Consider the following 40,404-nt stretch of genomic DNA (forward strand, 5'->3'; position numbering starts at 1 on the left):
GCCCTGCTCACGCAGAACCGCCTATGGGAGCCTACTCAGCCCAAAACAGCTTGACCGAGAACACAGATGCTCTCTTGCGAAAACTAAGGACTTAGCTTCGCTAAGCCCAAGTTTTCGCTTTCTCCCCCGCCAAGGGGGAGAGGCCCGACTGATACTGAGGCGCAAGTGGAAGGCACGGATCATCTCCCCCTTGGCGGGGGAGAAAGCAAAATCTTAGGTTTAGCCGTTTGGCTAAGCCTTAGATTTTGCAAGAGAGGGGGTCTTGGAGGGTGCGATGGCTCGGCCCTCACACCACCACGATGCCCGAATGCTTCGCCTTGTTCTCGGGCTCGACATGGATGGTGATCTGCGCCCGCTCCACCGCTTCGCGGAGCTTCGCTTCGATGCCGTCGCAGATGGCGTGCGCTGCTTCGACGCTCATCGTGCCGGGCACCACCAGGTGAAAATCGATGAAGGTCATCGCCCCCGCCTGCCGGGTGCGGATATCGTGCGCCTCGATCGCGCCATCGGCATTGGCCGAGATGATCTCGCGGATCTGGTTGAGGAGCCTGGGCTCCACGGCCACGTCCATCAGCCCGATGACGCTCTGCTTGATCAGTTCCCAGCCCGACCACAGGATTGCCACCCCGACCAGCGCCGCAAGGATGGCGTCGAGCTGCACGAAGCCGGTCGCCGCCGCCAGCAGCACGCCGATCAGCACGCCCAGCGTCGAGACCACATCGGTCCACAGGTGCCTGCCATCGGCGATCAGCGCCGGCGACTGCTCCTCGCGGCCACGCCGCGACAGCCACCAGGCCCAGCCGGCATTGATGCCCGTCGCCAGCACGCTCACGCTGAGGCCCAACGGATCGAGCTTGAACTCGCGCGGGTTGATGAAGCCATAATAGGCCTCGCGGAAAATCAGCAGCGCCGCCACCGCGATGAAGATGCCGATCACCACCGCGGAAAAATACTCGGCCTTGTAATAGCCATAAGGCAGGCTGGCATCGGCCGGACGCGCCGCGAGCCGCACCGCGATCAGCGCCACGATGGCGGTCACCACGTTGACCACGCTTTCGAGCGCATCGGAGAACAGCGCGATCGAGCCCGTCGCCCAGGCGGCATAGCCCTTCAGCGCCAGCACCAGCATGCCGATCGCGAGGCTGCCATAGGCGACGCGCACCGCCAGATTTGAATTGCCGCTTGCCATCAGCGGCCAATAGACGAGCCCTCGCACGCTGACAAGTCACTGAATTTGCATGTGATTTTGAGAAGCGTTCGCATCTGGGCAAGCGAGGGCAGGAAAAGTTGCAGACTTTTCCGTCCGACCCGAGCCACTGGGCAACGGGGAATCGTTTGACCCGCTACGGGCCCCTCACTACAACCCATTGATAGCGCAGCGTTCCTTGATGGACTGAAACTCACGCCTGGTGCGGTCGACCCAAATCGGGGACCAAATCCGGGGCTGCTGGTTGGTCGAAAAGCGAACTCTGCCTTTGTGCAAAACAGAGGCGAGATGAACAAATCCCTGATCCTGCCGGCGGACACCGCCGTAATGCTCTGCGGCCATGGCAGCCGTAACCAGCTCGCCGTCGGCGAGTTCGCGGTGCTGGCCGAGCGGCTGCGCGAGCGCCTTCCCGGCGTCCCGGTGGAGTATGGCTATCTCGAGTTCGCCAATCCGGTGATCCATCAGGGGCTCGACAAATTGCGGGCCGGTGGCGCCAAACGCGTCCTCGCTGTGCCGGGCATGCTGTTCGCTGCCGGCCACGCCAAGAACGACATTCCCTCCGTGCTCAACACCTATGCCGCCGGCAAGGATGTCGAGATCACCTATGGCCGCGAGCTTGGTGTCGACCTGAAGATGCTGCGCGCCGCCGGCGACCGTATCCAGCAGGCGATCGATGCCTCGCCCCACGAGGTGCCGCGCCACGAGACGCTGCTGGTGGTGGTCGGCCGCGGCGCCTCCGACCCCGATGCCAATTCCAATGTCGCCAAGGTGATGCGGCTGCTCTGGGAAGGCATGGGTTTTGGCTGGGGCGAGGTCGCCTATTCCGGCGTCACCTTTCCGCTGGTGGCCCCGGCGCTCGATCATGCGGTGAAGCTCGGCTACCGCCGCATCATCGTCTTCCCGTATTTCCTGTTCACCGGCGTGCTGGTCAAGCGCATCTACGATGCCGCCGACGAGGCGGCGGCCAGGTACCCTGACATCGAGTTCCTCAACGCCCCCTACCTCAACGACCATCCTTTGGTGGTCGAGACCTTCCTCGATCGCATCCAGGAAATGCTGGTCGGCCAGAACCTGATGAACTGCGCCATGTGCAAGTATCGCGAGCAGGTGCTGGGCTTCGAGGCTGAGGTCGGGTTGAAGCAGGAGAGCCACCACCATCACGTCGAAGGCATCGGCGGCGGGCTGGAAAACTGCCCCTGCAAGGGCGATTGCGATTCATCGTGCCGCGACGAGTCCTTCTGCCTGAAGCACAACCTGCCCTGGACGCCGCTCCATTCCCATGATCATGGGCACAGCCAAAGGCATGACCACGGTCACGAGCACGCTCATCCGCATACCCATCCGCACACTCACGCCCCGGCGGCGCGGCACGCGCTGGTCGCCAACCCGGCCTTCCCGGTGATCCGCCTCGGCGGCAGCCACGATCACGGCTACCCCGAGGATCACGGTCATCACCACGGCGACGGCGCGCACCACCATCACGATCACGCCGACCACCACCACCACCCCTATCCGCACGCCGATCACCCGCTCGGCCCGCTGACCCTCCCCAAGGTTCCGGGTCGCCTGGCGCGTGAGGACAGCGAGAGCTGATGCCGCTGTTCGATCGCTACATCGCGGTGGATTGGTCGGCGGCGAATACGCCGAAGCGCGGCAAGGATTCGATCTGGATCGGCGAACTCGGTCCCGAGGGCCGAGTGCCGAGCCTGAACCCGCCGACCCGCCACGCCGCGATGGCAGAGATCGCCACCCGCCTGCTGGCTGCCCGCCAGCGCGGCGAACGCATTATGCTCGGCTTCGACTTCGTCTTCGGCTATCCGCGTGGCGCCGCGACGGCTATCGCCGCTGCAACCCTCGATCTCGCCCACCCGCCAGCCGGCACCGTGCAGGGCAAACGGCCAACGGATGGTGCGGCGCGCGAAGAATCCCCCCCACCCTGTCCCTCCCCCGCAGGGGGGGAGGAGACCGGAACACTGGCGGCAGTGAGAGCGTCTCCCTCCCCCTTGCGGGGAGGGGACGGGGGTAGGGGTGCGTTTCCCGCGCCAGCCCGTCTACCGGGCGATCAGCCACCATGGCTGCAGCTCTGGTCAACGCTGGCCAGCACCGTCGTCGACAGCGCGGACAACCGCTCCAATCGCTTCCAGCTCGCCGAAGCGATCAACCATCGGCTTGCCGACGGTCCGCATTTCTGGGGCCACCCGCACCAGCACAGCTACGCCGCTTTGCGAGCCAAACGCCCGACCGCGGCTTACGCCAATCTCCCTGAGCGGCGGGTGGCAGAGCACTATGTTCGCAGCGCCCAGCCGGTGTGGAAACTGACCGGCGTCGGCTCGGTCGGCAGCCAGGCCATGCTTGGCATCGCGCGCCTCGCGGCCCTGCGTGCCGATCCGCGCCTTGCCGCCGACATCGCCGTCTGGCCCTTCGAAACGGCCTTCGCCGCCGACCTCAGCAGGCCTATCACCATCACCGAAATCTATCCCTCGTTGTTCCCGGTCAGCGTGGCCGACGGCCTGCCGCGTGACCGCGCCCAGGTCGAGGTCACCACCAGTCGTTTTGCCGAGCTCGACCGCGCCGGTCTGCTCGAAACCTTCCTAAGCCCGCCCGCCGGACTGACTGCCGACGAACGCGCCGTCCTCATTGCCGAGGAAGGCTGGATCGCCGGCGCCGGCCACCAGGCGCTGCTCGCCCGGTTGCAGAGCGCCCCATGAACTACCTCCGCGATCCCGCTGCCATCTACGCGCAGAGCTTCGCCACCATCGAAGCCGAAGCCGACCTGTCGGCGCTCGCGCCCGAGCTCCGCGCCGCCGCCATCCGCATGATCCACGCCTGTGGCATGGTCGATCTCGCAGCCGACATCGTCGGCGATCCCGTCGTGGTCGCGGCTTCTCAGGATGCGCTGCGCGCCGGCGCCCCGGTCCTCTGCGATTGCGAAATGGTCCGCTCGGGCATCATCCGCCGGCACCTCCCTGAAGCCACCGAGCTCATCCTCACGCTCAACGATCCCACGGTCGCCGCGCTCGCCAGCTCCCTCGGCACCACCCGCTCCGCCGCCGCCGTCGAACTCTGGCGCCCCCATCTTGCCGGCGCGGTCGTGCTCATCGGCAACGCCCCGACGGCATTGTTTCACCTCATCGAGACGATCGGGGCCGGCGGGCCACGCCCGGCGGCGATTATCGCTGCGCCGGTCGGTTTCGTGGGGGCGGCCGAGAGCAAGGCCTTGCTCGCGTCCAACCGGCTTTCTATGCCATTCCTCACGGTGCGCGGGCGCCGCGGTGGTTCGGCCATTGCCAGCGCCGCCTTCAACGCCATTTCGAAAGACCTCGCATGACCGCCTGGCTGCACATCGTCGGGGTAGGTGAGCGGGGGCCGAGCGAGCTGCCGGCCTCCTACAAGCTGCTGCTCAGCTACGCCGACACCGTCATCGGACCGGCCCGCCTGCTTGCCGATCTCGAGCCGGTGACCCGGCCCAGTGCCAGCGCCGACCTCTTCAACCCCGAATTCGTCACCAAGCGCAGCTTCGAGGCCGTCGCCCGCGCCCTCGCCGGCGAGGAGCCCGACCATTCGCCCGCCGCAACCTATGCCGATGGCCGCACCCTGATCGAATGGGAGCCCCCGCTCGAAAGCATGATCGAGCAGGTGATGGCGCTGCGCGAGACCCCCACGGTTATTCTCGCCTCGGGCGATCCGATGTGGTTCGGCATCGGCGCCACGCTGACCCGCTACCTGCTGCCCTCCGAGTTCGTCATCCACGCCCACCCCTCGGCCTTCCAGCTCGCCGCGGCGCGGCTGCACTGGCCGCTGCAATCGGTGGCGACTGTTTCGCTGCACGGCCGTGCGGTGGAGACGCTCCATCCGCATCTGCTGCCCGGCAACCGCATCCTGGCGCTGACCGCCGATCACACCACTGTCGACCTTGCCATCGAACTGCTGGTCGATCGCGGCTACGGCCGCAGCCTCGTCACCACCCTCGAAAATCTCGGCGGCCCCGAAGAAAAGATCACCTCCGACGAGGCCGAAAGCTTCAACAGCCGCGAGGTCGAGGATTTCTACGTTCTCGCCATCGACTGCGTCCCCGATTTCACCGCGCCGTTGCTGCCGCCGACCCCCGGCCTGCCCGACGAGGTGTTCGTCACCGATGGCCAGTTGACCAAGCGCGAAGTGCGCGCCGCAACACTGGCCAAGCTCGCCCCGTTCCCTGGCGCGCTGCTCTGGGATGTCGGCGCCGGCTCGGGCTCGATCGCCATCGAGTGGATGCGCGCTGCTCGCGACGCCAAGGCCATCGCCTTCGAGCGCGAGGGTGAGCGCTTGCAGATGATCGCCCTCAACGCCGCGGCGCTCGGCGTGCCCAACCTCGAAATCGCCAGCGGCGAGGCTCCGGGGACCTTTGGCCGTAGGCCTCCGCCCGACGCCATCTTCATGGGCGGTGATGTCGGCAATGACGATCTGTTCGATGCCTGCTGGAGCGCCCTCAAACCCGGCGGACGGCTGGTCGCCAATGCTGTCACCCTCGATGCCGAACACGCGCTCTATTCGCGCCACCTGCAACTGGGCGGCGAGCTGAGCCGCATCGAGATCTCCGTGCTCGATCGCGTCGGTGGCCATCGCGCCTTCAAGCCGCGCATGGCGGTGACGCAATGGCTGGTCACCAAGGCAATGCATGGCCTCGTGGTGACGCCGTGACCGGCATTCTGTACCTCGTGGGCGTCGGCCCGGGTGATCCCGAGCTGCTGACCTTGAAGGCCGCCCGCCTGCTCGGCGCCATCCCCGTCATTGCCTATCCCACCACCGGCGAGGACGCGGCCCTGGCGCTCGAGATCGCCACCCCGCACCTCAATGCCGCGGCCGAACGGCTGCCGATCGCCATCCCGATGGCGGTGGAGCGCGGCCCCGCCCAGGCGGCCTATGACGGCGCCGCCGCAGCCATCCTCGTCCATCTCCGCGCCGGCCGCGATGTCGCCTGGCTTTGTGAAGGCGACCCGCTGTTCTATGGCTCTGCCATGTACCTGGTGGCCCGGGTCGGCCCGCATGCCCCGGTCGAGATCGTCCCCGGCATCACTTCGTTGACCGCCGCCGCTGCCGTCGCAGGCCGCCCACTGGCAGCGCGCAACGAAATGCTCAAGGTGCTGCCGGCGCCGCTCGACGACGCCACGCTCCGCACCGAGCTCTCCGCCACCCCGGTCGCCGCCATCATCAAGGTCGGCCGCCACTTCGATCGGATCCGCACCCTGCTCGCCGAGACCGGCCATGCCGAGGGCGCCGTGGTGGTCGAGCATGCGACCACCACGCGCCAGCGCATCACCCGCCTCGCCGATTTCGCCCATGAGGAGCGACCGTACTTTTCCACTATCCTCTGCTATCGCGGCACCGAGGCCTGGGGCGTAACCGCCGGAGCCGGCCGATGACCACCCCCGCCATCATCATCTTTGCCGATACCGGCCTCGATACCGCCACCCGTATTGCCGAGGCGACCGGTGGCGAGATCTACACCTGCGGGCAGGGCGGCGCCGATGCGCTCAAGCTCCTGCCCCGCCTGTTCTCCGAGGGGCGCCCGATCATCGGCGTCTGCGCCGCCGGCATCCTGATCCGCCTCCTCGCCTCCAGCCTCGAGAACAAGCAGAAGGAGCCGCCGGTACTCGCCGTATCGCTCGGCGGCGCCAGCATCGTGCCGCTGCTCGGCGGCCATCGCGGCGCCAACTGGCTGGCGCGCGAACTGGCCGATGAACTGGGCGGCCACCCCGCCATCACCACGGCGTCCGACAGCAAGTTCCTCCATAGCCTCGATGAGCCGCCACAGGGCTGGGTGCTCGGCACCCCGCAGGATGCCAAACCCGCCATGATGGCGCTGCTGCTGGGCGCCAAGCTGCAGATCGAAGGCGAAGCGCCGTTCCTCGCCGAGGCCGGCTACCCGGTCTCTTCGATGGGGGCGGTCAAGGTGCTGGTCACCGAACAGAAGCTCCGGATCGAGCGCGGCGTTGTCTATCACCCCAAGACCTTGGTGGCCGGTGTCGGCTGCGAGCGTGGCGCCGAGGCCGAGGAAGTCATCGGCCTCATCGACTTTGCGCTTCGCCAGCAGAACCTCGCGCCCGAAAGTCTCGTCGCCATCGCTTCGATCGACATCAAGGCGGACGAGCCGGCTTTGCTCGAGGCGGCCCGGCATTTCAAGGTGCCGTTGCGCCTGTTCTCGTCGGCCGAGTTGCTGCAGGAGCGCTACCGCCTCAAATCCCCATCCGACTACGTCGAAGAGACCGTCGGCACCCCGAGCGTCGCCGAAGCCGCCGCGCTCAAGGCCGGCGCGCTGGTCGTCGACAAGCTCAAGTCCGACCGCGCCACCTGCGCCATCGGCAAGGCGCTGCGCCCGATCGACCCCGCAACCTTCGGTCGCCGCCCCGGCGTGCTGCACCTCGTCGGCATCGGCCCGGGCGAAGCCGTTTCGCGCACTGCCGCAGCCGTCAATGCGCTCGAACAGAGCACTGACTGGGTCGGCTACGAGCTCTATCTCGATCTCGTCGCCGACCTCCGCCGCGGCCAGGACGAGCATCGCTATGGCCTGGGCGAGGAGGAGAGCCGCGTCCGCCATGCCCTCGAGCTCGCCGCCGAGGGCAAGGTGGTGTCGCTGGTCTGCTCGGGCGACGCCCAGATCTACGCCATGGCGGCGCTCGCCTACGAACTGCTCGATGCCACTGGCGCACGCGCTGTCTCCGAGGTGGCGCGGCGCGTCAACCTCGAGACCCATCCCGGCATCTCCGCCTTCCAGGCCGCGTCGGCCGCCGCCGGGGCGCTGATCGGACACGATTTCTGCTGCATCTCGCTCTCCGACCTCCTGACCCCGCGCGAGGATATCCTGAAGCGGCTCGACGGCGCCGCTCGCGCCGATTTCGTTACCGCGCTCTACAACCCGCGCTCACAGCGCCGCACCGACCTGATCGAGGAAGCCAAGCACATCTTCCTCGGCCATCGACCGCCCTCGACGCCGGTGATCATCGGCTCCAACCTCGGTCGCCCGACCGAGAGAGTCCGCGTCGTCCGGCTGGCCGATTTCGATCCGACCGAAATCGATATGCTGACCATCGTGATGATCGGCTCCAGTACCTCCCGCACCTTCCAGCGTGGCGCCGGCACCGTCGCCTACACCCCGCGCGGCTATGCGGCCAAGGGGGCGCAGGATGCTCCCTAAACAAGGCCCCCTCACCCGGCCTGCGGCCGACCTCTCCCCCCAGGGAGAGGTGAGCTGGGGCACGATCCAACCTCCTCGCCACCTCTCCCTTTGGGGGAGAGGTCGCCGCGCAGCGGCGGGTGAGGGGGCCTTCTTCAACTCTGGAAAAAGATGACCGTCTATTTCATCGGCGCCGGCCCCGGCGCGCCTGATCTCATCACGCTGCGCGGCCAGCGGCTCATCGAGCGTTGCGAAGTCTGCCTCTATGCCGGCTCGCTGGTACCCGCCGAGATCGTTGCCGCCGCCCCCGAAGGTGCGCTGGTCCGCGACACCGCGCCGATGCATCTCGACGAGATCATTGACGAAATCATCAAAGCCAATGATGCCGGCAAGGATGTATCGCGTGTCCATTCCGGCGATCCCTCGATCTATGGCGCGGTCGCAGAGCAGATGCGTCGGCTCGACGCACTCGACATCCCCTACGAGGTGGTCCCTGGCGTTCCCGCCTTCGCCGGCGCCGCCGCCCGCATCGCCGCCGAACTGACCTTGCCGGAGATTTCGCAGACCATCATTCTCACCCGCACTTCGGGCAAGGCCTCGGCCATGCCGGAATCGGAAAGCCTCGAGATCCTGGGACAGAGCAAGGCGACCCTTTGCATCCACCTGTCGATCCGCAACTTGGGCTATGTCGAAACGGCGCTCACCCCCAATTACGGCGCCGACTGTCCGGTGGTCATCATCTACCGCGCCACCTGGCCGGACGAAGAGGTGATCTTCACCACCCTCTCTCAGATGAAAGCCCGGGTGCGCGAAGAAAAGATCACCCGCACGGCGCTCATTCTCGTCGGCCGCGTTCTCGGCGAAACGCGCTTCCGCGAGTCGAAACTCTATGACGAGAGTTTTGCGCATGTGCTGCGCAACGCGGGCAAGAAAAAGCTGAGGGCTGGGGGATGATGGCGAGGTCGGTGCTCGCCGACCCCCACCCCTGTCCCCTCCCCGCAAAGGGGAGGGAGACGCCAACACCACGATCGGTGAGGAACGAAGACTTGCGAGCGCACGTCACCTCGCCCCTTGCGGGGGAGGAACAGGGTGGGGGGTACACTTCCCGCACCAGCCTCTCAGCGAGCTCACACCAGCTTCAGCGCTGCAATGGCCTGACCCACCGTCGGCACCTCGTGCGCTGGTGGCAACGGTGGCCGGGCGATCATGAACACCGGCAGCCGCAATCGCAAAGCTGCCTGCAGTTTAGCCTCGGTCTGCGCTCCGCCGGAGTTCTTGCAGATCAGGTGGGTGATCCCCTGCTCCTGCATCATCTGGAACTCGCCATTAAAGAAGAATGGCGGTCGCGCGAGGAGCGACGTGGCGTTGACCGGCAGTTCCTTTTCCGGCGGCTCGATCGAGCGCACCACGAAGCTGCAATCGGTGCGCTTGAGGTAGGTATCGAGCTGCGTGTGTCCCACCGTCAGCAGGGCCCGCGCCCCCTTGGGAAGGCTTGCTGCCGCTTCCTCAGCGTTCGCCACATGCTTCCAGAACGCATATTGCGGCTCGCTCCAGGCCGGCCGGGTCAGCCGCACCAGCCGCAGCCCCGCCAGTTCCGCGGCCCGCACGGCGTTGCGCTTGATCTCCTCGGCATAGGGGTGCGTCGCGTCCACCATCCGGTCGAAACGCTCGGTGATGATGTAGTTGCCCATCCCGTCGCCACCGCCGAAGCCGCCAATGCGCACCTCGCCCGCCGGCAGCATCGGCTCGCTGGTCCGGCCGGCCAGCGACGTGGTCACGGCATGGCCCATTTTGGTCAGTTGCGCGGCAAGTTGCCGAGCCTCTTCGGTCCCGCCGAGGATCAGGATCTTCATCTATTCGCTTTCCCCAAGTCCGGCGCCCGGCTATGCCGACGCGGCGCCACCAGTACCCCCCGGTCTGGTTGCGATAATTCTATCTTAACCGCTAGTCCCAAGATTTTGCAGCATAATCTTCAGGTGGCCGGATGAATGGCCTGGTTGTTGCCGCTCCCCGCTCCGGTTCGGGCAAGACGACGCTTACCCTCGGACTGCTGGCGGCGCTAAACCGGCGCGGCTTGAGCGTCGCGCCGGCCAAGACCGGCCCCGACTATATCGACACCACCATCCTCGCCCGCGCCGCCGGTCGCCCTGCCATCAACCTCGATCCCTGGGCGATGTCGCCAAGCCGCCTGCATGATCTTGCGGTGAGCCACGCCGCGGCGACCGACCTGCTCCTCGTCGAAGGCGTCATGGGCCTGTTCGATGGCGCCGCCGACGGCCGCGGCTCCACCGCCGATCTCGCGGCGACGCTCGGCCTGCCGGTGATCCTGGTGCTCGATGCCGAACGGCAATCGCAGTCGATCGCTGCCCTCGCCCACGGCTTTGCCACCTGGCGGCCCGAGGTTAAAGTCGCCGGCCTGATCGTCAACCGCGCCGCCTCCACCCGGCACGAACTGATGCTCCGGGCCGCGCTGAGCGCCGTCGATATCCCGCTGCTTGGCGTCATCCCCAAACGTGAAGCCCTTGCACTCCCCGACCGTCACCTCGGCCTCGTCCTCCCCGGCGAGATCGCCGGTTTCGATACGGTGGTGGCCACCGCCGCCGAAGCGATGGAGGATTATGTCGACCTGAATCGGTTGTTGTCCCTGTCGTCCTCGCTGACGCCGGCGGGCACCTCCCCCCTTGTGGGAGCGGTTGGGAAGGGGATAGCACCGCGCGCCGGCCTTCCTCCCCTCGGCCAGCACATCGCCATCGCCCGCGACGATGCCTTCGCCTTCCTCTACCCACATTGGCTCGCCGACTGGCGCGAGGCGGGCGCCAGCCTCAGCTTCTTCTCGCCGCTCGCCGATGAGGCCCCGGACCCAGCCGCCGATGCCGTCTTCCTCCCCGGCGGCTACCCCGAACTGCACGCTGCGCGGCTGGCCGCCGCCGAAAACTTCATGCGCGGCCTGCGGGCGAGCGCCGAACGCTCGGCGCTGATCTACGGCGAGTGCGGGGGCTTCATGGTGCTGGGCGCCAGCCTCACCGACAAAGTCGGTGCGACCTATCCGATGTCCGGGCTATTGCCGCACGAGACCCGCATCGACCGCCCCAAGCGGGTTCTCGGCTACCGCCGCCTCGTGCACCAGAGCCCGCTGCCGTTCCCGCAGCACCTCGCCGGTCACGAGTTCCACTACTCATCGGCCCGCAAGACCCATGGCACGCCATTGTTCAGCGCCACCGATGCGCTGGGCGAGGCGCTGCCGCCGATGGGTTTGGTGCAGGGGCGGGTGCTGGGGTCGTATGCGCATGTCATTGACGTGGCGTCTCGGCCCTAGATCAGGCGCTGGTGCAGGCTGACCCCCACCCCTGTCCCCTCCCCCTAAGAAAGGGGAGGGAGACCAAAACACCGACATCAAGGTATGCGTCTCCCTCCCCATGTTTAGGGGGAGGGGACAGGGGTGGGGGTCGACAACCACCGGCGGCTAGGTGGGCTACTCAGGCTTCCGGATCATGTACGTGTCCATGATCCAGCCGTTCCGCGCCTGCGCCTCGCGGCGCTTCACATCGATCTCGTCCATGACCTCGGACACTTGGCCGGCAACGAGAATCTCGTCTGCTGTCCCAAGATAGGCGCCCCAGAAGATCTCCGTCTGGTCTGCTGCAAACCGCCGGAACACCTGGTGGTTGTCGAGCATCACCACGGCGCTGCTCAGCCCGTCCGCCTCGCCTTCGCCCACCCGACGCCCGGTGGTGATGGTTACCGCCTCGCCGACCCGGTTGAGCGTCACCTGGTGCTGCGCTGCCAGTGCCTGCGGCGCCGAGATGCCGGGAATGACTTCAATGGCGATTTCCCACCCCGCTGCCTGCATGTCCTTGAGGATACGCAGCGTTCCGTCATAGAGCGCCGGATCGCCCCAGACGAGGAACGCCCCGACACCATCCTCGGACAACTCCGCGAACATCCGCCGATAAGCCACTTCCAGCTTGTCGCGCCATTCCTTGACGCTGTCGCGGTAGTCCGGCGTCTCGGCCTTCCGCCGGGACGGGATGGCGAACTCCACCAGCCGGTAGCGCGGCCCGGTGACGAATTGCTCGAGCATCGCCAGCCGGATGGCATTGAGCCCGGCCTTCTCCTCGCCCTTGTCGGGCATGAAGAACACCTGGGCGCGGTTCATCGCCTTGACCGCCTGGAGCGTCAGGTAGTCCGGGTTGCCGGCGCCGATGCCGATGACGAGGATGGTGCGCATCCATCCTCCCTATCGGATCATGGCGTCAGCGGCTAGAACGGCGGGCATGGCGAAATCCCTCATGTTCATGGGCACCGGGTCCGATGTCGGCAAGTCGCTGCTGGTCGCCGGGCTTTGCCGCGCCTATGCCAATCGCGGGTTGCGGGTGGCGCCGTTCAAGCCGCAGAACATGTCCAACAACGCCGCCGTCACCGCCGATGGCGGAGAGATCGGCCGCGCCCAGGCGCTGCAGGCCCGCGCCGCCCGCCGCGACCCCGTCACCGCCATGAATCCGGTGCTGCTGAAGCCAGAGGGTGAGACCGGCTCGCAACTGGTGCTGCGCGGCCAGCGCGTCGGCAGCTTTGCGGCGCGCGAGTACTGGAAGAAGCGCGGTGAGTTGCTGCCGCAGGTGCTGGCTGCCCATGCCGAACTTGCGGTTGGCGCCGACCTGATCCTCGTCGAGGGCGCCGGCAGCGCTTCCGAGGTCAACCTCCGCGGCAACGACATCGCCAATTTCGGCTTCGCCCGCGCCGCCGATCTCCCGGTAATCCTTGCCGGCGATATCCAGCGCGGCGGTGTCATCGCCGCATTGGTCGGCACCTTCGCGGTCATCGACCCTGCTGATGCCGCGCTGATCGCCGCCACGCTGGTGAACAAGTTCCAGGGCGATCCGAGCCTGTTCGAGGATGGCCGCCATTTCATTGCCGAACGCACCGGCGTCCCCTGTCTCGGTCCGGTCCCCTGGTTCACCGACGCGCGAAACCTTCCGGCCGAGGATGCACTGGCGCTCGAGGAACAGCAGACGCCGAGGCGGGGCGCCTATCGCATCGTGGTGCCGCGGCTGCCGCGCATTTCCAACTTCGACGACCTCGATCCGCTGCGCCTCGAGCCCGGTGTCAGCCTCGAGATCGTCCAGCCTGGCCGCCCGTTGCCCTATGGCGAGCTGATCATCCTCCCCGGCTCCAAGGCCACCCGCAACGACCTCGCGGCTTTGCGCGAGTATGGCTGGGACATCGATATCCTCGCCCATCACCGCGCTGGCGCCCGCGTGCTCGGGCTGTGCGGCGGCTTCCAGATGCTGGGCCACACCGTGTTCGACCCGTTGGGCCTCGAAGGCGTCGTCGGTACCTCGGCCGGCCTTAACCTCCTCGACGTCGACACCGTCCTCGGCCCGACCAAGGAGCTCAGGGTCGAGCAGGCGACGTTCGCCCTGACCGGTGACCCGCTGGTCGGCTATCACATGCACATGGGCGTCACCCGCGGCCGCGGCCTCGAGCGCCCCTTCGCCCGCATCGGCGATGCCGCCGATGGCGCGGTGAGCGCCGACGGCACGGTGATGGGGACGTATCTCCACGGCCTGTTCGCCGCCGACAGCTTCCGCCGCAATTTCCTTGGTTCGGCGGCTGCGACATCGAGCCTGGCCTATCAGACGACGATCGACGCGACGCTCGATGCACTGGCGGCGCATCTCGAACGGCACCTCGATCTCGATGCTCTGCTGGAGTTGGCCCGATGAGCGACAGCCGCAGTCGGGCTCCCTCTCCCGCTTGCGGGGGAGGGGGGACCAGCCGAAAGGCTGGTGGGAGGGGGGAGCGGCATACACCGGCCTTGCCTCATCCGCCCACGATCACCGCGTGGGGCACCCCCCTCCCACCACGCTTTCGCGTGGTTCCCCCTCCCCCGCAAGCGGGAGAGGGCATCCCGACTGCGGGCGTCGGTGGGTTGCCCTGATGTACGCCCTGCTTGCACCGCTGGCTCTACTGTTCGAGCGCCTCGTCGGCTACCCCAACAGTCTTGTTGCCCGCATCGGCCACCCGGTGATGTGGATCGGCAAGCTGATCTCGTTGCTCGACCTGCGACTGAACCGCGACGTCAATCGCCGCGCCAAGGGCGTGCTGGCGCTTATCATCCTGCTCGCCGCCACCGGCCTCGTCACCGTGGCCATCGCCTGGCTCTGCCACCTCATCCCCTATGGCTTTATCCTCGAAGCGATACTCGCCTCCGCCTTCCTGGCGCAGAAGGCGCTCGGCGACGCGGTGCGCTTCGTTGCTGCTGCGCTCCGCCGCAGCCTGCCCGAGGGTCGCACCGCGGTGAGCCACATCGTCGGCCGCGATCCGCAAGCCCTCGACGAACCCGGTGTGGCCCGCGCCGCCATCGAGTCGCTGGCCGAATCCACCTCCGATGCCGTGGTCGCGCCGCTGTTCTGGCTGTTGCTGCTCGGGCTCCCGGGCATCGCGCTCTATAAGGCCGTGAACACCGCGGATTCGATGATCGGCCACAAGACCGAGCGGCATCTCGAATTCGGCTGGGCCAGCGCCCGCTTCGATGACCTCGTAAACCTGATCCCCGCGCGCCTCACTGCGCTGCTGATCGCCGGCGGCGCCTTCTTCCTCAAGGGCGCGCAGCCGGAGGCAGCCTGGTCTACCGCGTTGCGCGATGCGCACAAGCATGAGAGCCCAAATGCCGGCTGGCCCGAAGCCGCCATGGCCGGCGCGCTCGGCTTCCGCCTCGGCGGCCCGCGCAGCTATGACGGGGAGGTGGTGGAGCTGCCGAGCTTCGGCGACGGACGGGCCGAGCTCGGCGCCGGCGACATCGATCTGTCGCTGAAGCTCTATTCGGTGACGCTGAACCTGACGCTGGCGGTGACGATGCTGGTGGCGCTGGTGATTTGGCGACTATCTAGCTGAGAGAGACGGCAGTAGGCAGTAGACAGCGAGCCGGCAGTGCGGGAGTTTCTATGACTGCCGACTGCCGACTGCCGACTGCCGACTGCCGACTGCCGACTGCCGACTGCCGACTGCCGACTGCCGACTGCCGACTGCCGACTGCCGACTGCCGACTGCCGCACCCCTCAAGCCTCATGCACCCGCCGCTGGATCACCTCAGCTTCCGGCGCCGACCCTTTGAGCACCATCGGCAACCCTGCCACCACGAAATAGGCGTCGTCGCAGATCTCGGCGATCCGCTGGTGCGCCGAGCCGGCGAGATCGCGGAACATGCGCGCCATGGCGTTGTCGGGGACGATCCCGAGCCCAACTTCGTTCGAGACGAGGATCACCCGGGCCGCGGTCGTCGTCGTGAGCGTTGCCAGCAGTTCATCCACCGCCGCTGCTACGTTCTCGTTGGCGACGATCAGGTTGGTGATCCACAGTGTCAGGCAGTCGACCAGGATCGCGTCATGCGATTTGGCCGCTTGCACGATAGCGGCGCTGAGCCGGATCGGCTCCTCGATGGTGGCGAAAACCTGCGCCCGCTGCTGCTTGTGGCTCGCCACCCGGTCGCGCATTTCCGCATCCAGCGCCTGCGCCGTAGCGAGGTAGGCGGGCCGCGTTCCCGCTCGCATCGTCAGCCGCTCGGCAAAGCCGGTCTTGCCCGAGCGCGCCCCGCCCAGCACCAGAACATGACCCATTTGCTGCCTCCTCGCCGTCCTTCTCTGCCCTGGAGCAATGCGCTCTGGGGCGCTTCGATCCCACGGTGCTGGACTTTGTCCGCATGTGAGCCATGCGGCAAGCGACCTTTCCAGCCGCTTTCCTTTGCTTATTCTACTTTCGTCTAGAAACCTTTGGCATTAAGGTCCGCGCCGGACTCGGGGGGCTCCTGGGTCGGCAAGCCACTAGTTGTCGCGAAGGAGTGCGCGTTCGGTGCCTAGGTACTATCTCGGGGTGGATGGTGGCGGCACCAACTGCCGCATCCGCCTCGCCAACGAGAACCTCGAAACCCTGGCCGACGCTGCCGGTGGTCGCTCGAACCTGCAGATCGAAGCCGGCGAGCCGGCGTTCCGCTCCATTACCGAGGGCACCAAAGAGGTGTTCCGGAAGGCGGGCATCGATATCGCCGAGGCCGCCAACACCTATGCCTGCTTCGGCATGGCCGGCGGTCGCCTGCCTTCGGCGCGCGACGCCTTCGAGCAGCGCCCCTGGCCCTTCGCCAAGGTCCGCGTCTACGACGACATCGATATCGCCCGCGCCGGCGCCCACGGTGGCGAAGATGGCGCGGTGATCATTGTCGGTACTGGCTCGGCCGCCTTGGCCATGGTCAACGGCCAGCGCCACCAGTGTGGCGGCTGGGGCTTCCAGATCGGCGACCAGATGAGTGGCGCCATCCTCGGCCGCGAACTGGTGCGCCGCTCGGTCGAAGCTGCGGATGGCTTGTTGTCCGCGTCGCCGCTTACCCAGGCGGTGATCGACAAGCTCGGCGGCTCGGTCGATGCGGTGATGGATTGGTCCTTCCCGCAAGACCCGCGCGGGCCGATGCCGGCCGGCAACGGCGCCCCGTCGACCCTGCTCGGCCGCGCTCCCGCCGAATTCGGCGCGCTGATCCCGCTGTTCTTCGACTATTACGAGCAGGGCGATCCGGTGGCCAGGGAGCTGATGGAGCTCGAGTTGAGCTACATCGATACCTATGTGCGCTGGTTCAAGGCGCGCGGCGTGACCCGCATGGCCGCCGTCGGCGGCTTCGGCACCCGCCTCTATCCGCTGATGATCGAGCGCCACGGCGACTTCATCGTCCGCCCCGTCGACGAGCCGCTGCACGGCGCCGTCATCCTTGCCAAGCAGAACTTCGCCTGAGCAGAATTTCGTCTGGGAACTGAGTTGCCATGAACTACCTCGATAGGAGCTTGAAGAGCGTGTCCAGCCGTATCATCCCGGTCCAGCCCTTCGATTACGTGGTGTTCGGCGCAACCGGCGACCTCACCAAGCGCAAGTTGATCCCGGCGCTCTACCATCGCTTCAAGGATGGCCAGTTCGACGAGCAGAGCCGCATCATCGGCGTGTCGCGCACCAAGCTGACCGACGCCGATTTCCGGAAGCTGGCGCGGGAATCGATCGAGACCTTTGTCGAGCAGTCCTACCAGGACAAGAAGACCATCGACCGCTTCATCGGCACCTTCACATATGTCCCCAACGACGTGACCGACGAGGCGCATTGGGGCGATCTTTCGAAGAACCTGCGCGACGACCCCAAGGTGGTGCGCGCCTTTTACCTCGCCATTGCGCCCGACCTGTTCGGGCCAACCTGCGAGTACATCCTCAAGAAGGGCTACTACCGCCGCGACGCCCGCGTGGTGATCGAAAAGCCGCTCGGCCACGACCTCGCGTCGTCGATCGAGATCAACGACGAAGTGTCCAAGATCTTCAAGGAAGATCAGGTCTACCGCATCGATCACTATCTCGGCAAAGAGACGGTGCAGAACCTGTTGGCGCTGCGCTTCGCCAACATCCTGTTCGAGCCGATCTGGAATTCCGCCCATATCGACCATGTGCAGATCACCGTCGCCGAGTCGGTCGGCGCCGGCACCCGCGGCTATTACGATGAGAGCGGTGCGCTGCGCGACATGGTGCAGAACCACATCATCCAGCTGCTCTGCCTCGTCGCCATGGAGCCGCCGGCCTCGGACGCCGCCAATGCGCTGCGTGACGAGAAGCTCAAGGTGCTGCGCTCCCTGAAGCCGATCACCGGCGCCGATGTCGGCCGCGTCACCGTGCGCGGCCAGTATCGCGGCGGCAGCGTCGATGGCAACGCCGTCGCCAGCTACCAGGATGAGCTGCCCGAGGAGAAGAAGGGCTCGCGCACCGAGACCTTTGTCGCCATCAAGGCCGAGATCGAAAACTGGCGCTGGTCGGGTGTGCCGTTCTACATCCGCACCGGCAAGCGGCTGGTGTCGCGCGCCTCGGAAATCGTCATCCAGTTCCGCAACATCCCGCACTCGATGTTCGACCATGCCCAGGGCGCACCAAAGCCCAACCGGCTGGTGATCCGCATCCAGCCCGATGAAGGCGTGAAGCTGTTCCTGATGATCAAGGATCCGGGCCCCGGCGGCATGCGCCTGCGCGAGGTCCCGCTGAACCTCAGCTTCGCCGAGACCTTTGCCGAGCGCACTCCGGAGGCCTATGAGCGCCTGCTGCTCGACGTCATCCGCGGCCAGCAGACCCTGTTCATGCGCCGCGATGAGCTCGAGGCGGCCTGGGAATGGGTCGATCCGATCCGCAACGGCTGGGATCTGGCGAGCGACGCCCCGCAGACCTATACTGCCGGCACCTGGGGCCCGACCGGCGCCATCGCCCTGATCGAGCGCGACGGCCGCACCTGGCACGAGGATGGGCATTGAACGCAACCCGGCGCAGCTTCGGCACCAAGGAAGATCTGGCGCTCGCTCTCGCCGAGACTGTCGCTGAACACCTGAACGACGGCATCGCCGCCCGCGGTCACGCGGTGCTCGCGGTGTCGGGCGGGTCGACCCCGGCCCGGTTCTTCGCCGTGCTCGGCCGCCGCAAGGATATCGATTGGGAGAAGGTCACCGTCACCCTGGTCGACGAGCGCTGGGTCGACGAGACCAACGACCGTTCCAATGCGCTGCTGGTCAACGAGAAGCTGCTGCAGGGCCCGGCTGCCTCGGCGCATTTCGTGCCGCTCTATACTGGTGGGGACGAACCCACCGACGCCGCCATCGCCCGCACCAACATGGCGGTCAACGCCCTGCCGACGCCGTTTGATGTGGTGATCCTCGGCATGGGCAATGACGGCCACACCGCATCGTTCTTTCCCGGCGGCGACAACCTCGCCGCGGCGCTGACCGGCGAGGGGCCGGCTCTCGCCATCCGGGCGCCGGGGGCAGGGGAGCCCCGGGTGACACTGGTCCTCAGGCGCCTTCTCGACGCCGCGGGGCTCTATCTGCATATCGAGGGGGAGGAGAAGCTGGCGACGTTGGAGAAGGCTGCGTCGGATGGTCCCGTTGAGGACATGCCGATCAGGTCTATTCTGCGTCAAAGCCAGACACCGCTGACTATCTTCTGGAGCCCCTAGGAACCGCTAGGCGCTCCCCCAAGGAGCATGAAATGTCCGTCGTCAAGATCGTCCAGGAAGTCACCGACCGCATCGCGGCCCGGAGCGCCACCTCGCGTCGCGAGTATCTCGATCGTATCGAGGGCGCGCGGGTGCAAGGCGTGCACCGTGCGGCGCTCGCCTGCGGTAACCTGGCCCATGGCTTTGCCGCCTGCTCCCCCTCGGACAAGGCCAAGCTCGCCGGTTCCAAGGCGCTGAACCTCGGCATCGTCACATCCTACAACGACATGCTGAGCGCCCATCAGCCCTACGAGACCTATCCCGAGATCATCAAGGATGCGGCCCGTCAGATCGGCGCCACGGCGCAGGTGGCGGGCGGCGTACCGGCGATGTGCGACGGTGTCACCCAGGGCCAGCCGGGCATGGATTTGAGCCTGTTCAGCCGCGACGTCATCGCCATGGCGACGGCGATTGCGCTGAGCCACAACATGTTCGATGCCGCGGTCTATCTCGGCATCTGCGACAAGATCGTCCCTGGCCTGATGATCGGCGCCTTGACCTTCGGGCACCTGCCGGCCGTGTTCGTCCCCGCCGGCCCGATGCCGACAGGCATCTCCAACGACGAGAAGGCCAAGGTTCGCCAGCTCTATGCCGAGGGCAAGGTCGGCCGCGCCGAGCTGCTCGAGTCGGAAGCCAAGTCCTACCACTCGCCCGGCACCTGCACCTTCTACGGCACCGCCAACTCCAACCAGATGCTGATGGAGATCATGGGCCTGCATCTGCCGGGCGCCAGCTTCGTCAACCCCAACACGCCGCTGCGCGAAGCCCTGACCCGCGAGGCGACCAAGCGCGCCCTGTCGCTCACCGCCGAGGGCAATGACTACACCCCGATCGGCCACATCGTCGACGAGAAGGCCATCGTCAACGGCCTTGTCGGCCTGCTCGCCACCGGCGGCTCGACCAACCACACCATGCACCTCGTCGCCATCGCTGCCGCGGCCGGGCTCAAGGTCACCTGGGAGGATATGTCGGATCTTTCGGGCGGCGTGCCGCTGCTGGCCCGCGTCTATCCCAACGGCATTGCCGACGTGAACCATTTCCATGCCGCCGGCGGCATGGGGTTCATGATCCGCGAACTGCTCGAGGCCGGGTATCTCCATGAAGACGTCAAGACGGTCTGGGGCGCCGGACTCTCGGGTTACACCGTGGAAGCCAGGCTCATGGAAGACAAGCTCAGCTTCGAGCCGTCACCGGCGGTCTCCGGCAACCCCAAGGTGCTGGCGCCCGTCAAGGATGCCTTTTCCGCCAATGGCGGCCTCAAGGTGCTGTCCGGCAATATCGGCAAGTCGGTGATCAAGGTTTCCGCGGTGAAGCCCGAGAACCGCGTCGTCGAAGCCAGGGCCCGGGTGTTCCACACGCAGGAAGGCCTGCAGGCGGCGTTCAAGTCCGGCGAGCTCAACGGCGATGTCATCGCCGTCGTCCGTTTCCAGGGCCCGAAATCGGTCGGCATGCCCGAACTCCACAAGCTCACCCCGCAGCTCGGCATCCTGCAGGATCGCGGGCACAAGGTCGCCCTGGTCACCGACGGTCGCATGTCCGGCGCTTCGGGCAAGATCCCGGCCGCCATCCACATGACCCCCGAGGCTTCCGATGGTGGCGCCATCGCCAAGATCCGCGACGGTGACCTGATACGGCTCGATGCCAATGAGGGCACGCTCACCTTCATCGGCGACGAGAAGGAGTTCTTCTCCCGCACTCCGGCGACCGAGGATCTCCGCCGCGAACACCATGGCATGGGCCGCGAACTCTTCGCCGGCTTCCGGGCGCTGGTCGGCACGGCGGACCGTGGTGCGAGCGTGTTTGGCTGAGGAGGGCGCTCCCGATCCGTCCGGCGCGGCGGGAGGCAACCATCTGAATGACAAGGGGGCCTTTGCACCATGGACCCAGGTCAGGCCGCTGCGGTCGGCGCGCGTACTGCAGCGCTTCAGTTCATCACGCTCGGCAGTATGGCGATATTGGCCCTGTCGCTCGTTGTGACGCTCGGCTGGATCCTGTTTGGCGCACCGCACAAGCACATCGTTCGTCTCTCCGTGCTGCTGTTCGTGCTGCTTGGCTCTGCTGGGTTGCTGGTTCTGTCTCTAGCCGGCTAGCCGTCCTGACCCTCGAAAAATGGGGCCCGGCAGCTATCGGACATTTGGCGCCGTCGCGTGACACCGATCCGGTCCGTCCCCGCCCGGCGAGCTGATGCGGACTGGTGCCGGTAACAGCGCTGTGGATACTGTGCCACGCTTCAACCGATGTGAACGCGGCCGGCCAGAATATTCTTGTCCCCACTTTAATGCGCATGCACTCTGCTCGCATGGGGGCCGGCGCTGATTTGCCCGGCTGTGACGGTCGCTCCGGCGACCGATCGACAGGAGGGAAGCGTGCTTGCAAGAATAGTCATGGCGGCATTGGCATCGGTTTCGATGGTTTCCGGCGCGCTGGCCTGGGATGGGGCGCGGGCCTATCACCTGCGTCCGGGCGGGGCGAGCGACATCAGCCTGGCGCTGAACCTGCTCCATGTCGAGAACACCCTCCTCGGACTTGGGGACACCACGCTTGACGTCGGGGTGCTGACCCCGACCTATCGCAAGACCTTCGACATCATGGGCGATGTCGGCTTCGTGCTGATCGGACTGCCGGTCGGCGGCATGACGTTCGACTCGTTGGCCCCCACCGTCGACACCGGCATCGCCCAGGGTGATCTGGTGCTCGGCGCGGGTGTGGGACTGGTGGGGATGCCGGCCCTCGCCCCCATGGATTACGCCATGCACAAGCCGGGCTTCCAGGCCATGGTCGAGGGTAAGCTGTTCCTGCCCACCGGCGACTATGATGCCAACCGGATGGTGAACCTCGGACAGAATCGCTGGACGTTCCAGGCCAGCCTTCCCATCAGCTACGCGCTGGGCGACAACATGATCGATCCGGAGCTGACCACCTTCGAAATCCGGCCAGTGGTGGTGATCTTCGGCGACAACGAGGATCCCTTCGTTGGTACCGGTGCCAACGTGGTGAGCCAGGCCCCGATCTTCGGCGTCGAAGGGCACATTACCCGCAACTTCGGCAATAACGTCTGGGCCGCCATCGACGGCTACTACGAAACCGGCGGCGAGACCTCGTGGGACGGCGTTCCGCAAGGCGACGGGCTGGAGACGCTGGCGCTCGGCGCCACGCTCGGCCTGGTACTCAGCCCGAATGTCGCAACGCGCATGACCTATCGGCACACCGTCTATTCCAGCGACCCCGATCTCACGGGGCACGCCCTCGAGATCACCGCAGCCTATCTGTTCTGAGAACCTGCTGCATCAGCGCGACCGGCGTCTCACACCCACCGGCGTCATCCCCGCGCAGGCGGGAACCCAGTGGGATGCCGCATCACCCGCTGGAGCTGAGGGTTCCCACTGGGTCCCCACCTGCGCGGGGATGATGCCAGTGGGAAGACCCAACCGAAACTTGGCGGCGCACACTCTACTCGGCGGCGGCTGCGTAGGCCGCCTCCATCCTGGCAAAGGCCGATACGGCGGGTTGCGGCGCCCCCAGGTGGATGTGCCGCAGCTCGTCCATGAACTCTTTCCAGAGCTGCGGTCCGCCATCTTCCAGTACCTGCGCGCCGGTCGCGAGGTCTGGCGCTGGCAGCGTGTGACGCAGCCCCCAACTGCCCATCACCGCCATCAGCGGCACCAGTTCGATGGCCTTTTCCGTCAGCGAGTAAACTATCCGCTGCTTGTGGCGGGGGTCTCGGCTGCGCGTCAGCAGTCCGTTAGCGGTCAGCCGCTTCAGCCGGTCGGTGAGGATGTTGGAGGCGATGCCCTCGATACTCTCGGTGAGGTAGGAGCGGAAGCTGCGGGGCCGGCCGCCGAACATCGAATCGCGCAGGATGATCAGGCTCCAGCGATCGCCAAAAGTCTCGAGCGTGTTGTTGATCGGGCATCCGGCGCGTCGGTAATTCATCTGTCCATCCGCAAAACTGGTTGCAAAATAGAGGTGGTTTCCAGCCGAACCCGACTGTTAGCACAGGGACCGGCGCAAATGAACGCGGCCCCGGCGGGTCGCGGCGATCGACAGGAACCAGCTCATGGCCAAGCTCGTCTTTGGAATGAACCAGTCTCTCGATGGCTATGTGGACTTCATGGCGTTCGCCCCGAGCCCCGTGCTGTTCCGGCATTTCATCGACCAGGCGAAGGCCAATGCCGGTAGCCTCTATGGTCGCAAGCTCTATGAGATCATGAGCTATTGGGATGAGGACCAGGCCGAGTGGGACGCTGCCGAGCGCGACTTTGCCGCGGCCTGGCGCAGCGGGCACAAGTGGGTGGTCTCCAGCACGCTGAAGTCGGTCGGCCACAATGCGACGCTGATCGACGGCGACCTCGAAACGGCGGTGCGAGGGCTCAAGGCCGAGCATGAGGGGGAGATCGAAGTTGGCGGCCCGGTCCTCGCCGGCCGGCTGACCGAGCTCGGGCTGATCGACGAGTATCGCATCTACCTGCACCCGGTGGTGCTCGGTAAGGGCGATCCGTTCTTCGTCGCCGCGCGACCGCCGCTGCGCCTGAAGTCCAGCGAAAAGCTCGACGAGAACGTCATCCTGCTCACCTACGTGCCGGCCTGACCATGCTGAGCTGGCAGGTTGGTCGGGTGAAGATCACCCGCATTGTCGAAATGGATCTGCCGATCCCGGCCTCATTCATGTCAGGGGCGACGCCCGAGGCGCTCCGCCGGCTCCCCTGGCTCTATCCACACTTCGTCAGCGCTGACCACAGCACCCTCAACCTCAGCGTTCATGCGCTGCTGGTCGAAGCGCCGGGGCTGCGGCTGGTGGTCGATACCTGCGTCGGCAACGATCGGCCACGCGAATTCACCGGCGGCGAGGCCCTGTCGACACCATTCCTCGCGCAACTGACCGAGGCGGGCTGGTCGCGCGACGGCGTCGATGCGGTGGTCTGCACGCATCTCGATGTCGACCATATCGGCTGGAACACCATGCTCGAAGCGGGCAGGTGGGTGCCGACCTTCCCGCGGGCGCGCTACCTGATCGGCCGACAGGAGTATGAGTTCTGGAAGGGCATCGACGAAGCCGAGCAGGTGGCGGCGATGGCCGACAGCATCAAGCCGATCTTCGATGCCGGACTCGTCCAACTGGTCGAGCAGGATCATGTGCTCTCACCCGAAATCCGGCTCACCCCCTCGAATGGCCACACCCCGGGCCATGTCAGCGTGCTGATCGAGTCCGATGGCGCGCGGGCTGTGATCACCGGCGACATGACCCACCATCCCTGCCAGATGGCGCACCCCGACTGGACGCTCGCCGACATCGACTCAAAGCTCGCAATCGACACCCGCTTGCGGCTCTTCGCCGAATGGGCCGACCAGCCGATCCTCGTCATCGGCACCCACTTCGCTGCCCCGACGGCGGGCCACATCCGCCGCGACGGCAGGGCGTTCCGGTTCGAGACCTAGGCCGTCTCGCGGCTAGACTGCGCTTGCTCCACCAATGAGGCTCTGCAAGTCCTCCACACTCGATGTCACCCCCGCGAAAGCGGGGAACTTCGTTTGCGATCGTGCAGCAGGCCAAGAAAACAGAGGTTCCCGCTTTCGCGGGAATGACCCGGTGGGTGGGGCGCGACCCTAACTCAGCGCGTATGAGCTTGCGCTGGGATGACACCCGGTGGGGGATGCGAGGTGCTGCGCGATCTCGTCCGGTCCATCGCAGCGAACTAGAAGGGTTCGCTCGACCTCAAGTGTCTTTCAGCCTGTAATCGAGCCTTGGCCAAGCGCTGCTGGCAAGCCACTGCAGCAAGTGCTCCCGGAACGGCAGCGCGGCAACCACCGCGCCCGTCCGCCACCACCACACCACGTCGGCCGCCTGCTCTCCGGCAATCGACGGGTAGACATAGAGGCAGCCGAGGTATTCGCCGGCCTGGCTTTCGATCACCCAGGCAAAACTGCGACGGGCCTCGAACTCCCGTTGATGCCAGGCGAGATCGATCAGGTTCTTCTCTCTGGTCAGGCCATCCGGCCAGCTCGACCCTGGGTTCGCGGTCTTGATGTAGGCCGCGCTCTCCATCACGGCATTGAAATCTCGCTCCAGGTCATCGATCGACAGTGATCGAAGCGTGACCTCGCCGAGCACATGCACAGCCGGGATGGAGCGGTCCCTGAAGGCGGGGTGTGGCCTCATCCGGTCACCCCGGCCACCGGCCGCACTTCGGCAAGCCGCCTGACGGCGTAATCGTCCTTCCAGCATACCGCCGCCTCCCAGGCGGCTGAGGCCTGGGCGACAATGTCCTGCGCCTCGCCTTCGAAGCCGGCAGCGTTATGAGGCAGGTCGAGGTCGAGATCGGCGACGTCGACATGGGCCTCGTCCCAGTCGATCAGCGCCACCCGGTCTGCGGTCATGCGGATATTGCCTGGGTTGGGGTCGCCGTGCACCGCGCTCATTGGTCGCCCGGCAAGCCGCGCCCATGCGGCGCGGCAGCGGACCACCGCCTCGGCCGGCATGGCGTTGAGGTTGATCCGCGTTCCCGTGTCGGCCACCAGCAGGTCGGTCGAGGAGCGCCAGCCCGGCCGCTGCGGCCAGCCCGACGTCAGCCGGTGCAGCTCGCGCAGCGTCGCGGCCGCCCGGCGCCAGTCGTCCGCCGACTGCGGCGGCCCGCCCTCCAGGTACTTCATCACCACCAAGCCATCGACGAACAGGCGCCCGTCGGTCGACGGGATCGGCGCCGGCACGGTGAGGCCATTCCGGTCGAGATGCTGCAGCAACTCGGCCTCCCAGGCGAGATCGGCGTCGCTCCGCTTGCCGAGCCGCGCCACTGCCAGTTGCCCGCCGAAGCGCACGCTCCAGATGTCATTGGCGACACCCCCGGTCAGCCGCTCGACGCGCACCGCGTCACTTCCCCATAGTCCGAGCGCTTCCCAACCCACTTGCAACATCCCTCGACATACAAAGAACCCGGGCGGCGCTGGCCCGGCCCTGGCCCCGAACGACGCCGACCAGGGCGCCTGCCGAGGACCGACGCGAAGTCCGCGTGCCGCCAATCACTATTGAGGCCATGTTCGGGTCAACCCCCTTTTCGCAGCTTGACACTTAGGCCGTAATGCTGAATTGAATTCAATTCAAACTCGTGAGTGCATGTGAATGGCCAACACCCGCCGAAACCTCATCGCTGCCGCCCAGGCCGAGCTTATTGCCGGGAACGGCCATCTCGAGATGCAGGCGGTCGCGAGGCGGGCCAAGGTCTCGGTGGGGCTCGCCTACCATCACTTCGGCTCAAAGAGCGGGCTGATCGCGGCGGTGGTGGAAGCGTTCTATGCCGAGCTGAATGCGGCGGCCTTCGACAATGCTGCGCTTCCGATGGGCAGCTGGGCTGAGCGTGAGAAGGCGCGCATCGGTGCCTACGTGGCGTTCCACTGCGCCCACCCGTTTGCACCGCTGGTCATCGGAGCGCTGAGCCGGTCGCCCGAGGTGCTCGACGTCGAGATCGCTTTCACCAACCAGACCCTCACCGGCGGCGAAGCCATGATCCGGGCGGCGCAGCGCGATGGCACCGTTCGGTCGGACCTCGACCCCGCGCTGACCATCGCCCTGATGAGCGGCGGCATCCGGCAGGCGCTGCTCGGTGCCCTGACCCGGGAGAAGCGGCCCGACCCGGACGCGCTCACCGAAGCGATCTGGAGCTTCATGGCCGCCGCGCTGCGCCCGGCCAGCTGACCGCGAGAGATCCACATGCCGATGCCGTTCGACTTTCACCGCCCGCAGCCCGCCTACGACCGCAGCGAGCTGCTCCGCTCCTCGGCTGGCGGCTATCTCGGCCCTGGCAATGCCCAGCTGCCGGCCCCGCCGATGCTGATGATGGACCGCATCACCGCCATCAGCCGTGAGGGCGGCGCCTATGGCAAGGGCCACGTCGTCGCCGAGCTGGCGATCAACCCGGACCTCTGGTTCTTCGCCTGTCACTTTCCCGGTGATCCGGTCATGCCCGGCTGCCTCGGGCTCGATGCCATGTGGCAGATCATCGGCTTCTGGCTGGGCTGGTCGGGCCTCCCCGGCAGGGGCCGGGCGGTCGGCGTCGGCGAGATGAAGTTCCGCGGCCAGATCACCCCCGAGACGCGCCTCGTCCGCTACGAGGTCAGCATCCGCCAGGTGCGGCGCGGCAGGCTTCCGATCGGTCTCGCAGATGGCACCGTTTACGCTGACGAGTCTTGCGTCTACGTCGCCAGGGATATGCGCGTCACCCTGATCGGCGGAAGCACCTCCGAACAGCCGGCGGCGTGACTCCGCTCCAGATATTGTCACGTTGCCGTCTCGAAGGCAGGGTAGGCGGACAGGCACCAACCAGCCCCAAGGTTCGCCATGCCGTTTGCTTCGCTTTCCCGCCGTCACCTCCTGCAGCTCCTCGGCTCCGCCGCGGTCCTTCCCCTGCTGCCTGCCTCCGCGTTCGCCCAGTCGGCGCCCGCGGCGCGGCTGATCATCCTGTCGGATCTCCATTCGGCCTATGAGCGCAGCGCTCGATTGCTCGCTGCCGTCGCCGCCGAGATCGCGGCAAGCCCGGCGCCGGCGGCAATCCTGATCAACGGCGACGTCTTCGAGCTCGGCAATGTTGTTGCGACCCGCTCGGAGGGAGCCGTCGACTGGAAGCTGCTCGAAAGGCTGTCGCGGCTGGCGCCGACCGTACTCAATATCGGCAATCACGAGCCCGACCTGATCAACGACCTGGCCCAGCTGATCGCCCGCGCCCGTCGCGCCGGGCTCACCGTGGTCTGCAACATCACCGACAAGCGCACTGGCGCGCTCTACACGCAACCGGGCTTCCAGCTCGATCTCGGGCCGGTGCCGGTCGCGCTGGTCGGCATCGCCACGGCTGCGATCAATACCTATCCCAAGGCGTCGCGCGATCACCTCGGCATCCCCGATCCGGTCGAGTGGGCTACCGCCAACCTCGAAAGCAACCTGCCGGAGGGGAGCCTCCATGTCGTTCTCAGCCATGCCGGCGTCGTCGCCGATCGGGGCATCCTGCCGCTCCTCGCCGATGGTTCGTTGCTGGTCGGCGGCCATGACCACCTGGTGCTCGAACATGCCGAGGGCAACACCCGCTACGTCCATACCGGCTCGTGGAGCAGCCTGATCACCGTGGTCGATATCGGCGCTGACCGAGCCCTGTCACTGCGGCAGGTAGACGTCGATCGCAACGGCGCGGCCGACGCGGAACTGACGGCGCTGATCGGCGCCACTTTTGCCGAGCACCTGACCGAGGAAGAGCTCGCCATCGTCGGCATCAGCGAGAAGGCCCGGACGCTGGGCGAGAGCGCTCGTTTCGCCGCCGCGGCACTGGCTGCTGCCGGAGCCGGCGACGTCGGCTTCATCGGCCACACCACCTTCGGCACCGGCCTGCCCTCGGGCGAGGTCACCAAATATGCCTTCGATTCTGTCGTCCGCTTCGATGGCAAGCTGATGCAGGCCGAAGTAGACCGCCCGACCCTCGACGCACTGATGGCTCGTTGCAACCAGGATGGCGACATCCCGCTCAGCGCCCGCACCGGGGATTTCCTCTACGCCGCGCCCAGCGCTCTGACCGACAAACCCAGCTACACCATCGTCTGCAACGACTGGTCGGCCACCAACCAGAAATCCTATTTTGGCCGCGAGGACCTCGCCTTCACCGAAATCCCCGACCTCAAAGTCAAGGCGACGGTCGTTGAGGCGCTGAACGCTTAGAGAGAGTTCGCCGGCGGTGGTGCGAAGGCCTTCTCCCCTTGCGGGAGAAGGTGCCCGAAGGGCGGATGAGGGGTATCTCTCCGCGTACTGGGTCGCTCCTCGCTTCGCTTGGAGCGCGCTACACTTCGTTGCGCGGACCCCTCATCCGGCCTGTCGGCCACCTTCTCCCGCGAGGGGAGAAGGCAGACCGGTGCAGGTTCGCGCCACATGCGACTGCCCATGCGCGCACGGTGGTCAACGTTACGAACCCTCCAGCTTCGCCCGCACGTTGTCGCGCATCTTCGCCATGCGTTGCTGCATCTCGATCACCCCGCCGAGATCCTCGCCGCTGGCCAGCGCAAGGTCCACGGCGGCGAGCTGGCCATCGGCTTTGAGGGCGAGCCCCGCTTCGGTGATCTCGATGTCGAGCACCCGCTCGTCATCCTTGTTGCGGGTGCGCTTCACCAGCCCTGCCGCCTCGAGCTTCTTGAGCAGCGGCGTCAGCGTGTTCGATTCCAGCATCACCAGGTCGGTGAGCGCCTTCATCGTGATCCTGCCGTTTTCCCACAGCACCATCATCACCACGAATTGCGGGTAGGTGAGGCCGAGCTTATCCAGCATCGGCCGGTAGAACCGGCTGAAGGCGTGGCTCAGCGAATAGGCTGAAAAGCACAGCAGCACATCGAGTTTCAGCTGCTCGGCAATCGCTTTCTTGTCCATCGGATGTCTCCAGTCATGCCTTGTATATAGAGCGTATGCGATTTAATCGCAAGCGATCAATGCATGGCAGCTATGCAGGATCATGCGTTGCCTCGAATTAGATCGCATGCGATTTAATCGTCATCGCAATGAGCGACAGACATTCAAACGGGAGATTGAAATGACCACGAACCTTGAAACCGCAGCCGCCTTTGCCGCTACCAATGCTGCAAAGGGCAAGACTGCGCTGTTCATCACCGGCGCCTGGATGCACACCTCGAGCTGGGACAAGCTGCGCTCGGTGTTCGAAGCCGCGGGCTACAAGACCCTGGCTCCGGCCTGGCCCTACCTCGAAGGCAACCCGGCCGAACTCCGCGCCCACCCCGACAAGCGGCTGGGCACCCTGACCTTTGGGAAGATCGTCGATCACTATGCCAAGATCATCGACGGCCTCGACGAACAGCCGGTGATCATCGGCCACTCGATGGGCGGCCTGATCACCCAGCTGCTGCTCGATCGCGGCTACGGCGTCGCCGGCATCGCCATGGACCCCGGCCCGGTGGCCGGTGCGCTGCCCGGTCCGGTTTCGCTGCTTGCCGCCCTGCCACCGATCTTCGCCGGCCCCGGCACCACCCAGACCATCACCCGCGAAGGCTTTGCCAGGAACTTCGCTAACACGCTCAATGCCGCCGACCAGCAGGCCGCCTACGACGATTATGTCGTGCCCACGCCGACCAACATTTTCTACCAGGCCGCCGGCATGCTCGGCACCGCGGTGAAGGTCAAGGCCCGGAAGCAGCCGTTACTGGTGATCTCGGCCGAACATGACCGCACCGTCACCCCGTATCTCGCCAAGGCGATCTTCAACATCCAGAAGAAGTCCGCGGCCCGTACCGACTTCCACCAGTTCGCCGATCGCTCGCACTTCCTCGCCGGCGAAAAGGGCTGGGAAGAGGTCGCACACTACGCCCTCGACTGGGCCAACGAAGTGACCGCCGCGCCGTCGATCCATTGAGTGTTCGGTGGCTCTCCTGGAAAGGCCCCTCAGCGTGTCTGAGGGACCTTTCGTATTCAAGGGAGGGCACATTCGTTCCTGCTCACCGGTGTCATCCCAGCGAAAGCTGGGCCCCAAACCGCCGCTGGCGCGAACTGTGAAATGGGTCCCAGTTTTCGCATCGAGGGTGGGACACCGAACCAGGTCCGCCAGCACACCATTCCCCCACGCCCGGGAATCTCGTACCCATCGTCATTCGCTCCGAGGTATCGCCCTGAGGGACGAGGTATCGCCCTGAGGGCAGGGGAGGGGAAGTTGATCCGCCGGACCACCCGTATTGCAGCTGCCGTCCTGGCGCTCGTCGCTCTCGCGGCCTGTTCCTCGATTCCCCTCGGCACCGCCACCAAGCTTCGTGGTCTCGACTACCTCAACGACGATGTGGCGAGCCTGCTGCTCGCCCTCGACCTGCCGCCCTCGCTGGAGCCGGTTCAAGGGGCTTCGACCATCAGCTTCGACGTCACCACGCCGTCGAACGGCGAGCGCCACATCAAGGCGACGCTGGTTGCGGCCGATGCGGGCGATCTTGCCGGGACGCTCCCCCCGCCGTCGGACGAGCGGAACTACTACCTGTTCGGGTTTTCCGATCCGGACAAACAGGCGATCCGCGAAGCTCAGGCCTGGGCCAGAACCCTGCCGGCCGGCAACAACGCTCTCGCCATTTCGCTCAGCCCGAAACTCTGCCGCACCGAGCCGCTCGATCCGGGCAAGACCACGGTCTCCGCCCTCATCGCCCTGCCCGGTGTGCCCGGTCTCGCCCCGCTGCTCAGCAACCAGCCGCTTTCGAGCGTCCTCGCCAGCGCCCCGATCAAGGATGTCCCACCCTGCGCCGGGCATTCCGGCTAGAGCGTCATAGGGCAGTTCAGCCCGGACCTTTGACGGCAGGTTTGTTGGCCTCCGGGGCGATGATCTCCGATCCGACTTCGCCCGGTCGAGCGAGCGTGCGTGCGACAGGCTGAGCCTGCCGCCGACTTCGCCGCCTACTCCAGCACCACGATCGCCTCGACCTCGAACAGCATCGGATCGATCGCCAGTTTGGGCACCGGCACCAGCGTTTGTGCCGGCAGCCTGTCGCCGAACATCGCCTTGACGTTCTCGGTCAGCGCACCGAGTTTCTGCATGTCGTGATCGACGACCAAAATAGTCAGCTTGGCCACCTGGTCCGGCTTGGCCCCGATCCCCTCCAGCGCTGCACCGAGGTTGGCATAGGCCTGCTTTACCTGCGCGGCAAAATCGGGTGACAGGCCGCCGGTGCTGTCCTGCCCGCCCTGACCCGAAATGTAGGCGATCCGCGCCCCCGCAGGAACGATCACTGCGGTGCTGTAACCGTTCGGGGCAGGATCGCCGAGCTTCGGCGGGTTGACGATGCTGAGCCTGGTTTCGTTCGCCATCGTTGCTGTGAATGCGCCTGCGGTCATGATGAATAGCCCTCCGATAAGCAGCCGGGTGAGTGTGCGTGACATGGTGTTTCTCGTAGCTCCGCGGATCCGCGAGGGTTTCACGGGCCGACAGGGGGTTGAGCGTTGATCGATTTCACCTTACGACTGAATCGTACGGTGTACGAGAACGTGGCATCGTACGACGTACGAGTCAATCCGGCAGGGTCGACATTTGTGGTTGTGCCGGCCTAGATCGGCAGATCGAGAGCGAGGACCACATGCCAGCCAAACCCAGCGGCGCCCCACCGAGGCGCTCGCGCAGCACCGGCGCAGCGACCGCCTCGGGCGGCCCGCCGCTCTCCTTGGAGCGCATCGTCGCCGCGGCCGTGGAGCTGCTCGATACCCAGGGGGTGGATGGCCTGTCGATGCGCCGGCTGGCCGATCAGCTCAGCGCCGGCGCGATGAGCCTCTATTGGCACGTGGGAAACAAGGAGGAGGTGTTCGACCTGGCGCTGGACGCCGTGCTCGCCTACAGCCCGCCCGCCGTCGAGGCCCGCGAGTGGCGCGCCAATGTCGTCCATATGCTCGAGGATTGGCGCGCCGCCATGCTGCGCCATCCCTGGTCGGCCGCACTGTTGCCGCGCCGCGCGCTGGGACCGAGCATGCTGGGACGCCTCGAACTGCTGAGCCAGACCCTGTCGCGCGCCGGCGTCGCCGATGCCGACCTGAACGTCGCTATCTGGTCGGTCTGGAACTACGTGATGGGCGCCACCATCACCCGCGGCAGCTTTGACCGCTCCGCCGATGACCTCGCAGCCGCGCAACGCCGTCTCACCGAACGCGCTGAACGCTACCCCAGCATCGATCGCTCCCGCCTGCTGCTCGACAGCGATTGGGACGGCGCGTTCAGGAAGGGCCTGGATCTATTGCTCGACGGGCTGACCCCAAAGCGCTGATACTAGCTGCCCGTCCGAATTCGATGCCAAGCTCTCCGCCGGCTGGGGCCAGCTCGATACCTGGCTCAAGGCGCAGGTCGGCTGGTCTGAGGCAGCTTCATTCTCACCACCTACATCTCGGCACTGCTGCCGAGCGGCACCTACGAGCCGGGTTCTCGCCCAGCACAGGCCACAACCGCCCGACGATCGATGCCGGCTGTGCCTTCACCTGGATCGAGGGGAAGAGCAAGCTGCAACTCGATGCGCCACTGCCAGGAGTTCAACGCCGTCAACCGCTTCGAGGGCAATGCCACCCTCGCGACGGTGACCTTCGCGTTCTGAGGGGCTGGGGCTCTCGATCGTCATGTGACCAGGATTCCTTGGCGATCCGCAATTGCGATGGTGGCGCGCGTTCCGGCATTGAACTCGAGGAAGTCGGCCTCGATGCCATCACTGAAGATGACCCCATGCTCTGCCATTTCCGATGCGATCACTATCGATGCTCGTTCATCGATCCTGCCGGCCACCAGTGACGTGCCGGTGGTGCGGCTGGGAAACGGTTCCCGCACGAAATACTGGAGGAACCCAGCGTCCCAGGCAAACTTCGGATCGAACGGTGGCGGCTCGATTCCAAACGCCAGCGCCGCACCGGTCCACCCAGCGTACAGGCTACTCAGCCACCCGGTCGAGCCCATCCCGGTCGAAACAATGATGCCACTCGACGACTGTCGCTCGCGCATCCCGCCGACATTCAACTCGTAGCGCGCTGAGACGTGGCTGCGCGGCCCGATGAACAGGTCGTTGACCGCATAGAGCGAGGCTCCGGTATTCAGCGTCGCCCGCGCCATGGTCACGGCACTGAGCCGCCGCCGCCCGGCCAGTTCCTCCGGCACGACCTTGTGCAGGTCGCCCGGCCGGAACGGCAGCAGGACGCCGTCCCAACGTGCTGCGTCAGGGTTCACCCCGAGCACATGCTGGCCGTCCAGATACTTCAGGGTGTTCGCCACCAGCCCATCCTGGCCGAGGACGACCACGAGGTCGTCGTCCCCGAAGATGAAGTTGCCGAGGTAGCGGCGGTCGACCTTTTGCACACGACCGAACGGACGCAGCCCCTGCTCGGCCTCCAGCACCGCGGCGCGATACTGCTGCTGCTCTCGCACATAGTCGCCGAAGTTCGCACCCAAGTGCTCCACGTAGAACTGCGCCTGTTGCACCGTGTTGAACCGGGCGATCAACTCGTCGAGCCGGGTCTGCCGCACGATCAGGATGATCTTCCGATCCTCGCTGCTTGCCATGACGATCACGCTGCTTCCCGCGGCTGCAGGATTTCCTTGAGCAGGTCCGGCGTCACATTGAGCTGGCCGATCTTGCTGGCATTGTCCGCCAAATCACGGAACGCAAGCGCCATCAACTGGCCGGGCTCCATCCCCACCGAGGCAAGTGCCTGCAGCAGCTTGGGATCGGCATCGCCGAACGCCGCCATCATCGTCTTCAGGCCATAGGCCTTGGCATCGGCCTCTTCACGCGCATTGATCGAGGCGAGACCGACGAGTTCGCGGTTCTGCTGTTCGAGGCCGATCCGGCCGGTCATCTCCTCGCTCTCTATCTGCAACCGGCGCTCCTGCACGCTGCGCTCGGCCTCCATCTGAGCCTCGCGCACCTGACGCTTCTTGTTCTCGACCGCGATTTCAGTCGCGAGCTCGTTCTCACGAATGGTGCGTTCGTGCTCCACTGCCGCGTTACGCCGGGCGTAAATCGCTTCGTCTGCCCGCCGCAGCAGCGCCTCGCGCGCTTCCGCCTCCAGCGCCTTCGACGTTTCGGCCTTCGGCTTGACCGCCAGCAGCGATAGGCCGAGCACTTCGACGCCGAGCGCGCCCAAGGTCGGGCGATCCCGCAATTGCTGGCTGACCTGCTGCACCAGCGTCTCCCCCGAGCCGAGCACATCCGTCAGCCGCAGCGCCCGCACTTCAGCGCGCATCACCACCTGGACCTCGTCGATCAGTCGCTGGCTCAGCTTGCCGGGATCTTCCGAGGCATAGCTGTGCTTGTGATCGAGCGCGAAGTTGAGCAGCGCCGCCGTGCGCTGCGGATCGGCGATCCGGAACGTCACCTGGCCCTGTACCGTCACTTCCTGGAAGTCGGCAGTGATCTCGGGGAAGATGAACGGCTCGTTGACGCTGGCTGTCGGCACCACGACGACCGAGGTCGAGGGGGCGAAGTACCAGAAGGCATGTCCCGCCCCTTCCCGCACGGGCCGACCATTCCGGTACTGGATCACATACTGCGTCGGCTCAGTCTTGATGTAGCGAAACCCGAACATCGGCCTCTCCTGTTGGTCCCGGAACCGGGGAATGACGACACCATAGCCACTTAGTGTGAAAAGTCAACTAAGTTAGGTGTCACTTCACACTAAGGCCTTGAGGTGGTATCGCTTGACGATGGAAAACCCTGATGAACCCGAGTTTCCTCGGCCGATCGCTTCAGTCGATCTGGTGATCTTTGCCCAGTCCGATAGGCGGCTGGACGTGCTCCTCGCCCGCCGGGCCAACCCGCCATTCGTCGGCGACTGGGCGCTGCCGGGCGGTTTTGTCCATGCCGATGTGGATGCCGATCTCGAAGCCGCAGCGCGTCGCGTGCTCAGCGACAAGACCGGCGTCGAAACGCCTTACCTCGAGCAGCTGGCGAGCTTCGGCGGCGCCACACGGGATCCGCGCGGCTGGAGCCTCAGCGTCGTCTACATGGCGCTGATACTCGCTGATCGCGTCACGCTACGCAGCGGCGCCGGTACCACTGAGGCGCAATGGTTCCAGGCCGATACCAAGGTCTCATTGGCTTTCGATCATCGCGATATCCTCGGCGCGGCGCTGGACCGCCTGCGCAGCAAGGTCGGGTATTCAACCCTCCCGGCGCACCTGCTCCCCGAAGCCTTCACCCTCGGTGAGTTGCAGGCTGTCTATGAGGGGATCCTTGGCCGTGCTCTGGAAAAATCCGCCTTCCGCAAGCGCATCGCCGAAGCAGATTTCGTGGAGCCGATCACCGGCGAGATGCGCCGGGCCAGCAATCGCCCGGCCCAGTTGTACCGGCTGAAGCGCGCCAGGCACACAACGCTGTTCGACCGCGCGCTTTAGCTGGAGCGCCTTCGGCACCAGGTTGCATCCGGATAATAGGTTTGCTCGACCTCGAGTTCCCACCGGCGTCATCCCCGCGGAGGCGGGGACCCGCTGGATGCTTCGGCCACTACCAGCGCCGCGACTTCCCTCTGGGTTCGCCGCCTGCGCGGGAATGACGTCGGCATGGGCTAGAGACGCCTTGCATCGCCCGAGATGAAACGGCAAATGCTCTAGAACCCGCCGCCGGTCTTGAAGCCGCCGCTGGTCCGGTTGCCGCTCGAGCCGGTGCGCGGGCGCGAGAAGCCGCCGCCACCCGAGCTGCCGCCACCACCGCCAAAGCCGCCACCACCGCCCGGCAGCCGGCCCCAGCTGCCGCCGAAGCCGCCGTCGCGACGGCCGCCCGAGGCGCCTCCGCCGAAGCTCGAGTCCGGCCAGCTGAAGCCGCCGCCGCTATTGTTGCTGCCACCCCATGGCGAATCCTGCCGCTGTTGCTGCGGTTGCACCCCGCCGGTCCAGTTCTGGCTGCGCCGCCATTGGCCCCAGTAGTCGGCCGCCGTGATGCCGCCGCGCAGGAAGTCGTTCAGCAGGTCGCCCACCAGCTTGTCTTCGCGGAAGGTCGAGCGCGGGTTGTCAAAGTTCTGCTTCTTGAACTCGTACTGGATGTCCTCGAGTTCGCGCCGCCGGGCGGCCAACGTCTTCAGCCGGGCTTTCTGCTCGCGGCTGTCTCCATCTTCTTCAGCGGCGCGCTGCCGCGATTCGTCGATCTGCTTGACGATGGTGTCGTCCTGCCCGGTCTCGGTGACGCGCGCTTCGGCGAGCAGCGTCTGGATGTCCTCGCGGCCCAGGGCTTCGGCCAGCCCGCTCACCGCCGCGCTGAATGCCGGATCGCTGCCCTGCGCCAGCTCGCGCTGTGCCCGGGCGCGCTCGTCGCGCTTGTCCTCGGCCCCGACCATCTCCTCGTCGATCGCCGCAATCCGCGCTTCGGCTTTCTCCAATAGTTCGCGCGTCGGCCGCCCCCCGGCCGCATCCACGGCGGCCTTCTCGAGCTTGGTGACCTCAGCACCGGCGGCCGCCGCGATCTGCTGCTGACGGTCTGCATGTTCGCGCAGCCGCATCGGAATCTCGTTCAGCATGGCGAAATTCGCCCGCGCCTCGGGGAAGCCGACCAGCCCGGCGATCAGGCTGTCGAAATACTGGATCAGGTTGTTCTCGCGGTAGTTCTTGGTGCCGAAGCCGCGTTCCCACAGGTACATGAACAGCGGGTCGTCGCGGTAGGGCTTGCCCTTCTGTTCGCGGTCGGACTCGGCCTGCTGGGTCTTGCGCAGGCTCTCGTCGGCGACATGCGCCAGTTGCTCGGCCGCCCGGCGTTTCTCGGCATATTCGGGGTTCTTCACCGCTTCCACGGCCACCCGGTCGGCCAGTGCCTTCAGCTCGGCCTGTGCCCGCTCCGCCGCTGCAGCCTGCTCGGTCCGCTCCTTGGCCAACGCCGCAATCTGCTTGTCGAGCCCCTTGAGTTCGTCTTCCGCAGCGCTGAGTTCGGCTCCATGCCGGCTGAGCATCTCGCGCGCCTTCACCTCGGCCTGGCTGAGCCGGCCGGCCAGCGCCGCCTGGGAGGCCGGGTCGAGTCGCACTTCGGCCAGCTGTCGCAGCAGCTCGCTTTCGGTTTCCTTGAACTTGGTAACGAGCTCGGCCGAACGCGCCAGGCGCTTGGCGATCTCATCCTCCTCGCGGCGGATGTCGCGCAGCGCCTCGTCGAGCGAACGCAGGGCTTCCGGGCCTGACAGGCTCATGAGAGAACCTGCGCAGTGACTGGCTGTGCCGCGTCAAATGGTGCGGAGCGCCCGAGAACCGGAGCGGAGCGTATGCCAATTCGTGAGCACCGCAAGCGCAGGGTCTCCGTGCCAGTTGGCCGGCGCAGTAGCGTCGATGTGCAGGTTCTCACCACCGTGTTACAGCTCCACCTAGCACCGGCATGACGTAATTGGGCTCAAGATAGCCGAACTCCTTCACCGCCAGCGTGCTGCGCTCCACGATGCCGTCGTCCTTCTTGTCGCTCTCCACCGCGCGATAGGTGCTTTCCGGCACCCGCACCCCCCAGATCGCCACATCCTCGGTCTGGCTGTTTTCCTCGTTGATGATCGGCAGCGTCAGCGGCTTGCCGTCCGTACCGATCGCCTCGACCACGACATAGTAGTTCGTCGCCGCGGTGTTGATCTCGGGGAAGGTCCAGAACCCGGTCTTCACCCCCTCGCGATTGACGATCCTCAGCTGATATTCCTGCCGCAACTGGTCTCTGAGCCCGGTGAGCGAGGCGATCGCCTGCTCGGCGCCATCGCGGTTGCCTTCGGCGGCGGCGGTCTTGCCGCGCACCCGCAACTGCTCGGCCTCGGTGACGGCCTGCTGAACCTTGGTCTCTTCGAAGATGGTCTGGTACAGCGCATCCATTTGCGCCGGGAGCTTCTCGCTGAGCTCGATCCGCGCGCCTTCGACCTGCGCCTCCTGGTACGGCCGGTAGGCAAAGAAGTAGCCGCCCAGACCGACCACCAGGACCAGCGCAATGGCCAGCGCCGCCGGGCCCCATTTCTTGCGGCCGACATAGAGTTTGGCGAGACTGACCCCAAAACTCGGCTTGGGCGGGGTGTAGACGAAGCGGCTCTCATCGAGCGCTTTGACGCCCGCCATGAGCACTGCGTCGGTCACCTCGATGCCCTGCTGATGGTAGATTTCGCGCAGCTTCTCGATCAGTTGCTTCTCGCGGGCATCGCCCGCGAGTTCGCGTTCGACCAGATCCTGCCGGTGACGGAGCGTGTCGACCACGTCCATCGCCAGCATGACCTCGTCCAGCGGGGCCTTCTCGGCAGTCGCCGTCGTCGTGCTCATGTTCGAGCCCGTTTGCGCTCCAAATTAGGCCTTCTTCTCTTCGAGGATCAGCGCGTTGCCATCGGCAGCCAGCTGGGCGAGGCGGCGTTTGCCGTCCTCCACCGCGTCGCGGATCTCGGCCGAGTTCTTGGTCGCCGCTTCGCGCATCTCGTTGATGATGACGCGCGATTTCTCCTGGAAGGTCACCACCGAGTCGACCAGCTTCTTGACCGCGTCGGCGCGGATGGTCGGGCCGTAACCGGCCTTCACCGCAGCTTCGCCCACCCGGTCGCCGATCTCCGAGAGCGTTTCGAGGCTCTTGGACATGCCTTCCTTCATGGCGTTCAGCGTCTCGGTCGATTCATGCAGGCCGAACAGCCCCGTGAACGACGCGCTGAGCGCGGTGAACACCGTCTCGTTGGTCGAAAAGAACGAGATCGCCTGCTGGTACACGCGCTCCTTGGCCTGCGTCGTCTGCATCAGCCGCGCCATCACCACTTCCGAGGTCGAGTAGGAGATGGTGAGGTTGTCGCTCAGGTCCTTGGCGATCTGGTAGCGACGCTCTTCGTTCTGCAGGTCGCGCAGCTTCTCGTCGCGATCCATCTCCAGCTTTGCCCGATCGGCCGGCGTGCCCTCGGTGAACGCCGCAAGTGCATCGCCCGCCGCCTTCAACGTGGTTTTCTTGTCTTCGAGCTTCTGGGTGGCGACGTCGAGCAGTTCCAGCGCCATCACTTCGGACTGCTTCAGCGCACCACGGAAATCGCGATAGGCTTCGAGGATCGTGTGCTCGCGGTCGACCTGGTTTTTGGTCTCCTTGGAGACGTCGAGATAGATGTTGCGGATCTTGTCGAAGCGCGAGGCGATATCGCCGCGGCTGACCTTCATCCACACGTTGGAGACGCGCTCCATCAGGTCGAGCTTGCCGTCGTCGAGCTGGTCGACCATGCCCTTGGCATCGTCGCGGATCGAGTTGAAGCCATTGGTGATGTCTTCGTAACGCTCGCCGACATTCATCGCCGCGACCTGGCTGCGCACCACTTCGTTAAAAGCGCTTGCCTGCGTCAGCGTACGGCCGATCAGAATGACCTTGTTCTCGTCGAGCCCGGTGATCTCGTTGAGCAACCCGGTGATCGGCTGCTCGCCGGCCTGTTCGGGCCAAATGCCGAGCTGCTTGATCGCCCCCATCGCCTTGTCGAGATACTGCAGGGGCTTTTCCATCACTTCAGTGGCCATTTGGATGCGTTTCCCTCTATCGGTCACCTTGGGGTGACATGATTCACGTTCTCGGCGT

The 40,404-nt window shown here is 66.0% G+C and carries 39 protein-coding genes; 25 read left to right on the forward strand and 14 right to left on the reverse strand.

The annotated features are described in order from the left end of the window. Nucleotides 1–286 precede the first annotated feature (286 nt). Nucleotides 287–1,189: a cation diffusion facilitator family transporter gene (locus tag VGV07_RS24895; RefSeq protein WP_326871463.1), complete on the reverse strand. Its 903-nt coding sequence runs from the start codon at nucleotides 1,187–1,189 to the stop codon at nucleotides 287–289. A 306-nt stretch (nucleotides 1,190–1,495) separates the two neighbouring features. On the opposite strand from VGV07_RS24895, the gene VGV07_RS24900 reads away from it, so the two are divergent. The 7 genes from VGV07_RS24900 to cobM all read left to right on the forward strand — a co-directional run bounded on the left by VGV07_RS24900 (nucleotide 1,496) and on the right by cobM (nucleotide 9,314). Further along, on the forward strand, nucleotides 1,496–2,800 hold the full coding sequence (locus tag VGV07_RS24900) for a sirohydrochlorin chelatase (protein ID WP_326871427.1): 1,305 nt from the start codon (nucleotides 1,496–1,498) through the stop codon (nucleotides 2,798–2,800). Then, nucleotides 2,800–3,915 carry a hypothetical protein gene (locus VGV07_RS24905; RefSeq protein ID WP_326871428.1) on the forward strand — a complete coding sequence of 372 codons (1,116 nt, stop codon included), beginning with the start codon at nucleotides 2,800–2,802 and terminating at the stop codon, nucleotides 3,913–3,915. Before VGV07_RS24900 ends, VGV07_RS24905 begins: the two co-directional genes overlap by 1 nt. Beyond that, nucleotides 3,912–4,535 carry a precorrin-8X methylmutase gene (locus VGV07_RS24910; protein WP_326871429.1) on the forward strand — a complete coding sequence of 208 codons (624 nt, stop codon included), beginning with the start codon at nucleotides 3,912–3,914 and terminating at the stop codon, nucleotides 4,533–4,535. Before VGV07_RS24905 ends, VGV07_RS24910 begins: the two co-directional genes overlap by 4 nt. Continuing rightward, on the forward strand, nucleotides 4,532–5,887 hold the full coding sequence (gene cbiE, locus VGV07_RS24915) for a precorrin-6y C5,15-methyltransferase (decarboxylating) subunit CbiE (RefSeq protein WP_326871430.1): 1,356 nt from the start codon (nucleotides 4,532–4,534) through the stop codon (nucleotides 5,885–5,887). The genes VGV07_RS24910 and cbiE overlap by 4 nt, the downstream gene beginning before the upstream one ends. Beyond that, nucleotides 5,884–6,609 carry a precorrin-2 C(20)-methyltransferase gene (gene cobI / locus VGV07_RS24920; RefSeq protein WP_326871431.1) on the forward strand — a complete coding sequence of 242 codons (726 nt, stop codon included), beginning with the start codon at nucleotides 5,884–5,886 and terminating at the stop codon, nucleotides 6,607–6,609. Before cbiE ends, cobI begins: the two co-directional genes overlap by 4 nt. Beyond that, nucleotides 6,606–8,381, forward strand: coding sequence for a precorrin-3B C(17)-methyltransferase (gene cobJ / locus VGV07_RS24925; protein ID WP_326871432.1), 1,776 nt, complete (start codon nucleotides 6,606–6,608; stop codon nucleotides 8,379–8,381). The genes cobI and cobJ overlap by 4 nt, the downstream gene beginning before the upstream one ends. A 150-nt stretch (nucleotides 8,382–8,531) precedes the next feature. Continuing rightward, nucleotides 8,532–9,314, forward strand: a complete 783-nt coding sequence (gene cobM / locus VGV07_RS24930) for a precorrin-4 C(11)-methyltransferase (protein WP_326871433.1) — start codon at nucleotides 8,532–8,534, stop codon at nucleotides 9,312–9,314. 173 nt (nucleotides 9,315–9,487) lie between these two features. On the opposite strand, the gene VGV07_RS24935 is transcribed toward cobM, so the two are convergent. Next, the gene (locus VGV07_RS24935; RefSeq protein ID WP_326871434.1) at nucleotides 9,488–10,213 is read right to left on the reverse strand and encodes a cobalt-precorrin-6A reductase; all 726 of its coding nucleotides are present in this window, start codon (nucleotides 10,211–10,213) and stop codon (nucleotides 9,488–9,490) included. A 131-nt stretch (nucleotides 10,214–10,344) separates the two neighbouring features. Here VGV07_RS24935 and VGV07_RS24940 point away from each other — a divergent pair, with 131 nt between their 5' ends. Next, a complete protein-coding gene (locus VGV07_RS24940) occupies nucleotides 10,345–11,676 on the forward strand; it encodes a cobyrinate a,c-diamide synthase (RefSeq protein WP_326871435.1) in 1,332 nt (443 codons plus the stop codon). A 156-nt stretch (nucleotides 11,677–11,832) separates the two neighbouring features. On the opposite strand, the gene cobF is transcribed toward VGV07_RS24940, so the two are convergent. Next, complete coding sequence (gene cobF, locus VGV07_RS24945) at nucleotides 11,833–12,588, reverse strand: precorrin-6A synthase (deacetylating) (RefSeq protein ID WP_326871436.1); 756 nt, start codon at nucleotides 12,586–12,588, stop codon at nucleotides 11,833–11,835. A 46-nt stretch (nucleotides 12,589–12,634) separates the two neighbouring features. Here cobF and VGV07_RS24950 point away from each other — a divergent pair, with 46 nt between their 5' ends. Next, entirely contained in the window at nucleotides 12,635–14,083 is a 1,449-nt protein-coding gene (locus tag VGV07_RS24950; RefSeq protein WP_326871437.1) for a cobyric acid synthase, read from the forward strand. Nucleotides 14,084–14,297: 214 nt separating this feature from the next. After that, nucleotides 14,298–15,254 (forward strand): adenosylcobinamide-phosphate synthase CbiB, encoded by a 957-nt coding sequence (gene cbiB / locus VGV07_RS24955; protein WP_326871438.1) that lies wholly within the window; start codon nucleotides 14,298–14,300, stop codon nucleotides 15,252–15,254. Between the two features lie 164 nt (nucleotides 15,255–15,418). Here cbiB and cobU read toward each other — a convergent pair whose 3' ends face one another. Continuing rightward, the gene (cobU, locus tag VGV07_RS24960) at nucleotides 15,419–15,976 is read right to left on the reverse strand and encodes a bifunctional adenosylcobinamide kinase/adenosylcobinamide-phosphate guanylyltransferase (protein WP_326871439.1); all 558 of its coding nucleotides are present in this window, start codon (nucleotides 15,974–15,976) and stop codon (nucleotides 15,419–15,421) included. Nucleotides 15,977–16,208: 232 nt separating this feature from the next. Between cobU and VGV07_RS24965 the strand changes: the two genes are divergently transcribed. The 6 genes from VGV07_RS24965 to VGV07_RS24990 all read left to right on the forward strand — a co-directional run bounded on the left by VGV07_RS24965 (nucleotide 16,209) and on the right by VGV07_RS24990 (nucleotide 22,685). After that, nucleotides 16,209–17,135: a BadF/BadG/BcrA/BcrD ATPase family protein gene (locus VGV07_RS24965; RefSeq protein WP_326871440.1), complete on the forward strand. Its 927-nt coding sequence runs from the start codon at nucleotides 16,209–16,211 to the stop codon at nucleotides 17,133–17,135. Nucleotides 17,136–17,194: 59 nt separating this feature from the next. Then, nucleotides 17,195–18,676, forward strand: coding sequence for a glucose-6-phosphate dehydrogenase (zwf, locus tag VGV07_RS24970; protein WP_326871441.1), 1,482 nt, complete (start codon nucleotides 17,195–17,197; stop codon nucleotides 18,674–18,676). Next, nucleotides 18,673–19,371: a 6-phosphogluconolactonase gene (gene pgl / locus VGV07_RS24975; RefSeq protein WP_326871442.1), complete on the forward strand. Its 699-nt coding sequence runs from the start codon at nucleotides 18,673–18,675 to the stop codon at nucleotides 19,369–19,371. Before zwf ends, pgl begins: the two co-directional genes overlap by 4 nt. 32 nt (nucleotides 19,372–19,403) lie before the next feature. After that, nucleotides 19,404–21,218, forward strand: a complete 1,815-nt coding sequence (gene edd / locus VGV07_RS24980; protein ID WP_326871443.1) for a phosphogluconate dehydratase — start codon at nucleotides 19,404–19,406, stop codon at nucleotides 21,216–21,218. Between the two features lie 69 nt (nucleotides 21,219–21,287). Beyond that, a complete protein-coding gene (locus VGV07_RS24985) occupies nucleotides 21,288–21,500 on the forward strand; it encodes a hypothetical protein (RefSeq protein ID WP_326871444.1) in 213 nt (70 codons plus the stop codon). 276 nt (nucleotides 21,501–21,776) lie between these two features. Continuing rightward, nucleotides 21,777–22,685 (forward strand): transporter, encoded by a 909-nt coding sequence (locus VGV07_RS24990; RefSeq protein WP_326871445.1) that lies wholly within the window; start codon nucleotides 21,777–21,779, stop codon nucleotides 22,683–22,685. Nucleotides 22,686–22,860: 175 nt separating this feature from the next. On the opposite strand, the gene VGV07_RS24995 is transcribed toward VGV07_RS24990, so the two are convergent. Then, the gene (locus tag VGV07_RS24995) at nucleotides 22,861–23,343 is read right to left on the reverse strand and encodes a helix-turn-helix domain-containing protein (RefSeq protein ID WP_326871446.1); all 483 of its coding nucleotides are present in this window, start codon (nucleotides 23,341–23,343) and stop codon (nucleotides 22,861–22,863) included. Between the two features lie 124 nt (nucleotides 23,344–23,467). On the opposite strand from VGV07_RS24995, the gene VGV07_RS25000 reads away from it, so the two are divergent. Both VGV07_RS25000 and VGV07_RS25005 read left to right on the forward strand, forming a co-directional pair. Further along, nucleotides 23,468–23,998 carry a dihydrofolate reductase family protein gene (locus VGV07_RS25000; RefSeq protein WP_326871447.1) on the forward strand — a complete coding sequence of 177 codons (531 nt, stop codon included), beginning with the start codon at nucleotides 23,468–23,470 and terminating at the stop codon, nucleotides 23,996–23,998. 26 nt (nucleotides 23,999–24,024) lie between these two features. Beyond that, a complete protein-coding gene (locus tag VGV07_RS25005) occupies nucleotides 24,025–24,846 on the forward strand; it encodes an MBL fold metallo-hydrolase (RefSeq protein WP_326871448.1) in 822 nt (273 codons plus the stop codon). Between the two features lie 277 nt (nucleotides 24,847–25,123). Here VGV07_RS25005 and VGV07_RS25010 read toward each other — a convergent pair whose 3' ends face one another. Then, nucleotides 25,124–25,519, reverse strand: a complete 396-nt coding sequence (locus VGV07_RS25010) for a hypothetical protein (protein WP_326871449.1) — start codon at nucleotides 25,517–25,519, stop codon at nucleotides 25,124–25,126. A gap of 44 nt (nucleotides 25,520–25,563) precedes the next feature. Then, the gene (locus VGV07_RS25015; RefSeq protein WP_326871450.1) at nucleotides 25,564–26,310 is read right to left on the reverse strand and encodes a phosphotransferase enzyme family protein; all 747 of its coding nucleotides are present in this window, start codon (nucleotides 26,308–26,310) and stop codon (nucleotides 25,564–25,566) included. Between the two features lie 214 nt (nucleotides 26,311–26,524). Between VGV07_RS25015 and VGV07_RS25020 the strand changes: the two genes are divergently transcribed. The 3 genes from VGV07_RS25020 to VGV07_RS25030 all read left to right on the forward strand — a co-directional run bounded on the left by VGV07_RS25020 (nucleotide 26,525) and on the right by VGV07_RS25030 (nucleotide 29,101). Continuing rightward, on the forward strand, nucleotides 26,525–27,097 hold the full coding sequence (locus tag VGV07_RS25020) for a TetR/AcrR family transcriptional regulator (protein ID WP_326871451.1): 573 nt from the start codon (nucleotides 26,525–26,527) through the stop codon (nucleotides 27,095–27,097). 15 nt (nucleotides 27,098–27,112) lie between these two features. After that, nucleotides 27,113–27,661 carry a bifunctional 3-hydroxydecanoyl-ACP dehydratase/trans-2-decenoyl-ACP isomerase gene (gene fabA, locus VGV07_RS25025; protein ID WP_326871452.1) on the forward strand — a complete coding sequence of 183 codons (549 nt, stop codon included), beginning with the start codon at nucleotides 27,113–27,115 and terminating at the stop codon, nucleotides 27,659–27,661. A 78-nt stretch (nucleotides 27,662–27,739) separates the two neighbouring features. Further along, nucleotides 27,740–29,101 carry a metallophosphoesterase gene (locus tag VGV07_RS25030; RefSeq protein WP_326871453.1) on the forward strand — a complete coding sequence of 454 codons (1,362 nt, stop codon included), beginning with the start codon at nucleotides 27,740–27,742 and terminating at the stop codon, nucleotides 29,099–29,101. A 240-nt stretch (nucleotides 29,102–29,341) separates the two neighbouring features. Here the strand turns inward: VGV07_RS25030 and VGV07_RS25035 are convergent, their stop codons facing one another. Then, nucleotides 29,342–29,800 (reverse strand): MarR family transcriptional regulator, encoded by a 459-nt coding sequence (locus tag VGV07_RS25035; protein ID WP_326871454.1) that lies wholly within the window; start codon nucleotides 29,798–29,800, stop codon nucleotides 29,342–29,344. Nucleotides 29,801–29,960: 160 nt separating this feature from the next. On the opposite strand from VGV07_RS25035, the gene VGV07_RS25040 reads away from it, so the two are divergent. Together VGV07_RS25040 and VGV07_RS25045 are read left to right on the forward strand one after the other, a co-directional pair. Continuing rightward, the gene (locus tag VGV07_RS25040) at nucleotides 29,961–30,794 is read left to right on the forward strand and encodes an alpha/beta hydrolase (protein WP_326871455.1); all 834 of its coding nucleotides are present in this window, start codon (nucleotides 29,961–29,963) and stop codon (nucleotides 30,792–30,794) included. Nucleotides 30,795–31,088: 294 nt separating this feature from the next. Continuing rightward, entirely contained in the window at nucleotides 31,089–31,676 is a 588-nt protein-coding gene (locus tag VGV07_RS25045) for a hypothetical protein (protein WP_326871456.1), read from the forward strand. Nucleotides 31,677–31,810: 134 nt separating this feature from the next. Here VGV07_RS25045 and VGV07_RS25050 read toward each other — a convergent pair whose 3' ends face one another. Beyond that, a complete protein-coding gene (locus VGV07_RS25050; protein WP_326871457.1) occupies nucleotides 31,811–32,293 on the reverse strand; it encodes a RidA family protein in 483 nt (160 codons plus the stop codon). A 194-nt stretch (nucleotides 32,294–32,487) separates the two neighbouring features. On the opposite strand from VGV07_RS25050, the gene VGV07_RS25055 reads away from it, so the two are divergent. After that, entirely contained in the window at nucleotides 32,488–33,165 is a 678-nt protein-coding gene (locus tag VGV07_RS25055; RefSeq protein WP_326871458.1) for a TetR/AcrR family transcriptional regulator, read from the forward strand. Nucleotides 33,166–33,506: 341 nt separating this feature from the next. Here VGV07_RS25055 and VGV07_RS25060 read toward each other — a convergent pair whose 3' ends face one another. Together VGV07_RS25060 and VGV07_RS25065 are read right to left on the reverse strand one after the other, a co-directional pair. Beyond that, the gene (locus tag VGV07_RS25060; RefSeq protein ID WP_326871464.1) at nucleotides 33,507–34,439 is read right to left on the reverse strand and encodes a sugar kinase; all 933 of its coding nucleotides are present in this window, start codon (nucleotides 34,437–34,439) and stop codon (nucleotides 33,507–33,509) included. A 5-nt stretch (nucleotides 34,440–34,444) separates the two neighbouring features. Next, nucleotides 34,445–35,464, reverse strand: coding sequence for an SPFH domain-containing protein (locus VGV07_RS25065; RefSeq protein ID WP_326871459.1), 1,020 nt, complete (start codon nucleotides 35,462–35,464; stop codon nucleotides 34,445–34,447). Nucleotides 35,465–35,582: 118 nt separating this feature from the next. Here VGV07_RS25065 and VGV07_RS25070 point away from each other — a divergent pair, with 118 nt between their 5' ends. Continuing rightward, a complete protein-coding gene (locus VGV07_RS25070; protein WP_326871465.1) occupies nucleotides 35,583–36,272 on the forward strand; it encodes an NUDIX hydrolase in 690 nt (229 codons plus the stop codon). Between the two features lie 212 nt (nucleotides 36,273–36,484). Here VGV07_RS25070 and VGV07_RS25075 read toward each other — a convergent pair whose 3' ends face one another. The 3 genes from VGV07_RS25075 to VGV07_RS25085 all read right to left on the reverse strand — a co-directional run bounded on the left by VGV07_RS25075 (nucleotide 36,485) and on the right by VGV07_RS25085 (nucleotide 40,346). Further along, the gene (locus tag VGV07_RS25075; protein WP_326871460.1) at nucleotides 36,485–38,044 is read right to left on the reverse strand and encodes a hypothetical protein; all 1,560 of its coding nucleotides are present in this window, start codon (nucleotides 38,042–38,044) and stop codon (nucleotides 36,485–36,487) included. A 148-nt stretch (nucleotides 38,045–38,192) separates the two neighbouring features. Beyond that, the gene (locus tag VGV07_RS25080; protein WP_326871461.1) at nucleotides 38,193–39,134 is read right to left on the reverse strand and encodes a DUF6384 family protein; all 942 of its coding nucleotides are present in this window, start codon (nucleotides 39,132–39,134) and stop codon (nucleotides 38,193–38,195) included. Nucleotides 39,135–39,158: 24 nt separating this feature from the next. Continuing rightward, the gene (locus VGV07_RS25085; RefSeq protein ID WP_326871462.1) at nucleotides 39,159–40,346 is read right to left on the reverse strand and encodes a cell surface protein; all 1,188 of its coding nucleotides are present in this window, start codon (nucleotides 40,344–40,346) and stop codon (nucleotides 39,159–39,161) included. Nucleotides 40,347–40,404 lie beyond the last annotated feature (58 nt).

This window comes from Devosia sp., from assembly GCF_035944845.1.
Classification (GTDB): domain Bacteria; phylum Pseudomonadota; class Alphaproteobacteria; order Rhizobiales; family Devosiaceae; genus Devosia_A.

Coding starts and splice junctions, on each gene's coding strand:
- VGV07_RS24895 (WP_326871463.1), bottom strand. CDS start 1,189: ATGGCAAGCGGCAATTCAAATCTGGCGGTGCGCGTCGCCTATGGCAGC.
- VGV07_RS24900 (WP_326871427.1), top strand. CDS start 1,496: ATGAACAAATCCCTGATCCTGCCGGCGGACACCGCCGTAATGCTCTGC.
- VGV07_RS24905 (WP_326871428.1), top strand. CDS start 2,800: ATGCCGCTGTTCGATCGCTACATCGCGGTGGATTGGTCGGCGGCGAAT.
- VGV07_RS24910 (WP_326871429.1), top strand. CDS start 3,912: ATGAACTACCTCCGCGATCCCGCTGCCATCTACGCGCAGAGCTTCGCC.
- cbiE (WP_326871430.1), top strand. CDS start 4,532: ATGACCGCCTGGCTGCACATCGTCGGGGTAGGTGAGCGGGGGCCGAGC.
- cobJ (WP_326871432.1), top strand. CDS start 6,606: ATGACCACCCCCGCCATCATCATCTTTGCCGATACCGGCCTCGATACC.
- cobM (WP_326871433.1), top strand. CDS start 8,532: ATGACCGTCTATTTCATCGGCGCCGGCCCCGGCGCGCCTGATCTCATC.
- VGV07_RS24935 (WP_326871434.1), bottom strand. CDS start 10,213: ATGAAGATCCTGATCCTCGGCGGGACCGAAGAGGCTCGGCAACTTGCC.
- VGV07_RS24940 (WP_326871435.1), top strand. CDS start 10,345: ATGAATGGCCTGGTTGTTGCCGCTCCCCGCTCCGGTTCGGGCAAGACG.
- cobF (WP_326871436.1), bottom strand. CDS start 12,588: ATGCGCACCATCCTCGTCATCGGCATCGGCGCCGGCAACCCGGACTAC.
- VGV07_RS24950 (WP_326871437.1), top strand. CDS start 12,635: ATGGCGAAATCCCTCATGTTCATGGGCACCGGGTCCGATGTCGGCAAG.
- cbiB (WP_326871438.1), top strand. CDS start 14,298: ATGTACGCCCTGCTTGCACCGCTGGCTCTACTGTTCGAGCGCCTCGTC.
- cobU (WP_326871439.1), bottom strand. CDS start 15,976: ATGGGTCATGTTCTGGTGCTGGGCGGGGCGCGCTCGGGCAAGACCGGC.
- edd (WP_326871443.1), top strand. CDS start 19,404: ATGTCCGTCGTCAAGATCGTCCAGGAAGTCACCGACCGCATCGCGGCC.
- VGV07_RS24985 (WP_326871444.1), top strand. CDS start 21,288: ATGGACCCAGGTCAGGCCGCTGCGGTCGGCGCGCGTACTGCAGCGCTT.
- VGV07_RS24995 (WP_326871446.1), bottom strand. CDS start 23,343: ATGAATTACCGACGCGCCGGATGCCCGATCAACAACACGCTCGAGACT.
- VGV07_RS25000 (WP_326871447.1), top strand. CDS start 23,468: ATGGCCAAGCTCGTCTTTGGAATGAACCAGTCTCTCGATGGCTATGTG.
- VGV07_RS25020 (WP_326871451.1), top strand. CDS start 26,525: ATGGCCAACACCCGCCGAAACCTCATCGCTGCCGCCCAGGCCGAGCTT.
- fabA (WP_326871452.1), top strand. CDS start 27,113: ATGCCGATGCCGTTCGACTTTCACCGCCCGCAGCCCGCCTACGACCGC.
- VGV07_RS25030 (WP_326871453.1), top strand. CDS start 27,740: ATGCCGTTTGCTTCGCTTTCCCGCCGTCACCTCCTGCAGCTCCTCGGC.
- VGV07_RS25035 (WP_326871454.1), bottom strand. CDS start 29,800: ATGGACAAGAAAGCGATTGCCGAGCAGCTGAAACTCGATGTGCTGCTG.
- VGV07_RS25040 (WP_326871455.1), top strand. CDS start 29,961: ATGACCACGAACCTTGAAACCGCAGCCGCCTTTGCCGCTACCAATGCT.
- VGV07_RS25050 (WP_326871457.1), bottom strand. CDS start 32,293: ATGTCACGCACACTCACCCGGCTGCTTATCGGAGGGCTATTCATCATG.
- VGV07_RS25055 (WP_326871458.1), top strand. CDS start 32,488: ATGCCAGCCAAACCCAGCGGCGCCCCACCGAGGCGCTCGCGCAGCACC.
- VGV07_RS25060 (WP_326871464.1), bottom strand. CDS start 34,439: ATGGCAAGCAGCGAGGATCGGAAGATCATCCTGATCGTGCGGCAGACC.
- VGV07_RS25065 (WP_326871459.1), bottom strand. CDS start 35,464: ATGTTCGGGTTTCGCTACATCAAGACTGAGCCGACGCAGTATGTGATC.
- VGV07_RS25070 (WP_326871465.1), top strand. CDS start 35,583: ATGGAAAACCCTGATGAACCCGAGTTTCCTCGGCCGATCGCTTCAGTC.
- VGV07_RS25075 (WP_326871460.1), bottom strand. CDS start 38,044: ATGAGCCTGTCAGGCCCGGAAGCCCTGCGTTCGCTCGACGAGGCGCTG.
- VGV07_RS25080 (WP_326871461.1), bottom strand. CDS start 39,134: ATGAGCACGACGACGGCGACTGCCGAGAAGGCCCCGCTGGACGAGGTC.
- VGV07_RS25085 (WP_326871462.1), bottom strand. CDS start 40,346: ATGGCCACTGAAGTGATGGAAAAGCCCCTGCAGTATCTCGACAAGGCG.